Annotated in this window: 56 protein-coding genes; 28 read left to right on the forward strand and 28 right to left on the reverse strand. The window is 33.7% G+C overall.

The window, feature by feature from the left end:
- The 8 genes from ACNQGH_RS13850 to ACNQGH_RS13885 form a co-directional block, all read left to right on the forward strand.
- On the forward strand, nt 1–874 hold an 874-nt coding region (locus tag ACNQGH_RS13850; protein ID WP_417956608.1), incomplete at its 5' end, for an AMP-binding enzyme.
- A 166-nt stretch (nt 875–1,040) separates the two neighbouring features.
- Complete coding sequence (locus ACNQGH_RS13855) at nt 1,041–2,162, forward strand: NAD(P)/FAD-dependent oxidoreductase (RefSeq protein WP_417956609.1); 1,122 nt, start codon at nt 1,041–1,043, stop codon at nt 2,160–2,162.
- 9 nt (nt 2,163–2,171) lie between these two features.
- On the forward strand, nt 2,172–2,885 hold the full coding sequence (locus ACNQGH_RS13860; protein ID WP_417956610.1) for a methyltransferase domain-containing protein: 714 nt from the start codon (nt 2,172–2,174) through the stop codon (nt 2,883–2,885).
- Nucleotides 2,882–3,934: a type III polyketide synthase gene (locus ACNQGH_RS13865; protein ID WP_417956738.1), complete on the forward strand. Its 1,053-nt coding sequence runs from the start codon at nt 2,882–2,884 to the stop codon at nt 3,932–3,934. Before ACNQGH_RS13860 ends, ACNQGH_RS13865 begins: the two co-directional genes overlap by 4 nt.
- A 50-nt stretch (nt 3,935–3,984) precedes the next feature.
- Nucleotides 3,985–4,413: a 3-hydroxyacyl-ACP dehydratase FabZ family protein gene (locus tag ACNQGH_RS13870; protein ID WP_417956611.1), complete on the forward strand. Its 429-nt coding sequence runs from the start codon at nt 3,985–3,987 to the stop codon at nt 4,411–4,413.
- Between the two features lie 66 nt (nt 4,414–4,479).
- Nucleotides 4,480–5,763: a beta-ketoacyl-[acyl-carrier-protein] synthase family protein gene (locus ACNQGH_RS13875; RefSeq protein ID WP_417956612.1), complete on the forward strand. Its 1,284-nt coding sequence runs from the start codon at nt 4,480–4,482 to the stop codon at nt 5,761–5,763.
- Nucleotides 5,764–5,864: 101 nt separating this feature from the next.
- Entirely contained in the window at nt 5,865–6,137 is a 273-nt protein-coding gene (locus ACNQGH_RS13880; protein ID WP_417956613.1) for an acyl carrier protein, read from the forward strand.
- A gap of 25 nt (nt 6,138–6,162) precedes the next feature.
- Entirely contained in the window at nt 6,163–6,651 is a 489-nt protein-coding gene (locus ACNQGH_RS13885) for a 4'-phosphopantetheinyl transferase family protein (protein ID WP_417956614.1), read from the forward strand.
- A 57-nt stretch (nt 6,652–6,708) separates the two neighbouring features.
- Here ACNQGH_RS13885 and ACNQGH_RS13890 read toward each other — a convergent pair whose 3' ends face one another.
- Together ACNQGH_RS13890 and ACNQGH_RS13895 are read right to left on the reverse strand one after the other, a co-directional pair.
- Nucleotides 6,709–7,305, reverse strand: coding sequence for a 3'-5' exonuclease (locus ACNQGH_RS13890; protein WP_417956615.1), 597 nt, complete (start codon nt 7,303–7,305; stop codon nt 6,709–6,711).
- Between the two features lie 2 nt (nt 7,306–7,307).
- On the reverse strand, nt 7,308–9,224 hold the full coding sequence (locus ACNQGH_RS13895; protein WP_417956616.1) for a DUF294 nucleotidyltransferase-like domain-containing protein: 1,917 nt from the start codon (nt 9,222–9,224) through the stop codon (nt 7,308–7,310).
- A 187-nt stretch (nt 9,225–9,411) separates the two neighbouring features.
- Here ACNQGH_RS13895 and ACNQGH_RS13900 point away from each other — a divergent pair, with 187 nt between their 5' ends.
- Nucleotides 9,412–9,915: a DUF2911 domain-containing protein gene (locus ACNQGH_RS13900; RefSeq protein WP_417956617.1), complete on the forward strand. Its 504-nt coding sequence runs from the start codon at nt 9,412–9,414 to the stop codon at nt 9,913–9,915.
- Between the two features lie 283 nt (nt 9,916–10,198).
- Here ACNQGH_RS13900 and fucP read toward each other — a convergent pair whose 3' ends face one another.
- From fucP to ACNQGH_RS13925, 5 genes are read right to left on the reverse strand one after another with little or no spacing between them, the layout of a single operon-like run.
- The gene (fucP, locus tag ACNQGH_RS13905) at nt 10,199–11,557 is read right to left on the reverse strand and encodes an L-fucose:H+ symporter permease (protein WP_417956618.1); all 1,359 of its coding nucleotides are present in this window, start codon (nt 11,555–11,557) and stop codon (nt 10,199–10,201) included.
- A 10-nt stretch (nt 11,558–11,567) separates the two neighbouring features.
- A complete protein-coding gene (locus ACNQGH_RS13910) occupies nt 11,568–12,506 on the reverse strand; it encodes a carbohydrate kinase family protein (RefSeq protein ID WP_417956619.1) in 939 nt (312 codons plus the stop codon).
- 60 nt (nt 12,507–12,566) lie between these two features.
- On the reverse strand, nt 12,567–13,412 hold the full coding sequence (locus ACNQGH_RS13915) for a sugar phosphate isomerase/epimerase family protein (protein WP_417956620.1): 846 nt from the start codon (nt 13,410–13,412) through the stop codon (nt 12,567–12,569).
- A gap of 53 nt (nt 13,413–13,465) precedes the next feature.
- Nucleotides 13,466–14,569: a carbohydrate porin gene (locus tag ACNQGH_RS13920; protein WP_417956621.1), complete on the reverse strand. Its 1,104-nt coding sequence runs from the start codon at nt 14,567–14,569 to the stop codon at nt 13,466–13,468.
- Nucleotides 14,570–14,848, reverse strand: a complete 279-nt coding sequence (locus ACNQGH_RS13925; protein WP_417956622.1) for a hypothetical protein — start codon at nt 14,846–14,848, stop codon at nt 14,570–14,572.
- A 470-nt stretch (nt 14,849–15,318) separates the two neighbouring features.
- Between ACNQGH_RS13925 and ACNQGH_RS13930 the strand changes: the two genes are divergently transcribed.
- Both ACNQGH_RS13930 and ACNQGH_RS13935 read left to right on the forward strand, forming a co-directional pair.
- Nucleotides 15,319–16,056 (forward strand): NUDIX hydrolase, encoded by a 738-nt coding sequence (locus tag ACNQGH_RS13930; protein ID WP_417956623.1) that lies wholly within the window; start codon nt 15,319–15,321, stop codon nt 16,054–16,056.
- Nucleotides 16,057–16,218: 162 nt separating this feature from the next.
- On the forward strand, nt 16,219–17,448 hold the full coding sequence (locus ACNQGH_RS13935) for a multidrug effflux MFS transporter (protein WP_417956739.1): 1,230 nt from the start codon (nt 16,219–16,221) through the stop codon (nt 17,446–17,448).
- A 14-nt stretch (nt 17,449–17,462) separates the two neighbouring features.
- Here ACNQGH_RS13935 and ACNQGH_RS13940 read toward each other — a convergent pair whose 3' ends face one another.
- The 4 genes from ACNQGH_RS13940 to ACNQGH_RS13955 all read right to left on the reverse strand — a co-directional run bounded on the left by ACNQGH_RS13940 (nt 17,463) and on the right by ACNQGH_RS13955 (nt 22,435).
- Entirely contained in the window at nt 17,463–18,740 is a 1,278-nt protein-coding gene (locus tag ACNQGH_RS13940; protein WP_417956625.1) for an NAD(P)/FAD-dependent oxidoreductase, read from the reverse strand.
- Between the two features lie 95 nt (nt 18,741–18,835).
- Complete coding sequence (locus ACNQGH_RS13945) at nt 18,836–20,173, reverse strand: DEAD/DEAH box helicase (protein WP_417956626.1); 1,338 nt, start codon at nt 20,171–20,173, stop codon at nt 18,836–18,838.
- A gap of 89 nt (nt 20,174–20,262) precedes the next feature.
- The gene (locus ACNQGH_RS13950) at nt 20,263–21,801 is read right to left on the reverse strand and encodes a DEAD/DEAH box helicase (protein WP_417956627.1); all 1,539 of its coding nucleotides are present in this window, start codon (nt 21,799–21,801) and stop codon (nt 20,263–20,265) included.
- A gap of 109 nt (nt 21,802–21,910) precedes the next feature.
- The gene (locus ACNQGH_RS13955; protein ID WP_417956628.1) at nt 21,911–22,435 is read right to left on the reverse strand and encodes a DUF6155 family protein; all 525 of its coding nucleotides are present in this window, start codon (nt 22,433–22,435) and stop codon (nt 21,911–21,913) included.
- A gap of 146 nt (nt 22,436–22,581) precedes the next feature.
- Between ACNQGH_RS13955 and ACNQGH_RS13960 the strand changes: the two genes are divergently transcribed.
- Both ACNQGH_RS13960 and ACNQGH_RS13965 read left to right on the forward strand, forming a co-directional pair.
- Nucleotides 22,582–22,866 carry a DUF3817 domain-containing protein gene (locus ACNQGH_RS13960; protein ID WP_417956629.1) on the forward strand — a complete coding sequence of 95 codons (285 nt, stop codon included), beginning with the start codon at nt 22,582–22,584 and terminating at the stop codon, nt 22,864–22,866.
- Nucleotides 22,859–24,118, forward strand: a complete 1,260-nt coding sequence (locus ACNQGH_RS13965) for a mechanosensitive ion channel family protein (RefSeq protein WP_417956630.1) — start codon at nt 22,859–22,861, stop codon at nt 24,116–24,118. Before ACNQGH_RS13960 ends, ACNQGH_RS13965 begins: the two co-directional genes overlap by 8 nt.
- A 179-nt stretch (nt 24,119–24,297) precedes the next feature.
- Here the strand turns inward: ACNQGH_RS13965 and ACNQGH_RS13970 are convergent, their stop codons facing one another.
- Nucleotides 24,298–24,681, reverse strand: coding sequence for an acyl-CoA thioesterase (locus ACNQGH_RS13970; RefSeq protein WP_417956631.1), 384 nt, complete (start codon nt 24,679–24,681; stop codon nt 24,298–24,300).
- A 69-nt stretch (nt 24,682–24,750) separates the two neighbouring features.
- Here ACNQGH_RS13970 and ACNQGH_RS13975 point away from each other — a divergent pair, with 69 nt between their 5' ends.
- From ACNQGH_RS13975 to ACNQGH_RS14045, 15 genes are all read left to right on the forward strand, one after another.
- Nucleotides 24,751–25,155 carry a glyoxalase gene (locus ACNQGH_RS13975; RefSeq protein WP_417956632.1) on the forward strand — a complete coding sequence of 135 codons (405 nt, stop codon included), beginning with the start codon at nt 24,751–24,753 and terminating at the stop codon, nt 25,153–25,155.
- A 225-nt stretch (nt 25,156–25,380) separates the two neighbouring features.
- The gene (locus ACNQGH_RS13980) at nt 25,381–26,094 is read left to right on the forward strand and encodes an esterase family protein (protein WP_417956633.1); all 714 of its coding nucleotides are present in this window, start codon (nt 25,381–25,383) and stop codon (nt 26,092–26,094) included.
- Nucleotides 26,095–26,112: 18 nt separating this feature from the next.
- Nucleotides 26,113–27,060, forward strand: a complete 948-nt coding sequence (locus ACNQGH_RS13985; protein ID WP_417956634.1) for an ATP-grasp domain-containing protein — start codon at nt 26,113–26,115, stop codon at nt 27,058–27,060.
- A 48-nt stretch (nt 27,061–27,108) separates the two neighbouring features.
- Nucleotides 27,109–28,215 carry a carboxylate-amine ligase gene (locus ACNQGH_RS13990; RefSeq protein ID WP_417956635.1) on the forward strand — a complete coding sequence of 369 codons (1,107 nt, stop codon included), beginning with the start codon at nt 27,109–27,111 and terminating at the stop codon, nt 28,213–28,215.
- 41 nt (nt 28,216–28,256) lie between these two features.
- Nucleotides 28,257–29,087, forward strand: coding sequence for a type 1 glutamine amidotransferase (locus tag ACNQGH_RS13995; RefSeq protein ID WP_417956636.1), 831 nt, complete (start codon nt 28,257–28,259; stop codon nt 29,085–29,087).
- A gap of 14 nt (nt 29,088–29,101) precedes the next feature.
- Nucleotides 29,102–30,292, forward strand: a complete 1,191-nt coding sequence (locus tag ACNQGH_RS14000; protein WP_417956637.1) for a hypothetical protein — start codon at nt 29,102–29,104, stop codon at nt 30,290–30,292.
- Nucleotides 30,293–30,803: 511 nt separating this feature from the next.
- Entirely contained in the window at nt 30,804–31,367 is a 564-nt protein-coding gene (locus tag ACNQGH_RS14005) for a gluconate 2-dehydrogenase subunit 3 family protein (protein WP_417956638.1), read from the forward strand.
- Nucleotides 31,368–31,471: 104 nt separating this feature from the next.
- Nucleotides 31,472–33,175, forward strand: a complete 1,704-nt coding sequence (locus tag ACNQGH_RS14010) for a GMC oxidoreductase (RefSeq protein WP_417956639.1) — start codon at nt 31,472–31,474, stop codon at nt 33,173–33,175.
- A gap of 10 nt (nt 33,176–33,185) precedes the next feature.
- Nucleotides 33,186–34,349 carry a Gfo/Idh/MocA family protein gene (locus ACNQGH_RS14015; RefSeq protein WP_417956640.1) on the forward strand — a complete coding sequence of 388 codons (1,164 nt, stop codon included), beginning with the start codon at nt 33,186–33,188 and terminating at the stop codon, nt 34,347–34,349.
- Nucleotides 34,350–34,384: 35 nt separating this feature from the next.
- Nucleotides 34,385–35,437: a sugar phosphate isomerase/epimerase family protein gene (locus ACNQGH_RS14020; RefSeq protein WP_417956641.1), complete on the forward strand. Its 1,053-nt coding sequence runs from the start codon at nt 34,385–34,387 to the stop codon at nt 35,435–35,437.
- A 93-nt stretch (nt 35,438–35,530) separates the two neighbouring features.
- Nucleotides 35,531–36,997, forward strand: a complete 1,467-nt coding sequence (locus tag ACNQGH_RS14025) for a Gfo/Idh/MocA family protein (RefSeq protein ID WP_417956642.1) — start codon at nt 35,531–35,533, stop codon at nt 36,995–36,997.
- 25 nt (nt 36,998–37,022) lie between these two features.
- Nucleotides 37,023–37,706, forward strand: a complete 684-nt coding sequence (locus tag ACNQGH_RS14030; protein WP_417956643.1) for a 3-keto-disaccharide hydrolase — start codon at nt 37,023–37,025, stop codon at nt 37,704–37,706.
- A gap of 75 nt (nt 37,707–37,781) precedes the next feature.
- A complete protein-coding gene (locus tag ACNQGH_RS14035; protein WP_417956644.1) occupies nt 37,782–39,023 on the forward strand; it encodes a nucleoside permease in 1,242 nt (413 codons plus the stop codon).
- A 12-nt stretch (nt 39,024–39,035) separates the two neighbouring features.
- On the forward strand, nt 39,036–39,929 hold the full coding sequence (locus ACNQGH_RS14040) for a hydroxypyruvate isomerase family protein (protein WP_417956645.1): 894 nt from the start codon (nt 39,036–39,038) through the stop codon (nt 39,927–39,929).
- A gap of 22 nt (nt 39,930–39,951) precedes the next feature.
- Entirely contained in the window at nt 39,952–40,827 is an 876-nt protein-coding gene (locus ACNQGH_RS14045) for a sugar phosphate isomerase/epimerase family protein (protein WP_417956646.1), read from the forward strand.
- A gap of 232 nt (nt 40,828–41,059) precedes the next feature.
- Here ACNQGH_RS14045 and ACNQGH_RS14050 read toward each other — a convergent pair whose 3' ends face one another.
- The 16 genes from ACNQGH_RS14050 to ACNQGH_RS14125 form a co-directional block, all read right to left on the reverse strand.
- Entirely contained in the window at nt 41,060–42,715 is a 1,656-nt protein-coding gene (locus ACNQGH_RS14050) for a M1 family metallopeptidase (RefSeq protein ID WP_417956647.1), read from the reverse strand.
- 53 nt (nt 42,716–42,768) lie between these two features.
- Nucleotides 42,769–43,983, reverse strand: a complete 1,215-nt coding sequence (locus ACNQGH_RS14055) for an ATP-grasp domain-containing protein (protein ID WP_417956648.1) — start codon at nt 43,981–43,983, stop codon at nt 42,769–42,771.
- 3 nt (nt 43,984–43,986) lie between these two features.
- The gene (locus ACNQGH_RS14060; RefSeq protein WP_417956649.1) at nt 43,987–45,420 is read right to left on the reverse strand and encodes a leucyl aminopeptidase family protein; all 1,434 of its coding nucleotides are present in this window, start codon (nt 45,418–45,420) and stop codon (nt 43,987–43,989) included.
- 54 nt (nt 45,421–45,474) lie between these two features.
- Nucleotides 45,475–46,608 carry an alpha/beta hydrolase gene (locus ACNQGH_RS14065; protein WP_417956650.1) on the reverse strand — a complete coding sequence of 378 codons (1,134 nt, stop codon included), beginning with the start codon at nt 46,606–46,608 and terminating at the stop codon, nt 45,475–45,477.
- Between the two features lie 139 nt (nt 46,609–46,747).
- Nucleotides 46,748–47,347, reverse strand: a complete 600-nt coding sequence (hisIE, locus tag ACNQGH_RS14070) for a bifunctional phosphoribosyl-AMP cyclohydrolase/phosphoribosyl-ATP diphosphatase HisIE (protein ID WP_417956651.1) — start codon at nt 47,345–47,347, stop codon at nt 46,748–46,750.
- 45 nt (nt 47,348–47,392) lie between these two features.
- Nucleotides 47,393–48,148, reverse strand: a complete 756-nt coding sequence (gene hisF / locus ACNQGH_RS14075; RefSeq protein ID WP_417956652.1) for an imidazole glycerol phosphate synthase subunit HisF — start codon at nt 48,146–48,148, stop codon at nt 47,393–47,395.
- Nucleotides 48,149–48,171: 23 nt separating this feature from the next.
- Entirely contained in the window at nt 48,172–48,477 is a 306-nt protein-coding gene (locus ACNQGH_RS14080; RefSeq protein WP_417956653.1) for an NIPSNAP family protein, read from the reverse strand.
- Nucleotides 48,478–48,497: 20 nt separating this feature from the next.
- Nucleotides 48,498–49,223 (reverse strand): 1-(5-phosphoribosyl)-5-[(5-phosphoribosylamino)methylideneamino]imidazole-4-carboxamide isomerase, encoded by a 726-nt coding sequence (gene hisA / locus ACNQGH_RS14085; RefSeq protein WP_417956654.1) that lies wholly within the window; start codon nt 49,221–49,223, stop codon nt 48,498–48,500.
- 36 nt (nt 49,224–49,259) lie between these two features.
- On the reverse strand, nt 49,260–49,841 hold the full coding sequence (gene hisH, locus ACNQGH_RS14090; RefSeq protein WP_417956655.1) for an imidazole glycerol phosphate synthase subunit HisH: 582 nt from the start codon (nt 49,839–49,841) through the stop codon (nt 49,260–49,262).
- A 58-nt stretch (nt 49,842–49,899) separates the two neighbouring features.
- The gene (locus ACNQGH_RS14095; RefSeq protein ID WP_417956656.1) at nt 49,900–50,487 is read right to left on the reverse strand and encodes a GNAT family N-acetyltransferase; all 588 of its coding nucleotides are present in this window, start codon (nt 50,485–50,487) and stop codon (nt 49,900–49,902) included.
- Nucleotides 50,488–50,527: 40 nt separating this feature from the next.
- Nucleotides 50,528–51,664, reverse strand: coding sequence for a bifunctional histidinol-phosphatase/imidazoleglycerol-phosphate dehydratase HisB (gene hisB / locus ACNQGH_RS14100; RefSeq protein ID WP_417956657.1), 1,137 nt, complete (start codon nt 51,662–51,664; stop codon nt 50,528–50,530).
- A 553-nt stretch (nt 51,665–52,217) separates the two neighbouring features.
- Nucleotides 52,218–53,273, reverse strand: a complete 1,056-nt coding sequence (gene hisC / locus ACNQGH_RS14105; protein ID WP_417956658.1) for a histidinol-phosphate transaminase — start codon at nt 53,271–53,273, stop codon at nt 52,218–52,220.
- Nucleotides 53,263–54,555 carry a histidinol dehydrogenase gene (gene hisD, locus ACNQGH_RS14110; protein ID WP_417956659.1) on the reverse strand — a complete coding sequence of 431 codons (1,293 nt, stop codon included), beginning with the start codon at nt 54,553–54,555 and terminating at the stop codon, nt 53,263–53,265. Before hisD ends, hisC begins: the two co-directional genes overlap by 11 nt.
- Before the next feature lie 103 nt (nt 54,556–54,658).
- A complete protein-coding gene (gene hisG, locus ACNQGH_RS14115) occupies nt 54,659–55,516 on the reverse strand; it encodes an ATP phosphoribosyltransferase (RefSeq protein ID WP_417956660.1) in 858 nt (285 codons plus the stop codon).
- A 288-nt stretch (nt 55,517–55,804) separates the two neighbouring features.
- Nucleotides 55,805–56,311, reverse strand: coding sequence for a DUF2231 domain-containing protein (locus ACNQGH_RS14120; protein ID WP_417956661.1), 507 nt, complete (start codon nt 56,309–56,311; stop codon nt 55,805–55,807).
- A 71-nt stretch (nt 56,312–56,382) separates the two neighbouring features.
- Nucleotides 56,383–57,501 carry a VIT1/CCC1 transporter family protein gene (locus ACNQGH_RS14125; protein ID WP_417956662.1) on the reverse strand — a complete coding sequence of 373 codons (1,119 nt, stop codon included), beginning with the start codon at nt 57,499–57,501 and terminating at the stop codon, nt 56,383–56,385.
- Nucleotides 57,502–57,671: the final 170 nt, after the last annotated feature.

Here is a 57,671-nt window from a genome sequence, read left to right on the forward strand (position 1 = left end):
TGCGATTCGTTCTTTGGCTAAAGAAAGCTTAGAATATGTACAAAAATTTCCTTTAAAGTCATTAAAAGTAATCGGTTCAGTAGGAGAACCCATTAATGAAGAAGCTTGGCACTGGTATAACGACCATGTCGGAGATAAAAGATGCCCGGTGGTAGATACGTGGTGGCAAACCGAAACGGGAGGCATTATGATTTCACCTATTGCTTTTGTGACGCCAACTAAACCAACTTACGCTACTTTGCCATTACCAGGGATTCAACCTGTATTAATGGACGAAAAACGAAATGAAATTGAAGGCAATCAAGTGGTAGGTAGCTTGTGTATTAAATTCCCATGGCCTGGAATCGCCAGAACCATTTGGGGCGACCATCAAAGATACAAAGACACTTACTTTTCTACCTTCCCGGGGAAATATTTCACTGGTGACGGAGCTTTGCGTGACGAAGTAGGTTATTACAGAATTACGGGTCGTGTAGATGATGTGGTTATCGTTTCAGGGCACAATCTGGGAACTGCTCCAATTGAAGACGCCATTAATGAGCATCCGGCAGTTGCTGAATCAGCTATTGTAGGTTTTCCTCATGACATCAAAGGAAATGCTTTATATGGTTTTGTTATTCTAAAAGAAACGGGAGAAACGAGAAATAAAGAAAACCTTATCAAAGAGATCAATCAACACATAACGGATCACATTGGTCCAATTGCTAAACTCGATAAAATTCAATTTGTTTCCGGTTTACCAAAAACGCGCTCCGGAAAAATCATGCGTAGGATCCTTCGCAAAATAGCCGAAGGAGATTATTCTAATTTTGGAGATACCACAACCTTATTAAACCCTGAAATTGTAGAAGAAATAAAAGAAGGAAAGTTGTAAATTTAATTAAAAGCTGTTTGTGATAAAACAGCTTTTTTTTGGGATTATACTGTTTGATAGACTCTTAAAAGAATAGAGTTCCAGTTTATTATTGTATAAAATTATTTACGTTTTATATTAAATATTATAGCTGCATTCTCAAACAAATTCATAAATTTACTGCTCTATGAAAAACAATGAAGTTTTAATTATTGGTGGTGGCCTAGCAGGATTAACTGCAGCAATTCATCTATCCAAAATTGGATTTCAAATTACCGTTGTAGAAAAAAATGAATTTCCAAAACACAAAGTTTGTGGCGAATACATTTCTAATGAAGTTTTGCCTTATCTCAATTGGCTGGATTTAAAAATAGTTGATTTGTATCCCACAGCTATCACAAAACTTGAATTTTCAACGGTCAGCGGCAAAAAAATTAAAAGTATTTTACCGCTTGGGGGTTTTGGAATTAGTCGGTACACCTTAGATGAATATTTATATAAAAAAGCAATTGCAAATGGCTGTAAGATCATTCTAAACACTGTAGAAACAATTGTTTTTGAAAATGAAATGTTTACTGTTACTACTTCCGACAAACTGGTTTTGGAATCTGAAATGGTAATTGGAGCTTTTGGAAAACGTTCTCCCATTGATCAAAAACTTTCTCGTAATTTCATTCAGAAAAAATCCCCCTGGTTGGCTGTAAAAGGTCATTATTCAGGAGATTTTCCCAGTGATTTGGTTGGATTGCATAATTTTAAAGGCGGTTATTGCGGTGTTTCAAAAGTTGAAAATGATGCCATTAATATTTGTTATTTAGCAGATTACGAAACCTTTAAAAAGTTTAAAAACGTAGCGGACTATCAAAATAATGTTATTTCTCAAAACCCACATTTAAAAGCAATTTTTAAAAAAAGCAGTTTGCTTTTCGAAAAGCCATTAACAATAAGCCAAATTTCTTTTGAAAAAAAACAAGCAGTTGAAAATCATATTTTAATGATTGGAGATACCGCCGGATTAATTCATCCTTTATGTGGTAATGGCATGGCAATGGCAATTCACAGCGCTAAAATTGTTTCGGAATTAATAGAGAAATATTTCAATAATGAAATCAAATCCAGAAATAAATTAGAAGAAAAATACCTTCAGGAATGGAATTCTAATTTTAGAAAAAGACTAAAAATAGGGCATTTTTTATCGAATCTTTTGCAAAGGCAAAAACTATCAGGAGTACTAATGCTTATAGTAATTACATTTCCGTTTATATTGACACAAATTATAAAAAAAACGCATGGAAAACCCATACTTTAAAACATATTAATGCCCTTAAATACCAAATACAGAACGGATGAACCTGAAACTATGGACGATTTTGCCATGGAAGGAGAAATCTTACGTGATGCATTAGATAAAATAGCCAAAATCAATAGGCTTTTGGGAGGAAACCAGTTAACTTTACGAGGCATTCAGAATTTGATTCGGACTGTTTCTAAATCAAATGAAATTAGAATTGTGGATGTAGGTTGCGGGAACGGCGATATGTTACGAACATTAGCCGACTTTGGCTTAAAAAATAAGCTGAAATTTCAATTAATTGGCATAGATGCTAATGCTTTTACAATCCGTCATGCGCGAAAATTATCTGAAAAATATGGGAATATAGCGTACCAATGTGAAGATATATTTGATAAACCTTTTGAAGAATTAAAATACGATATTGTTTTGTGTACGTTGACATTACATCATTTTAAAGAAGATGAAATTATTCATCTGTTACACGTTTTTAATCGTAATTCTAAAATTGGAATTGTTATCAATGACCTGCAGCGAAGTCCTGTTGCCTACCGGCTATTTCAGGTATTATGTTTTGTTTTTCGATTAAATGATATGCCACGTGAAGATGGCTTAATTTCAATTTTAAGGGGGTTTAGAAAAAAAGAACTGATTAATTTTTCAGAAAAATTAAATTTTAGCAACTATAAAATTCATTGGAAATGGGCCTTTCGCTACCAGTGGATAATTTCGAAAATATGAGTGTAAAAATAAAAGCTGTTACAAAACAACTACCCAAATACTGCAGAACAACAGAAGAAATCATTCCATTTTTGGACACTTGGCTGTCAGGACAAGACGAACGTTTCATTAGAAAAGTAAAAAAAATTTTTGAAGGTGCTGCGGTCGATAAGCGGTATTCCATTATGGATCCGATTGAGGTTTTTACTAAAACTTCTTTTGAAGAAAGAAATGATATTTATGTTCGAGAAGTAATCGATTTAGGCGAAAAAGTATTAGAAAAAGCTTTAAAAAAGGCCAATTGGAATCCCCAAGATCTAGACTACATTATTACAGTGAGCTGTACCGGAATTATGATTCCTTCATTGGACGCTTATTTGATTAATAAATTAAAGTTACGTCAGGATATAGTCCGGCTTCCGGTAACTGAAATGGGCTGTGCCGCCGGGATTTCTGGAATTATTTATGCTAAAAATTTCTTGCAGGCCAATCCTGGAAAACGCGCGGCGGTAATTGCTGTTGAAAGCCCGACAGCGACATTTCAAATTGGTGATTTTTCAATGTCTAATATTGTAAGCGCTGCTATTTTTGGCGACGGAGCGGCCTGTGTGTTGCTTTCTTCCCATCAGGATGAGGATGGTCCAGAAATTCTGGCTGAAGAAATGTATCATTTTTATGATAATATTCATATGATGGGTTTTAAACTCACGAATTCGGGCTTACAAATGGTATTAGATATAGAAGTTCCGGAAACTATTGCATCGCATTTTCCTGATATTATTAATCCTTTTTTAGAGAAGAATAATCAAACAATTGACACAATCGATCATTTAATTTTTCACCCAGGCGGGAAAAAAATTATTCAAACAGTGGACGCATTATTTTCTGATTTAGGAAAGAATATAAATGATACCAAAGAAGTATTGCGTTTGTACGGAAACATGTCTAGCGCTACAGTTTTGTATGTTTTGGAACGAATTATGGATGGCAAACCTAAAAAAGGCGAGAAAGGATTAATGTTGAGTTTTGGTCCAGGATTTTCGGCACAACGGGTTTTGTTACAATTCTAAATAGTCAATCTTGTCATTTCGATTAACGAGAAATGATAAAAAAGTAAAATATGACAAAAGAAGAAATTATAGCTAAATTACCGTATTCAAAACCTTTTCTGTTTGTTGAAGAAATAATCAATATCAATGAAAATGGAGTGGAAGGTACGTATACATTTGATGAAAATTTATATTTTTACAAAGGGCACTTTAAAGATCGTCCCGTTACTCCCGGAGTAATTTTAACTGAAGTTATGGCACAGACAGGATTGGTTTGTTTGGGAATTTTTTTATTAAAGGATACCTTTAGTAAAAAAACATCAATTGCTTTAACATCAATGGAAATAGAATTTTTAAAACCTGTTTTTCCAAATGAAAAAATAACAGTAATTTCAGAAAAATTATATTTTAGGTTTGGAAAATTAAAATGTAAAGTGAAGATGATAAATGAAAACAAAGAAATGGTCTGTATGGGAACAATAGCAGGAATGATCGTTTGATATTTTAGTTTTTTATTAAAAAAATAGTATTTTAATTGTTTTATTGACTTCAAATTTAAACTGTAAATGAAAAAAAGAGTAGTTATAACAGGTCTCGGTGTTGTTGCTCCAAATGGGGTAGGACTTGACGCTTTTACTCATGCCATAAAAAATGGAATTTCGGGAATCAAACATGATCCAGAATTAGAAAGATTGCAGTTTTCTTGTTGTATTGCCGGAAAACCTGAAATTTCAACGGAATTAGCATTGCACTATTTTTCGGAATTAGAGTTGAGAAATTTCACTGCCACTGGAATTTTATATGGTGTTATTGCCGGAATTGATGCTTGGAAAGATGCGGGATTACCTGTGGAAGCCAATGAAGAACCGGATTGGGATAGCGGAACTATTTTTGGAACAGGAACTTCTGGAATTGATAAATTTCGCGAAAGCATTTATAAAATAGATGATTTCCAAACCCGAAGATTGGGGAGTACAGCTGTGGCGCAAACTATGAATAGTGGCGTGAGTGCTTATTTAGGAGGGAAATTAGGATTAGGAAATCAAGTCACTACCAATTCTTCGGCCTGTACCACCGGAACTGAAAGTATTTTAATGGCATATGAACGAATAAGATCAGGACAAGCAAAACGCATTTTGGCAGGAAGCACCAGCGATTCCGGCCCTTATATTTGGGGTGGATTTGATGCGATGAAAGTCTGTACTTTTAAACATAACTTATCCCCTGAACAAGGGTCAAGACCAATGAGTGCCAGTGCTTCCGGGTTTGTTCCGGGAAGTGGAGCAGGGGCTTTAGTTTTGGAAGATTTAGAAAGTGCAGTAGCACGAGGTGCTAAAATCTACGCAGAGGTTTTAGGTGGAAATGCAAATTCTGGTGGCCAGCGCGGTGCAGGTACTATGACCGCTCCAAATCCGACAGCTGTACAAAAATGCATTAAAAATGCTATTAAAAATGCTGGGGTTTCTCCAAGAGATATTGACGCCATTAACGGTCATTTGACAGCCACATCAAAAGATACTTTAGAGATTGAGAATTGGAGTGAAGCCCTAGGAAGAAGAGGAAAAGATTTTCCTTACATAAACTCATTGAAATCAATGGTTGGACATTGCTTGTCAGGAGCCGGGAGTATAGAAAGTGTAGCCTCGGTGTTGCAATTGCAGCAAGGGTTTATTTTTCCGAATATTAATTGTGAGGATTTAAACCCTGAAATTACCGCTCTTATTGATGTTTCAAGAATCCCAAGAGAATTGGTTGAAAAAGAATTGAATATAGTTGCGAAAGCCAGTTTTGGTTTTGGAGACGTGAATGCATGTGTAATTTTAAAGAAATACAAGCAGTCCCATATTTGATATTTAAAATAAAATTAGTGAATTTATGCTACTTTAGCAGTTAATCGTTATCTTGAAATAAATTTTAAAATAATCTACGAATCGACAGTAAGAAATAAACTATGGATAAACAGCAAACAATCGAACAATTAAAAAATATCGTAAAACCCTATATTCAAAATCAAGAAGCTTTTGATGCGCTTACGGAAGATACTGATTTCATCAACGATTTAAAAATTAATTCGGCCAATTTGGTGGATGTGATTTTAGACATTGAAGAAAAATTTGATATAATAATAGATAATGGATCTATGGAAAAAATGCTTGATTTAAAGTCTGCAATGCATATAATTGCGGTAAAATTATCCGAAAAGAACAGTCCTGAATTCAATTAATCAAAGGTAATAATTTGGGTGAAAAATGATAGGAAATGATATTGTAGATTTGGCTCTAGCCCGAAAAGAAAACAATTGGAAACGTAAAGGTTTTTTGGAAAAAGTCTTTACTCCAAAAGAGCAGTTGTTAATTTCTAATGCTATAAATCCAGAAGTAATGGTTTGGAATTTATGGAGTAGAAAAGAAGCAGCCTATAAAATCTACAATAGAGCAACTCAAATGAGGGCCTTTATTCCTTTAAGATTAGTATGTCATTATGAGAATGAAACTTTAGGGAGCGTTACTTGTAATGGAAATACCTATTTCACACAAACAAACATTACCGATGATTTTATTCATTCTATTGCGGTTGTAAAAAAGGAATATTTTAATGCAATTAAGAGTTTAAATTCTAAAGTCAAAGTAAATAAAATAAATGGAATTCCTTTTATAATTGACGAGCGAACGAAAATTAGAAAACCTGTTTCCATCAGTCATCATGGGCTTTTTTGGGAAGGAATAGCCTTAGATTGAATTAAAGAAAGCATCAATTTGAAAGCTTTTAATTACTAAATCAAGATTGGAAATAAATTACTTTATTCCCAATCTTGATTTTAATTTTAAAAAGAGTAATGCAATTTTGTAAGCATCTTCAGACGCAGAATTCCTATCACTTTTAGGGATTTTATAGATGTCGCATAATTCATCCAGTGAAAATTGCTGATCATTAATGTCATTAAGTTTTCGATACATGACGTCCACGTCCAGCGCTTCGTTTTTCAATCGCCCACAACCTAATCTTTCCAGCGCCATATTAATCATTTCTACATCAAAGTGGATGTGATGACCAACTAAGACGGCATTTCCAATATATTCTATCAGCGTTTGTATCGCTTCGGGTTCCCCAAGTTTTTTCATTTTACTTTCGACTATGAACTCATTCGAAAGTCCGTTATCGTGTAAAAATTTATATTGCAATAAAACGGTTTCAAAACTGTCGCCAATAAGTATACCATTATCCACTACAGCAAAAGAACCAATTGCTAAAATAACATCTTTAACAGGGTTCAGGCCTGAAGTTTCTGTCGACAAAACGACAAATCGAGTTGATTTTTTATCAAATTTAGCCAAATAAGTTTTCCAAAACTCAGGATATTCTTTATTTAAATTTTTCAGCCAGTCTAGCATAGTTAAGAAAATTGAGTGAGTTGAAATTTACTTTTAATTAACTCTTCCAATTCTTTCATTGGAACTAAAGCATTTTTCAATTTTTCTTTGTCAATTTTTGATAATTCATGCAAATTTATATATTGACCGGAAGCATCATTTTTTAAACCTTCTAACGTTCTAAATTTTGACAATGTCAAAAAGGCATCTGCACAATTAAGATAGATTTCAGAATGTTTAGGGTCTATAATTGCTAGCTGTTTGAATCGTTGATATGTATTATTAATTCCTCTAATATCATAATTCAAAGTAAATAAACGAGCGCCGTCAATCAGTGGCATTAAAGCTCGCGTTTTTATATCAAATTTATCTTTATTTAGCCCCTCTTCTTCAACATTGAACTTTTTGAAAAAACTCAGTGGAGCGTTTTTTCTTAACGCATCATTTCCAAGGAAATCAAAGAACAGTGTGTTGTTTTTTGCATTTTTTAATACTACGTTTCCAATAGCATCTTCAATTTTTTGTTCTCCAAAAGTAATTTCGTAATCAAAGAAAATACTACTTAAATCATTACTATTTTCACCTGGAGTATTCATCCAGCTGTCGTATTGTTTAGTCCAGTCAGTCAGTGATTTGCACCACATCATATTGCTTCCCATATGGCCGTTCGGGCACAGTTCATAGCCTATTTTTTCGAGTGTGGCAGTGGTTCTTTTTCCAAGTTTGAGGAAATAGTCCTTCACGTCACGGTATTTATCTGCAGGGACATCTTCAAAAATTAAAATACTGTCTTGATCAGTTAATAATAACTGCTCTTTTCTTCCCTGACTACCAATGCTCAGCCAAGCAAAACGGGCAGGAGGTGAGCCCAAATCTAAAATTGATAATTCTACGGAGCGTTTAATTATCGCCAGATTGATTTCACTGGCTATATTGAAAACATGGGAAAGCGGTATGTTTTTAGAAAGGGAAGTCTGAATTAGATCCGTCAAACGTTCCCGTATTTGTTTTAGTTCTTTTGGATTTTGAGAACGTTTTATTTCTTTAATCAAAACTCCAGGGTTGCTGGCTTGAGCGACTACTAAATCATGTTCGGAAATAATTCCTTTTAAAGCTGATTTATCTGTACCGTCCTGCGTCACACATAAATGAGTTACATTGTGTTTAAGCATAAGCAATTGAGCTTCTGCCAGAGAAACATTCTCAACAACTGTAATAACAGGTGATGACATTATTTTATCAACGGATATTGTGATAGGAAATCTTCCGGTGGCAATTTTTGAACGCATGTCCGTATCCGTAATTATACCCAAAGGAATATTATTATCACAGATTACAATATTGTTCTTTAAGGATTCGGTCATCAATTGCGCAACGTCTTTTACAATAGCCGTAACTGTCGTTTTTAAAGGGGTAATATTATAGGATAACGATTGAAAATATTGCATTTCCGATTGCTGATCAGAATAGAAAACATTGTCAGAAATAAGTTTTCCTATTAAATTTTCTTTATCTTTTGGATTACGCGTATTTATGGCGAAACTTTCTAATAAAAAGTTTAAAACTTCAGAATTATTGGCAACAAAAGGCCGGAAAGTAGCTATGGGAATAGCATAAACAATACTTTCTTCTCTGGCTTTAGCCGTCATCATATAATTGTTTTTGGCAAAAAATGGACGCAGACCAAAGATGTCCCCAGAATTACATTTATTCAATAGGGTTTCTTCTGCATCTGCTATGACGGATAAATTGATAACTCCTGAAGCCACAACATAAAAACTATCATGTAAAACATCATTTACCTGAAATAGGATTTTATGTTTTTCTAAATTTACAACGCGAATGTTTGTAGCTATTTCAGATAGTTCTTCAAACGTTAAGTGATTAAATGGTGGATATTCCTTTAAAAAATCAGCAATGTGCTCAGCAATTGTATTCATAGTTAGGCAAATAAAATAAAGTATTGTTTGTAAAAATAGCAAATTAAATAATTACAAGACTGTCAATTTTATAGTAAAACAAATAATTTATACAATCCATATTTTTTTTCTTAAAATTAGTAAGAATTTATTATAAATTAAATAAAGTTATTTTAAGTTTGTAATCATAACTAAAACATTTTAAATCATGAGATTACTTAAAAAAATACCCTTTTTGGCCTTTGTATTACTGTTTGTTAATTTTTTAAATGCGCAAGAGAAGGCTAGTCCGGCAGCTGTTGCAATGGGGAAAATTAATGGAGCTACAATTAGTATCAATTACAGCAGTCCTTCAGTTAAAGGAAGACAAATCTGGGGCGGATTAGTTCCATTCAATGAAGTTTGGCGTGCTGGCGCAAATGAAGCAACCACGTTTGAAACAGACAAGGATCTTACAATCGAGGGATCAAAACTACCAGCAGGAAAATATTCTTTTTTTGTTATACCAACAGAAAAAGAATGTGTTATCATTTTTAATAAAGAGGCTAAACAATGGGGAGCTTATAAATATAAAGAGAAAGAAGATCAGCTAAGGGTTACTGTAAAACAACAAATCGCTAGTTCCAGTACAGAAAAATTAGTCTATACAATAAATAAAAACAGTATTGTTTTAAGTTGGGAAAATTGGAATATACCGTTTTCTGTTAAATAATTTGTTTTTAAACTAATTATAAATGTAAAAGGCATTACTAAAAGGTAGTGCTTTTGCATTTTAATTAAAAAGTATTAAAATAGATAGTTACTTAAAAATTCTATTTTACATAATATAAATTATAGTTCATTTTGTAACATGTTTAATTTATATCTCATTATGTCTGTATTTCTAAATACTATAATTTTGACTTACAAATGATGGAGTAATATATTTAAAAATAGAAAAGAAACGAACAATATTACTACCGTTCGTTTCTTTTTAATACTTGCAACTAATTTAATTAAACCGCTACATCTGCAATATCCATTTTTACTTCACTTTTTTTAGACGATTTATAAGTACTATAGCCATAAAACGTTACCACTGATAAACAAATTAAAGGCAATATAAATGAGAAATTTACTTCTGGAATATATCCAAAAAATTTAATATCAGAAAATCCTGAGCCTCCCAAGTCCAAAATACTTCCTTGCATAACAGGCATCAATGCTCCGCCAACGATAGCCATAACTAAGCCTGCAGAGCCAATTTTAGCTTCGTCTCCCATGTCTTTTAGTGCTATTCCATAGATAGTTGGAAACATAATAGACATAAAAATAGAAATACATATTAGAGAAATTAATCCAGGCATTCCTTGTAATAAAATCGCTCCAGCTGCGCATGTCACCCCTCCAATACCAAATACCATTAATATTTTTGAAGGATTTATGTTTTTCATCAGACCGGTTCCAATCCATCTGCCTAACAAAAATAAAATCATAGCGGTTATGTTGTAATATGTGGCAGTTAATTCTAATCCAAATGTTTTATTGATATTGTCTACGTATTGAAAAATAAATGTCCAACACATAATTTGTGCACCAACATAAAAAGCTTGAGCTATAACACCATGTTTATAATTTTTATTAGCAAATAACTTTTTGAATGATTCAGATATGGACATTTTATCTTCGTGTGCCGTTTTAGGCATTTTTGTTAAAATAATAATAATTAAAATTATTAAGACAAAAATTCCCAATCCAATGTAAGGAATGCTGATGACACTCAAATCATTTTCTCTAACACTAGCTAACTCATTTGAACTTAAAGCTTTATAGGCTTCTTGTGTGTAGTCATCTGATTTTATTTCTTTAATAATTAAAAATTGAGCCATAACCAATCCAGTTATTGCTCCAATTGGGTTAAATGCCTGCGCTAAATTTAAACGTTGGGTTCCTGTTTCTTTATTGCCCAAAAATAAAATTAAAGGATTTGAAGTTGTTTCAAGAAAGGCTAAACCACAGGTAATTACCCATAGTGAAACAAGAAAGAAAGTGTAACTTTGGTAATGTGCTGCCGGATAGAATAAAAAAGCACCTGTCGCATACAATAGTAGTCCTAATATTATTCCAGATTTATAGCTGTATTTTCTAATGAATAATGCAGCCGGTAAAGCCATGAAAAAATATCCAAAATAAAAAGCAAATTGTACTAATGAAGCTTGTGTATTTGAAAGTTCTGGCATAACTTTTTTAAAAGTAGAAACCATTGGAGTTGTTAAATCATTAGCTATCCCCCAAAGAGCAAATAATATAGTTATTATTATAAATTGGAAAACAAATTCTTTACTAACTACGGGAATTTTTTTGAATTGATTCATTGTTTTTTTTTTAAATTAATAACGTACTAGATTCCATGGTTATATAGTTTGCCTGTTCAAAGCCACATAAAAATTCATCTATTTCTGATTGTGAAATTACAGGGTTAGCTCCTTCGTTTTGAGCGACAATAGCGCCAACTGCGCTGGCAAAATTAATTGCGTATTGAGGGTCTTCTCCATTGAGGAGCATTATGATTAGTGACGCTAAAAAAGAATCTCCTGATCCCACAGTATCAACTACATTTACTTTGAATCCGCAATTGTGATAAAAGGTATCATTACAATACAATACCGCTCCATGAGATCCTAAAGTAACGCAAACCGTATCGGTATTGGTTTCCTTAGCAATGAATTTAATATTTTGTTCCAATGACTTTTTATTTGAATTTAAATCTTCGCAAATTTCATTTAGCTCATCATCATTAAACTTTATAAAATCAGCCGCATGTAATAAATCCAAAACATTTTTCTTGGTATAATGGGGCACTCTTAAATTCACATCAAATATTTTATATTTGGCCACATCTAAAAGTTGTTCCAATGTATTTCTGGAAACAGAATCTCTAGAAGATAAACTTCCATAGACAAAAAAGTCTGCTTTTTCAACAATTGAAATATTCTCCGTTGAAGTTTCAATTTTATCCCAAGCTGAAGGATAATTGATGTCATAAGACGCATTTCCTTTTTCATTCAAAATAACGTTGACCAAACCCGTTGGATAATTTTCCTTTACCTGAACGGCATCGGTATTAATACCAGAAAGACTTAAATAATCTATTAATTCTTTTCCATTTGTATCTTTCCCTACTCCACTGATAACGGAAACCTCCCCTCCTAGCGAATTTAATCTTGAAGCTACATTTAGTGGTGCTCCACCAATTTTTTTATGTTCAAGAAATACATCAAAAAGGATTTCTCCAAAACAAACACCATTTAATTTCTTTTTCATTTTTTTTATTTTTTGTTTAAAACAATATATTTAGGTAATTAATTTTAGTTTCGCTTATGATTACTGATACCATTTATCGACCATTTTCTTCATGAATAACAGGCTTCCTTTTGCAAGATCTTCAGAGTTGTATTTAGAAGGTCTCCATAAAGAGGTTGGACTAATCAATGCTGTAATTTGGGAAGAAAAATTTTCAAGAACTAATGGACCTTGATAATTAATTTCCGCTAAAGCTTTGAAAAAATCATCCCAATGAACGTTGCCCTCACCTGTCATACCGCGATCACTCTCCGTTATATGGATATGTTTCAATTTATTTCCTGCGCGAATAATTGGGTCATAAAAATTATTTTCCTCAATATTCATATGAAATGTGTCGAGATGCAATCCAATATTATTCGTACCTATAACATCAATCAAATCTAAAACTTCATCTGCTGAAGTAAACACATAACTTTCGTAGCGATTAATTGGCTCAGGAGCAATCGTAATGTTGCGTTCGTTGGCGTAATCTGCTACTTCCGTAAATACTTGTTGAAGGATTGTCTTTTCCTCATTTGTACAAGGATGCCTAGTGAATGTGCCAATGGCAGAATGCAATACTCCTCCTAAAAAATCACCATCCATTTCAGCCACTTTGTCAAGGGCCGTTTTGATAAGCAATACAGCTTGTTCAGGGTAGGAAGGAATGTGACAGTTCGCCGGTAAATTCAACGTACAGCGCCCCAAAATACCTTTGTCGTCAAGTTGATTTTTCGTTGTTTTAGCATCGAAATCCAATGAAGCTGGCAAAATAATTTCGAGCATATCAAAACCATATTCAGCTGTCTTTTCAATTGCAAAACGCCCCCCTTCTGCACTCCATCCGGGGATAAATGATAAAATTGTTGTTCCAAAAATTGGCATATTTATATAATTTAAATTTATTTATATTTTATAGATTTTATAGATTTTCATTTTTAAAAAAGCCACCATTCTGTTTTTACTCCAACAAAAGAGCCCCAACTTTTCTGATTCACTTGTAAATACGGAGAGTAATTATGATCTCTTGCGTAATCGTTGTAGTGAGCCACCGTGTAAACAAGACGGATGTGAGGACGACTCCAGGGATCTTTTTTTCCTAATGGTACAATTGTCGGGGCAAAAGAAAATTTCCATATGTTTGCCTCAGGGTTATCGCCGTCTTTTCGCACGGCATAATGTACTTCTTCAATTAAGTGCAACCACTTAGTTACATAAAAAAGACTTCTGAAGCCTACTACAAAATCTGTTTTTTGATTGTACAACTGATTTCCGTTGAAATACTCATCAGTATTAGTACTGGCAGAACCACCTTTGCTTTTTGTATAAACACCATAGCCGTTGATGCTCAATTTTTGGGAGAGATTTAGCAGAAAATGTTCGACCATTGTGAAGGAATAGGCATTTGAATATTTTCCTTCTGAATCAGGGGCACCATAAGTAGCCCAAGTAAAAGTGTTTCCGTTATCACCTCCATTTGCAATTCCCGAACCATAACGAACAGAAAACTGATTGAACGAACCCGGCAAAGCCGTTTTGAGCGAATTATTATATTTTACTCCGGCTACCCAACCGTTATCGGATGGATATTTTTTAGAAGCATTTTTTGAACTGGCAGAAACATAATGAAATTCACCCAGAAATTTAATTACATCATTGTTTTTCAAGTGAATACTATGTTCTGCTGTCCAAACCATACGTTGGCGAATGGCCGGATTTGCTGCGCCGGCAACTGTAACCTGATAGTTATAAGGATAAACTCCTGTTGAATCAGATGAAGCGGGCATTAACATTGTCAGTTCGGTATTTTTATGGCTTACACCAAAACCCTGGGCTGAATGGTCATCGAAATAAAAATAATCACTGATGTGAATATCATCATAGCGACGAAAACGGGATCCCACCCAAGCCGACCATTTGCTTCCCATAATATTTCTTGCTTCAATATAAGCTTCGGGTAGGATAAAGGTCAATCCGCCATTTGAACGAGAACTTACATTTCCAACAAACTGCCCGTTGGCAGCGTACATTCCTAAACGCATCTAAAAAGTTACGTTTGTGCTGTCTTTTCCAATAATTTTTGGAGTAAAATGTAGGGCAGGTAATATATCGACATAGTCGTTTTGCTCCATCCGTCCTCCTAATGAACCTTGGCCTGAAAGATTCAAAGGTTTCCACATATTCCCTTCACCATTTGGAGAAAGTCCAACTCCGATGCGACCAGTTGTTCCTAACGAAAAATTGGAATTAGTTATAACCACCGGTGAATGGGTGTGCATGAATGCAATTGAGAAAAAGAATATAAAAAAGGCTTTTTGCATGTAGATGTATATTAAAATTTAGGCTGAAAAAAAAATTATAGGTATTTCAAAAGTTGATAAAAACTGCTGTTAGATTTTTTAAATAGTTCATTTTTTAGTACTTGCAAAGTGTTTTATCCTTTCACTTATTTATTGCATAAAATTTGAGTTTATAATTATGGTTATTGTTATTAATATTAAGAGTCATTTTGATTATTATTTTTCAAATGTATTATTTTTTTTTAATTTTAAATAAAAAATAGCAAATAAATATTTAATATTAGTAAATTATAAGGAAATAAGATAGTTTTTTAATAAATATTATTCAATTTGTTATATATTAAATAAAACGTATGAGTGACGTTTAATGTAAAAACAGAGATGTCTTACAGAAAATATATTATTACAAATAATATCATTAGTTTTGCACTATTAAAGGTTGTGTAAAACATTATAATCTTTAAAAAATTAATTATACTCTTCCTTATCTTATGATGCCTAAAATAATTCCAAATATATCTGTAGACTGCGTCGTTTTTGGGCTTGATGTCAATACAAAGTCACTTAACGTATTATTGATAAAACGTTATTTAGAATCTAAGGAAAATCGTGAACCTTTAGTTAACGATTATGTCCTGACAGGATACCATACATTTGAAAATGAAACTATAGATGAAACCGCTACCAGGGTCTTGAAGGAGTTAACGGGACTTGATAATGTATATAAAAAACAATTTAAAGTTTTTGGAGACCCAAATCGTTTGATTAATGAAAAAGATATTATTTGGGCAAAAAACGAAAATTTTAATCAGAGGACGATAACCATAGCCTATTACTTTTTACTAAAAACGCAAGAGGTTAATTTAGAGAATAACCAACATAAACCGCAATGGTTTCCGGTAAATTATTTGCCAGAATTAGGATTTGATCATAGGGATATTATCAATGAAGCCTATGCTGATTTAAAAGAAAAAGCATTGCATAAACCTATCATTTTTGAACTTCTGCCCGATAAATTCACTTTCAAGGAATTGCAGGACACTTATGAATCCATACTGGGAAATGAAATAGATAATCGAAATCTTAGGAGAAAACTGTTAACAAAGAAATACATTATTGAGTTAGATGAAAAACAAGTGGGGGTTTCAAAAAGACCTTCTCAACTTTTTATGTTTAGCAAAGATGTTTATCAAAAAATCTACAAGGAAACGTACCTAATCAATATTTAGATTGCTATTTTTTAGAATATTAAAAGTGACAAAAAACAGTCCTTTTTGATATTTTCCATGCCGTTTCAATGCGTAATATTACGGAAGAAAGTGGTTCGATTCACATCTTAAATATTTACCTTTGCAAAAAAATTAAAAAGTAATTTGATGACCGATAAATCAATCACAAAAGCGAAATATATAAAATTAATTCTAATTTTAGGTTCATTAACCGCACTCGGTCCATTTTCAATTGACATGTATTTACCAGGTTTTGCGGGAATTGCAAAGGATTTAAATACTTCCGTTGCTAATGTCTCCATGACTTTATCCAGTTATTTTATTGGGATTTCGGCGGGACAATTACTTTATGGTCCATTATTAGACCGTTTTGGCAGAAAGAAACCTTTATTTTTAGGATTGTTAGTTTACATTTTAGCGTCATTAGGATGTGTTTTTGTGAAGGACATTGATACGTTCATTGGTTTACGTTTTATTCAGGCTATCGGAAGTTGTGCAGCGACTGTAGCTTCAGTTTCTATGGTTCGGGATTTATTTCCTGTGAAAGACATTCCTAAAGTTTTTTCTTTATTGATGTTAGTTGTTGGGCTTTCGCCAATGCTAGCACCTACAATTGGAGGTTATATAACTGCTGATTATGGCTGGCATACCGTTTTTTTTATATTAATGTGCATGGGAGTTTTAATTCTTTTATCAGCTCAAATTGGTTTACCAAATACGTTTAAACCAGATACCTCAATTTCATTAAAACCAAAACCTATTATTGCAAATTTCATCAGTATAGTAAAAGAGCCTCAGTTTTATACCTATGCTTTTACCGGAGCTGTATCTTTCTCAGGGTTATTTACTTACGTAGCCGCTTCACCTATTTTATTTATGGACATTTTCAAAGTGGATGCTAAAACGTACGGATGGATATTTGCTTTTATGTCGTTAAGCTTTATAGGGTCCAGTCAACTTAATTCATTACTATTAAAAAAATTCACAAGTGAGAAAATGATTTATGGTGCATTGATTACGCAATCAATCGTTAGCATTTTATTCCTTATTTTGGCAATGAATGGTCTTTTGGGTTTATATGAAACGATTGCTATGCTATTCCTATTCTTAGCTTGTTTAGGGATCTCAAGTCCCAATACAGCAGGTCTTACTCTTGCTCCTTTCTCAAGAAATGCGGGAAGCGCTTCTGCTTTAATGGGTGCTATTCAATTAGGATTGGGAGCTTTGGCATCTTTTGCAGTAGGTATTTTTGTAAAAGACTCTATGTTGCCAATGGTTGTGATTATGACAGTCACAACTATTACTGCTTTTGCAATTTTAACTATCGGAAAACGAACCATAAAAAAAACTATTGCAACTTCTCACGATGAAGGAATTGCGATAGTTCATTAATTAAAAATTTAATTTTATTGTTTTGGTTCTGATTTTATTTTTTTATCAGGTCTGATAATCATACGTAAAGATTGATCTTTTGCAAAATAAGCGATCATCCAATTGAAGAATGTCTTTATCCTGTTGCGATACGTTATCAATGAAATAAGGTGAATAAATAGCCATATTATCCAAGCAAAAAATCCTTTAAAATGCATTTTTGGTTTGGGTAGATCAACTACAGCTTTATTTTTTCCAATAATAGCCATAGATCCTTTGTCTTTATATTTAAAAGGTTTTAAGGACTTGCCTTGTTTCATTAGTTTAAAATTATTTGCCAAATTTATTCCTTGTTGAATAGCAACTTGTGCCACTTGTGGATGACCATTCGGGAAATCTGCATCTGTAAGCTGAATACAAGTGTCTCCTATAGCAAAGATATTTTCAGTACCGTTAACTTTATTAAAAGCATCAGTGGCCATTCTTTTCCCACGACCATAACTTTCGGCTGGAATTCCTTCAAAAACTTTAGCCGAAACTCCTGCTGCCCATATTAAATTTTTAGTTTGAATCGTTTCACCATTGGAGAAATATACCGTATCGTCAATATAATCCACAACCGTATTATTTAATTTTACTACAACGCCTAATTTTGTTAGCGCTTCCAAGGTATCTTCCTGTGAAGCTTTACTCATTGGAGATAATACAGCATTGGCTCCATCAACTAGATAAATATTACTTGCTGTAGTACTTAATTCCGGATATTCTTTTAGCAAAATATTTTTTCTCATCTCAGCAAACATTCCTGAAACTTCAACACCTGTAGGTCCACCGCCGGCAACTACGATAGTTAAGAGTTTTCTGCGTTCGCGGATGTCTTTACAAATGGCTGCTTTTTCTAAATTCTTCAACAATGTATTACGCATTACAATAGCATCATTGAGCGTTTTCATCGGAATAGCATTTTTCTTTACGTTTTCCATTCCAAAATAACTGGTTTCAGCACCTGTGGCAAAAACTAAGTAATCGTATTTTAATTCTCCATTGTTAAGAATAATTTTATTTTCGGAAGGCACTACCTTTAGTAAATTTCCCAGACGGAATTGCAGATTTTTTTTTCCCGAAAAAAATTTTCGAAAAGGGTAACTGATACTTGAGGGTTCTAAAAAAGCGGTAGCAACCTGATAAATAAGTGGGGGAAAGAAATTATAGTTGTTTTTGTCAACGAGCGTTACATTAATTCCTGTTTCATTTACTAGTTCTTTAGCAAGATTTAATCCTGCAAATCCTCCTCCTATTATTATAATTTCCATATAGTATTTTTATAGTACAAAATTAAAAAAACATCCATAAATATGCACTATTTAGGGATGTTATTAAAATATCAATTATTAAAAAATTTTAAATATTAGTTCTTTTTTAGTTTTTTAACTGGCTTTTCTAGAGGTTCGTTTTTGTTTTGAAGTATATAGTTAGCCAATAATTTTTCAATTAATTCATCCTTAGTCAAATGATGAAAGACCGTTTTTATCTTTTCTTTTAATTCCGGTGCAACATCATGATTGGGCTTGGTTTTAAAGATTTGTTTTGCCCACAATAGTGTGTTATTTTCTTCTATGCTGGCAACAGATGGTTTTTTAAATTCCACAAATTTTATTCCCAACTCTTTTTCAAAATCAGCTATTTCTACAGCTTCTTCTGGCTGTAGCACCGTTAATGAAAGTCCCTTTGCTCCTGCTCTTGCTGTTCTTCCACTACGGTGAACGTAAGTTTCATAAACATCCGGTAAATGATAATTAACAACATAAGAAATTTCCTTTACGTCAATTCCTCTTGCCGCTAAATCCGTAGCGACTAATATATTGATATGCCCTTCGCGGAACTGCTCCATGATTCTATCCCGAATTCCTTGTGATAAACTACCATGTAATGCTCCTGATGAAAATCTATTGATTGCAAGATTTTTGGCTAATTTATTGACCGCAGCTTTAGTTTTACAAAAGATAATCCCGCGTTCGCCCTCTTTAGTATTTAAAAAATGCATCAAAACATCGAGTTTCTCAATTGGATTCACTACAATATATTCGTGATCAATACCTTGATTTCCTACCGTTTCCATATTAGCACTAACTTGAACCACGTTTTTATTCAAGTAGTTCTGAATTAGCTGTTTTATAGAACCGGGCATGGTCGCCGAGAATAAAAAAGTATTATGATTTTTAGGTAATTCGGCAATGATTTCGTCTAAGCCTTCTTTCAAAATCGTAACCATTTCATCGGCTTCATCCAGCACTAGGAACTTAGTTTCTTTTAAGTTTACAGCTTTCCGCTGAATCAAATCGATCAAACGTCCTGGCGTCGCAACAACAATATGTGTCGGTAACGACAGTCTTTCTATTTGCGGTTTGATTGGAATTCCTCCGCAAGTTTCAGCAATGGAAACTTCGGGTAGGAATTTAGCAAAAGATTCTAAATTCTTAAATATTTGCTGTCCAAGTTCTCTCGTTGGAGCAAGAATTACTGCTTGAACTACAGGAGAATTAACATCTATTAATTGTAAAATTGGCAATCCAAATGCCGCAGTTTTTCCTGTACCTGTTTTAGCAAGTCCAACCAAATCCGTAGTATTTGATAATAGTAACGGAATTGTTTTTAGCTGAATTTCTGTTGGCACAACAATTTTCAATTCGGTAATCGCTTTTAATATGGGTGCTGAAATTCCTAAATCAGAGAATTCTTTTGGCATTTTTTTTGACTTTATAATTTTATAAAAAAGTTGTTTTGTAAACGTCATTTTAATTGAAAAAGAGATGCACTGCAGTGCATCTCTATTAGTCAATCTGGTTCGTTCATAATTTTTTCACGATATTTTTTACCAGTTAACAATACCAATTTTAATTTGTAATCGTCAACAAGCCACTCGCGGTAATTTTTGCTGCACTGACTCAAACATTTTGAATAGCGTTTGATACGACAATCAATATCGTCATCTAACAGTTTTCCTAGTGCTTTGGCTTCTTGCAAGGTTTCAGAATTATCAACACACATGGCAGCATGTTGTTCTAACGATTTTTCAAGAACCACTTTAGATCGTAAATTTTGTGCAATGATGAGTTTGTGCTCTTCATCAACATCAAAAGTCACCACTTCAGTTTTGCTGAATTTTGTACGTATTTCCGGTGGCATATTGTATTTGAAATACAATTCAATTTCAGTATCATCACGTAAATTTTCAAGGTAAAACTCCGGTGATTTAAAGATATGTTGCCAGTTTACCGGCTCGCTCCATAATCCAAATCGTGCTGCATTATTTCCCAAATCGATAACGTTAAAAGTATCTTTATTAGGAAGTTTTCTGGAACCGCGACCAATCATTTGATAATACAATGTCAATGATTTTGTTGCTCTGTTTAATATTATGGTTTCTACAGTAGGCTCATCAAAACCGGTGGTAAGAATTCCAACTGATGTTAAAATTGCATCAGGTGTATGTTTGAACCAATGTAAAATATCTTTTCTTTCCTCGTTATTACTGGTATTGTCCAAGTGGCGAATCGCATAACCGGCTTCTCTAAAAGTTTCATATACATATAAAGATGTATTGATACCATTGTTGAAAATCAAGGTTTTCTTGCCCAAAGATTTTTCGGTATAAGCATGCAATAATTTTTCCTGCATCGCCATATTGGTATATAAATCATCCGATGATTTAACAGTGTAATCACCATTGATACCTACTTTCAATGAAGTCAAACCAACATCATAACTATAGGTTATTGCTTTTGCCAAAAAGCCATTTGAAATCAAAGAACTAATAGTGTCTCCAACGATTAATTCATCGTAGCTTTCATGCATTGGTAATTTAATATTCGAACTTAAAGGTGTTGCCGTAACTCCTAATATAAATGCATTTTTGAAAGAGCTTAATAATTTTCTAAAGGAGTTATAATGCGCCTCATCGATGATTACCAATCCTACATTATCTAAATGTAATTTTTCGTCATTGATTCTGTTTTTCAAAGTTTCTACCATAGCAACAAAACAAGAATAATCGTTTTGGTCCGGAAGTTCTTTTACTTTACTGTTGATGATTTTGTTTTTTACATCAAAACCTTTCAACATTTTTGAAGTTTGCTTACACAACTCAATTCGATGTGTTAAAACCACTACTTTTTTATCATGTTGCGATAAATAACGACGCACGATTTCCGAAAACACTACTGTTTTTCCACCGCCAGTAGGCAATTGATATAACAGATGATGTTGTGGCGGAGCATTATCTATGCGTTCAAATATGGCGTCGATGTCGCCTTTTTGATATGCATAAAGTTCTTTTTTGTCTTCTATTTCTATTTCTAAAGTGTTTTGGGACATTGCTTATTGTTGGATTTTTGCAAAAATACGCCTAAAAAACAGTTTAATTGTCAATTTTAATTAAAAAAAATAGGATTGATTAAATAAAATTGAATTATGAAGCAACTTACTATCCCAATCGATCTATACTTGCATTGAATTCGGGTTCGTTATACCATTTTTGCAGCTTGGTTTTGTTATGAATCGCCACTATTCTTGTTTTAAAATCGTTAAGAATCCCATTTGCAATCAAGAAAATGACTGCTTGTTCAAAAGAATTGAACATACTTTTGAAAAATAAGTCTTGTTTTATAATATGGTCCGATGAGAATGTTTGGGCAATTTCAATATTATAAAGCATCACATCGGCAATTATAAACGGGTCTACTCCCAGAAGAATGAAATGCTTGATGTATTTTTGGGCAACGGAACGCCTCATTTTAGGTTTGCTGCGTCTGCCAGCTTTTTTCAAAGGGTAATATTCATTTGAAATTTTGAGTTTGCATTCCTGCAAAAGTGTTTCTTCCTTTGGATTAAAAACAAAATTATAATAGACTTTTACGGAGCTGAATTTCTCGTACAATTCGATAATCTGTTCTTCGAGTTGCTCTTTATTAAGTTCAGCTAAATATTTTTTTAAATCGCGTTTGCTCATTATCAAAGTTTAAGAATACAAAAGTAAATTACTTTAGGAATGAATACATCCTTAATCAATGATAATCCTTAATTTTGCCACAAATAAATGGGCAAATCAGTTTTTCAAAACCTATTTTTTTACTTTTATAGACTAATTTAATTTTTATGCTTAGATTTTTTAAGATTGTTGCTATTCTCGAAGGGGTTTCCTATTTGGTTTTATTTTCAAATATGCTTATTGTAAAACCTACAAATTTAGTTCTTTACAAAGCACTTTTATTTCCGATAGGAATGGCTCACGGACTGTTATTTGTAACCTACATTATAGTAGCGATACTATTGAAATTTAGAGAGAATTGGGACTTTAAAAAAATTGGAATTATCTCTCTTGCCTCAATAATTCCTTTTGGCACTTTTTACATGGAGAAGAAATACTTGAAAAATGTATAAATTCATAGAAAAAATATTCACTTTTCTATATCCTATCTTCCGAAAATGGGGTTTGGGAAGCAGCTTTGCTTCTTATCTGAGTTTGATTATAAACAGTGCCCTGCTGTGTGTAATGGCGTATGTTATCTATGTAATATTTCGTCTTGTATTAGTAACGGTTATGGCCATTGTTGCAAAAAAAACAAAAACTAAATTTGATGATTTACTGGTTACCAATAAAACAGCGAAATACATCGCCTATCTAATTCCGTTTTTATTTATTTACAAATCAGTTCCCATAATTCTGGACCGTTATGAATATTGGGAAGACATTTTCAGACCAGCCGTAGGCGTCTATATTGTATTGCTGATTTTGTGGATTATTCGCACGATATTCAATGCGTTACGTGATTATTTTAAGCAAATCCCAAGATACAGCGACAAACCCATTGATAGTTTCATTCAGATTATCATGATCGTGTTTTGGATGGTGGGAGTTGTTGTTATCATTTCTGAAATATTTGGCATTAAAACAAAAGATCTTCTAACCATTTTGGGAGCGGTTTCTGCTGTGGTTATTTTAATTTTCAGGGATACTATTTTAGGTTTTGTTGCCAGTGTTCAAGTCGCTATAAACGATATGGTTCGTATCGGTGATTGGATTACAATGGATCGATACGGCGCGGATGGGGATGTGATCGAAATAAATCTTGCTACGGTAAAAGTTCGAAATTTTGACAATACTACAACCACTATTCCTACATACAGTTTAAGTTCTGATTCTTTTCAAAACTGGCGCGGAATGCTTAATTCTGATGGGCGCCGTATAAAAAGACACATTCTTATTAAAACAAGCAGTATTCGTTTTTTAGAAGAAGCGGAATTAAATGAGTTAAAGAAAATACAACTGATTTCAGATTATATTGATACTAGAAAATTAGAAATTAATAATTTTAATTCTAGTAATAAAATAGATAAATCATTGGCAATCAATGGACGTAATTTAACTAATTTAGGTTTGTTTAGAAAATACATTACCCAGTATCTTCATCATTATCCAGGATTAAATAAGGATATGATTATGCTCTGTAGGCAATTACAATCCACTTCCAATGGCGTCCCTCTGGAAGTTTATGCTTTTTCACATGACAAAAGATTTGAAAATTATGAATACATCATGTCTGACATATTTGATCATATTATTGCTTCAGTAAAATATTTCGATTTGGAAATTTTTGAAGGGATCAATGAAAGTGCCATGAATCAAAAATAAAAGAATTAAAATAAACGAGTTCTAAGGAGTCCAATTCCGCACAAGGTTTCGCAGGAAGCGTTAGTTGTGATGTGATAGCTGCTTGTTATCATGATCCGATTTTCGCAAATAAAAAAGGCACTGATATCTCATTGAAATCCTTAACCGGTTTTCAAATTAAAGGAAAAAATCTACTCTAATTATAAACGATCCTTAACAAATTCTATTTCTGTTTTTCCGTGTGCTTTTGGTTTTCCATCTGACCCCAAACTTACCATTGTGGTATGATCAATTGTGATAATTGTTTCGCGTGTCATCATGTTTCTAGCTTCACATTTTAGCGTAAGCGAAGAATTTCCAAATTTTACAACATCGATACCAATTTCTATAATATCACCTTGTTTTGCTGAACTTCTAAAGTTTATTTCAGACATATGCTTGGTGACGATTCTTGTGTTTTCTAATTGGATAATGGTGTACAAAGCTAATTCCTCATCAATCCAAGCCAATAATTTGCCTCCAAATAAGGTTCCGTTCGGGTTCAAGTCTTCTGGTTTTACCCATTTTCTAGTGTGAAATCTCATAATTTTTCTTTATATCTGCAAAAATAAACTTTTCTTATGGCTATTTTCTTTATTTTTAAAGAAAAAACTATGAACGAACGCGATACTTTTTTAAAAGAATTCCGAGGTCAGGTAATTGGTTCCGTAACGACACAATCTACAATAGAGGAATCATTTCAAAATGAAGTACTTAGGCCAATTTTGAAATTGCAAAACGATTTATTTATAGCTTCATTCATTAATTATGTAGCAAAAAATAAAGTTGATTTTTATGGCTATACTGCTGAAAAAAAATTATCAGTTATAGAAAATGCCATTCAAAAAGATATAAAATTTAGAAATTCTTTAAAGGGAATGATAATTGCGCTATTTACAGCCGATGAATACGCTGAGTACATAAAAAACTCTTCCAATATCAACAAAAGGATGATGAGCATGCTTATCGAAAGATTAAAAAGCCAAGTCCAATTGTTTGAAATTAATCAAACCATTTAATCCGATTTAAACTGTTTTTGGTTGTTACTGTTTAGAAAATAACGATATGTTAAATCAACTTGATTTATTGTCTATAATTTAAAAAACAGCCCCCTATTGTTCTAAATATTACAATTTAATTACGATTTGATAATCGCAATGATTTTTATAATAAATATTAGTTAAGTAAAACTATTTATACCATTTGCTTGAATTTTTTCATTATAATTGTTAAAAATAAACAATATGAAGGAAGAATATTTCAAATGGCATTCACCAAATCTTAGTAGAGATATTGAAATGCTGGTTTTTGGACATGCAGGATATCCTGTCATCTTATTTCCTACTTCTATGGGGAGTTTTCATGAAAATAAAGATATGGGTTTGATTGATTCCGCAAAATGGTATGTTGAGCAGGGTTTAATCCAAATATTTTGCCCAGACAGTATTGACAAAGACAGTTTTTACAACAAACAAATTCATCCTGTACATCGCATCGAAAATCATGTTCGATATGACAAAATGATTTGTCATGAAATCGTTGAAAAAGTAAAAAACAATACCTCTTCAAGTAAAGTTGCAGTGGCGGGTTGCAGTTTTGGCGGGTATCATGCCGCGAATTTCGCTTTTCGACATCCTGGCTATGTAAGCCATGTGTTCTCTATGAGTGGTGCTTTTAATATTAAAAATTTTATGGACGGTTTTCATAACGATGATGTCTTTTACAACAGTCCTGAAGATTATTTATACGGACTTAATGATCAGGAATTGTGGAATATGGACATCGTTCTTGGAACTTCAAATTGGGATATTTGTTTCGATGCGAATCTAAAATTAAGCAAGGTTTTAAGTGACAAAAATATACATCATTGGTTGGATATTCGTCAGGAACGAAAGCACGATTGGCCTGTTTGGCAAGAAATGTTTCCGCATTATTTATCAAGAATTAAATTTTTTTAAAATTATAAACATCTCAAGATGAAAAAAATAGGAATTTTATTTGGAATGGAAGACACCTTTCCGCAAGCATTTATAGATCGCGTAAATTCAAAGAACGAAAAAGGAATCATAGCTGAAGCAGTTGCTATTGATAAAGTAGTTCAAAACAAAGATGGAGAATATGCTGTAATAATTGACCGAATTTCACAGGACGTTCCTTTTTATCGTGCTTATTTAAAAAATGCTGCTTTAACGGGAACTAACGTGATCAACAATCCCTTTTGGTGGAGTGCGGACGATAAATTTTTTAATAATGCATTGGCCGATACTCTTGGAGTTCCTTTGCCCAATACAGTGATTCTTCCTTCTGCGGAGCATCCCGCCGATACAACCGGAAAATCGTTTAGAAATTTAAAATATCCTATGGATTGGGAAGGGATTTTTAATTATATAGGATTTCCTGCTTATATGAAACCCTACGCCGGTGGTGGTTGGAAAAACGTATATCGATTAGAAAATAAAGAAGAGTTTTGGAATAAGCATCAGGAAACTGGGCAATTAGTGATGATGTTACAAGAAGAAATTGTTTTCACGGAATATTTCAGAGTGTATTGTTTGGGTTGTAAAGCAGTTCGAATCATGCAATATGAACCTAGAAATCCACATCATTTACGTTATGTGATTGATGGACCACCGGTAGATAAAAAATTATTGGCCACTATAAAAGACTACACATTACGGCTTTGTAAAGGATTGGGATATGATTTCAATACAGTAGAATTTGCCGTTCGTGATGGAATTCCATATGCGATAGATTTTGGAAACCCAGCGCCAGACGCTGAGTTGACTTCGGTAGGTGCTGAAAATTTTGAATGGGTAGTTGAAGAAGCTGCCAAAATGGCTATTGCAGCAGCGAAAAAACAAAGACCAGGTAAAATCAATCTTACTTGGGGAACTTTTATAAAAGACGCTGTAGCTGTAAAATAAAAATTATCGAGTAACGAAAAGCGGGAAATAGCTCCTAAAATAATAATAATGAAAAAACTACCTGTTTTTACACTTGGTGTTGAAGAAGAATATCAAATTATAGATCCCATAACTAGAGATTTACGTTCGCATTTGTCTAAAATTGTGGATGGGGCCAAAATAATTTTGAATGAGCAAGTGAAGGCCGAAATGCACCAATCAGTAGTTGAAGTTGGGACAAATATTTGCAATAGTGTCACTGATGCCAAAAATGAAATTAAATTTTTGCGTTCCAAAATCGTTGAGTTAGCCGAAAAACAAGATTTAATTGTGGGTGGCGCCGGAACGCATCCTTTTTCCAAATGGCAGGATCAGCCTATTACTGATGACCCTCGTTATCACGATATTGTAAACGAACTGCAAGATGCGGCACGCTCCAATTTAATTTTTGGGATGCATTGTCATGTGGGTATCGAAAATCGCGAAATTGGATTGCAATTAATGAATCAGGCGACGTATTTCTTGCCTCATATTTTTGCCCTTTCTACGAATTCCCCATTTTGGGAAGGCCGAAAAACGGGCTATAAATCCTTTAGAACTAAAGTTTTTGATAAATTTCCAAGAACAGGATTACCGGAATATTTTGATTCTGTTGGGTCGTATGAGAATTATTTAGAGACGTTGGTAAAGACTAATTGCATTGATAATCCAAAGAAAATTTGGTGGGATTTACGTCTGCATCCATTTTATAATACTATAGAATTCAGGATCTGTGATATGTGTTTAACCGTTGAAGAAACGATTTGTATTGTTGCAATTATTCAGGCAATTGTAGCTAAACTCTACAAATTGAATATGAACAATACCAGTTTTAACATTTATCGATTGGCTTTAATAAAAGAAAATAAATTTAGAGCCGCACGTTATGGAATTGACAATAATATGATTGATTTTGGATTGCAAAAAGAAGTTGAAACTAAGATGCTTATTCTGGAATTGCTTGATTTCATTGATGATGTAGTTGATGAATTGGGAAGTCGTGAGGATATCAATTATGTACATGAAATTTTAAAAAACGGAACTGGAGCAGATAAACAATTGGCTGTTTTTGAAGAAACCGGAGATCTTTGCAGCGTAGTAGACTTTATAACTGGTGAATTTACCAAGGGATTATAAAATATAAATTACCTTTGCTCATTGTTTTTTAAAAATAGTTTATGTCTAATAAAATTATAAAGGTAGCCCTTTTAGATATGTATAATGGTGAACCTAATCAAGGTATGCGTTGTATCATTGATGTGGTTAATAGATTTAGTCCAGTTGTGGGTTTCGAAATATTTGATGTCAGGGTAAAATGTGAACTGCCCGATATTAATAAGTTTGATATTTATATTTCAACCGGAGGACCTGGAAATCCATTAATCGGTGATGGTAATTGGGATACAAAATACTATGAGTTTATTGATTCGTTGAACAAATGGAATAATGAAAATGCAATTAAAAAGCATGTGTTGTTTATATGTCATTCTTTTCAAATGGCATGTTTGCATTTTGGATTAGCCACAGTGACCAAAAGAAGTGACACTTCTTTTGGCGTTATGACGATTCACAAAACCAAAGAAGGACTTGTTGATCCGCTTTTTGAAGGCTTAGCAGATCCGTTTTATGCTATTGATTCCAGGGATTATCAGGTGGTACAACCTAAGTTGAGTATTTTTGCTAAAAAAGGGGCGAAAATCATTTCTTTAGAGAAAATCAGGGACCATGTGCAATACGAACGTGCTATCATGGCAGTCCGCTTCACAGAGTATTTTGTAGGTACTCAATTTCACCCGGAAGCTGATCCTATTAGCTTTGTATCTCATTTGAGAAATAAAGAAGCAAAAGAGAAAATCAGAGCTATGAAAGGTAAAAGAAAGTTCAGAAATATGCTGGAAGATTTACTGGATGATGATAAAATTTACCGAACTAATGAAACTTTGATTCCAAATTTCCTTCGAATAGCGATTAATGACCTGATGAAAACAAAGAAAATGCTTTCTAATTAAACCATCCATTCCAAATGATTTCAAGATATCGGGAGTTGTTTAATGCTCAATTTACAGAAAAAAAATATCAAGAACTTAAAGATGATATTGCTTCCGATTTTAATTACATGCCTACTTTTCGAATAGGTGAAACTCCTTTTTTTATTTCAAATGAACTAAAGGCACAATTGATTGAGGGCAGCAATGAAGTTATCGCTTTAATTCAAAAGGAGAACTTTAAATCACTTACAAATAAATCATTAGAACTAAATCATAAAGTTCCAAATGAAGACGAACACACTACTTTTTTAGCTATTGATTTTGGAATTTGCGAAGAAAATGGTGCCATTATTCCTAAACTGATTGAAGTCCAAGGATTTCCGTCTTTATATAATTATCAAATTAATTTGTATGAAAAGTTTATCAATCAGTATTCCTTTCTTAGCGAATTAACACCATTCATCAATAACATTGAACCGCAAGAATACCGGAATATTCTTGAAGAAGCAATTTGCAATAAGCATCCCCAAGAAAATGTTATTCTTCTTGAAATAGAACCTGAAAAACAAAATACAAAGATCGATTTTTACTATTGCCGAAGAGATATTGGTATTCCAATCGTTTGCGTAACTGAGCTGATAAAAAAAGGCAAACAACTATTTTATAAAAATGAAGAAGGTGGCTTGATTCTAGTAAAACGAATCTATAATCGGGTCATTTTTGATGAATTGGATTTACGAAGCGATTTGAAATTAAATTTTCATTTCTCTGATGATCTGGATGTTGAATGGGCAGGTCATCCCAATTGGTTTTTCAGAATCAGTAAATTTATTTTGCCTTTTCTAAAAGGAAAATATTTTATAGAAACTACATTGCTCAGTGAATTAACCGAAATTCCGGAGGATTTAGAAAATTATGTTTTAAAACCTTTGTTTTCTTTTTCAGGAACCGGTGTTATTTTTCATGTAAAAAAAGAAGACATCGAAGCAGTAGTTGAAAAAGAACTTTATATTCTTCAGAAAAAGGTTAATTACATTCCTATAGTGCAATCTCCGGAAGGGAAAGTAAAAGCAGAAGTGCGTATGCTTTGTGTTTGGAAAAAAGAGGACACTGCTCCTACTCTGCTTTGTAACTTAGTCCGATTGAGTCGGGGTGAAATGATAGGGGTTAAATTTAATAAAGATAAGGATTGGGTTGGTGGTACGCTGGGATTATTTGAAAGATAGATCAGTTTGTTTTAATAGAATCACATGATTCCCTTTATGTCGTTTTTAAATATTTTTTTTCAACTGTATCGATTTTTACTTCTACATACTTATTAATGGAAGATTTTTTTTTACAGCAATTCACTTTACTATTATTTCTACTATTTTAGGACCTTTTTTAAATTAGTTTTTTTTGAAGTAAATGTCATTTTAACGCATTGACATAAACCGCGCTCAAAATTAAATTATTATTTGTAAGTTAAAACCCGTTAAATTAACTTGTAAATATCTTTTAATATAATTTTTACTGAATAGGATATTTCTAAAACCTAACTTTTTTCTTATTTTAATTGATTAGAGTTACTCTTTAATGAATTTTTAAAAGTGATTTCCTTAATAATTTACAAATTGTTGAATTCTATCAACAATTTAACAGTAAAAAAATGAATCTATCTTATTTTTATTTATTATTGTATTGTTATAATAAATTCATAATATTCAATAATCATTAATACTTTTAATAATTTAGTAAATGGATAGACGTAGAGCAATCAAAAACTTGGCGTTGGTGCTAGGAGGTGTTATCTCAGCAACAACAGTTGGAATTTTAATCAAAGATATTGTAATTCCAGATGACGAAAATAAGAATGTATCATTTTCTGCCACCGACGAAGAACTTTTAGCTGAATTTGCTGACATTATTATTCCAACTACAAAAGCTGCACCTGGTGCTAAAGCTGCCGGTTTAGGCGCTTTTATTCCTATGATGATTAAAGATTGTTATCCTGCTGATATGCAACAGACATTCGCAACCGGAATGAAAGAGATGGAAGAAAAATGTCAAAAAGGATATAATAAAAATTTCATAGCACTGTCTCCTGAAGAACGTGTTAAAATAATGGAACAATTAAGAACTGAATCGCTTGTAGATATTAAAAAACCTTCCTTTTTTATTCTCGCTAGAGACTTAACAATTCTAGGATACTTTTCATCAGAAATTGGTTGTACTCAAGCACGTGAATATGTTGCTGTTCCTGGTCGATATGATGGAAATGCAGATTACAAACCAGGGCAAAAAGCTTGGGCTACCTCGTAAGCAGCTAGCGACATAAAATCCTTTTTTATAAATTATTAAGGATTATATCATATTAATTTTTTCGAAATATTATCTTCAAATTAACCAAATAGAACTCTCCCCGAATGAATATAAATTCAAATTTAAAAGAAGAAAATACTTATGACGCAATAGTTATAGGTTCAGGAATAAGTGGTGGTTGGGCCGCAAAAGAACTAACTGAAAAAGGATTGAAAGTTTTGATGTTGGAACGTGGAATGAACATCGAACACATTAAAGATTATGAGTCGGCCATGAAAAACCCTTGGGAATTTAAGCATGCCGGAAAACTTACTGAAGAACAAAAAAGAACACACCCCGTTCAATCCAGAGATTATCCCTATCAGGAAGCAAATGAAAAATGGTGGGTAAATGATTTAGAATGTCCTTATACGGAAGACAAACGTTTTGACTGGTATAGAGGATTCCATGTTGGTGGAAAATCATTAATGTGGGGACGTCAAAGTTACCGTTTAAGTGATCATAACTTTGAAGATAATGCCAAAGATGGTCATGGTAACGATTGGCCTATTCGCTATAAAGACATCGCTCCCTGGTATGATTATGCAGAGAAATTTGCAGGGATAAGCGGGCAAGCAGAAAATTGGCCTCTTTTACCTGATGGTATATTTTTACCTCCAATGGATTTAAACTGTGTCGAGAAATCCGTTAAGGAAAGAATGGAGAAACATTACAAAGGAACACGTATTCTTACTATTGGGCGTACAGCAAATTTAACTGTTCCTCATAATGGCCGTGGGAATTGTCAATATAGAAATTTATGCAGTCGCGGTTGTCCGTTTGGAGCTTATTTCAGTACACAGTCTGCAACCCTTCCTGCTGCTATGGCAACAAAACGATTAACAGTAAGACCCTACTCTATCGTAAATCATATCATATATGATAAAGACACCAAAAAAGCAAAAGGAGTTATGGTTATTGATGCAGAAACAAATGAAACTATGGAGTTTTATGCTAAAATTGTTTTTGTAAACGGTTCTACTTTAGGATCAACATTTATTTTACTAAATTCAACTTCAGAAGCACATCCGGAGGGATTAGGTAATGCCAGTGGTCAGTTAGGACATAATTTGATGGATCATCATTTCCGTTGTGGCGCTTCAGGAAAAGCGGAAGGTTTTGAAGATAAATATACGTATGGGCGAAGAGCAAATGGCATCTATGTTCCAAGATATCAAAATATAGGCAATGACAAAAGAGATTATTTAAGGGGCTTTGGTTATCAAGGAGGTGCCAGTAGAAATCCTTGGCATGAAGAAGTTGCAGAATTAGCTTTTGGTGGTGATTTCAAAGATAAAATGAGTCTTCCGGCTGATACATGGAATATGGGATTAGGTGGTTTTGGTGAAATGTTACCTTATTATGAAAACAAGGTTTATATCAACCATGATAAAAAAGACAAATGGGGCCAACCGGTATTAGCCATTGATTGCGAATACAAAGAAAATGAGAAAAAAATGCGAATTGACATGATGAATGATGCAGCGGAAATGCTTGAAGCATCAGGAATTAAAAATGTAGAAACGTATGATAATGAATGTTTTCCTGGAATGGCCATCCACGAGATGGGAACTGCCAGAATGGGTAATGACCCCAAAACTTCAGTTTTAAACAAATGGAATCAAATGCACGAAGTCAATAATGTATTTGTTACAGATGGCTCCTGTATGCCTTCAATTGCATGTCAAAATCCATCATTAACCTTTATGGCACTAACTGCAAGGGCTTGTGATTATGCTGTAAAAGAATTAAAAAAAGGAAATATTTAGTAAGCAAAAGATGAATAGAAAATTAAAAATGGGAATGGTCGGTGGTGGCCAAGATGCATTTATAGGTGCCATTCACCGATTAGCTGCCAATATGGATGGACTGATAGAATTAAGTTGTGGCGCCTTAAGCATAAAACCAGAAACAGCAATAGCATCGGGAAAAGCCCTGTTTCTTCCAGAATCAAGAACATACTTGAACTATGAAGAAATGTTTAAAGCAGAAGCTGCTTTACCTGTTAACGAACGAATGGATTTTGTGACTATTGTTACTCCAAATTTTGCGCATTTTGCACCAGCAATGATGGCTTTAGATTATGGCTTTAATGTTGTAATAGAAAAACCAATTACTTTTTCATTGGAAGAAGCAAAATTATTAAAACAAAAATTAGACGAAACAGGATTAATCCTTTGTCTGACACATACCTATTCCGGTTACCCGATGGTGAAACAGGCGAAGGCTATGGTAAGAGAGGGAAAACTAGGAAAGATTAGAAAAGTTTGGGCAGAATATCCTCAGGGATGGTTAAGTAAATTGTCAGAACGAGAAGGAAACGCACAAGCAGCTTGGAGAACGGACCCGACAAAGGCAGGTAAAAGTTCTGTAATGGGAGATATTGGAACCCATGCAGCTCATTTAGCAGAATATATTACAGGTGCCAAAATCACGGCTGTCTGTGCAGAATTAAATACATTGGTGGAAGGACGAGTAATGGATGATGATGGAGCCGTAATGCTAAAATTTGATAATGGTGCAAAAGGAGTTTTAATGGCTTCTCAAGTTGCTGCTGGAGAAGAAAATGCGTTAAGAATCAGAGTATATGGTGAAAAAGGCGGTCTAGAATGGTTGCAACATGATCCCAATACTTTAATGGTTAGATGGTTAGATGAACCAGCACAAATTTTAAGAGCCGGCAGTAATTATGGGTATTTATCATCATTTGCCACCCATAATTGCCGTACTCCAGGAGGACATCCAGAGGGTTATTTGGAAGCGTTTGCTAATATCTATCGTAATTTTGCATTAACACTTGGTTGCAAATTAGATGGTAAAGAACCTACTGCCGAAATGTTGGATTTCCCTTCTGTTGAAGATGGCTTAAGAGGAATGGCGTTTATTGATAACGTAGTAACTTCAGCACATTCAGATAAAAAATGGACTCCTTACGTTTTATAGTAAAAGGTAATTCATAAAAAAATTAAAATAAATAAATGACAACAATACAAGGTCCTGCAGTATTTTTAGCTCAATTTATTGGCGATGAAGTTCCTTTTAATTCCTTGGATGGAATATGTAAATGGGCTGCCGATTTAGGTTTTAAAGGTATTCAAATGCCAACATTAGATACTCGTTTCATCGATTTACAAAAAGCGGCAGAAAGTAAAACATATGCCGACGAATTAAAAGGTACAATTGCATCATACGGATTAGAAATCACTGAATTATCAACCCATTTACAAGGCCAATTGGTAGCGGTTCATCCTGCCTACGATGACTTTTTTGATGCTTTTGCACCAAAAAATGTGCATGGGAATTCAAAAGCAAGACAGGAATGGGCTGTCCAACAGTTAAAATATGCTGCAAAAGCATCTCATAATTTAGGGCTAAATGCACATGCCACATTCAGCGGCTCGTTACTTTGGCAGTATTTTCATCCATGGCCTCAACGCCCACCAGGTTTAGTTGAAGATGGGTTTGCAGAGCTGGCGAAACGCTGGCTGCCTATTTTAAATGAATTCGATCAAAACGGTGTTGATCTTTGTTACGAAATTCATCCCGGGGAAGATTTATTTGACGGTGAGACCTATGAAATGTTCTTAAAAGCTGTAAACAATCACTCCAGAGCTTGTATTTTGTACGACCCATCCCATTTTGTTTTACAGCAATTAGATTATATACAATATATCGATTTTTATCACGAACGAATAAAAGCATTTCATGTTAAGGACGCCGAATTTAACCCAACGGGAAAACAAGGGACTTTTGGAGGCTACCAAAGTTGGGCAAATCGTGCAGGACGCTACCGTTCACCAGGCGATGGTCAAATTGATTTTAAAACTATTTTCAGCAAATTAGCACAGTACGACTATAAAGGTTGGGCAGTTATGGAATGGGAGTGTTGTATTAAAAATCAAGAAGACGGAGCCCGTGAAGGTGCTGAATTTATAAAAAAACATATTATAAAAGTAACAGACAAAGCATTTGATGATTTTGCAGCGGTAGAAACAAACAAAGCATTTAATATGAAAAATTTAGGGTTATAAAAACAATTCATGATTATTCTACTTAGACACTATTAAAATCAAAAGTGCCACTGGCAAATTTCTATATTTCATAATAAACAAAAAGATCTTAGAATGAGTATAAAAAAAGACGACGACAAAGGAAATAAAATCATAACGAATCGTCGTGATTTTATAAAAACAACTGCTTTGGCTGCTGCTGCATTTATGATTGTTCCCCGACATGTTTTGGGAAGAGGCTTTGTTGCGCCAAGTGATCGTTTATTAATTGCCAGTATAGGTGTTGGCGGTAAAGGCCAATCTGATATTGCTATGTTTGATAAAAGTGGAAAAGCGAACATTGCTTTTCTTTGTGATGTGGACGACAGAAGAGCATCTAAAAGTGTAAATGCATTTCCTAAAGCCAAATATTACAAAGATTGGCGCGAAATGTTTGACAAGGAGCATAAAAATTTTGATGCCGTTTCAGTAGCGACACCAGACCATAATCATGCAATACAAACCTTGGCTGCTATGCAATTAGGCAAGCATGTTTATGTTCAAAAACCATTAACGCATGATATTTATGAAGCTCGTATTTTAACTCAAGCTGCAAAAAAATATAAGGTAGTAACCCAAATGGGGAATCAAGGTGCATCAAACGATGGAACTCGAATAATGAAAGAATGGTATGAAGCCGATTTACTTGGAGATGTTCATACAGTATATGCTTGGACTGATCGTCCAGTTTGGCCACAGGGTATCCCCTGGCCTACTACAAAAGCAGAAATTCCAAAAGAATTAGATTGGGATTTGTGGTTAGGAACAGCGCCTCAAAGAGATTATGTCGATAAATTAGTCCCTTTCAACTGGCGAGGATGGTGGGATTATGGAACAGGTGCCTTAGGAGATATGGGTTGTCACCTTATTGAAGCCCCTTTTAGTGTATTAAACTTAAAATATGCTAAAGATGTCCAATGTAGCGTTGGATCCGTATATGTTGATGAGTTTAAAAGAGGTTATTTTCCACAAAGTTGTCCGCCTTCAAGTCATGTAACTTTAACTTTTCCTAAAACTAATAAAACGAACGGCGATGTAACTTTACACTGGATGGATGGAGGGATTCAACCTGAAAGACCTTTGGAATTAGAACCCAACGAAATTTTCGGAGACGGAGGAAATGGAACGTTATTTGTTGGCACAAAAGGTAAAATGATGTGTGACACTTACGGGATGAATCCTCGTTTGCTTCCTTTAACAAAAAATAAAAATCTAAAGATAGCCCAAAAATATACCAGAGTAAGTAACGGTGCAGATGGACATTATAAACAATGGGTGGAAGCTGCTATTGCCGGACACGGAAAACAAGAATTAAGTTCTCCTTTTGAAATTGCAGGCCCTTTGACTGAGGCTTTATTAATGGCAAATTTGGCAATCAGAGGATATGATATTCAAAAAGAAACAATTGGAAAAACTAAATATCCAGGTCGATCAGTAAAATTGCTTTGGGATAATGACAACATGAGAATCACCAATTTTGACGATGTAAATCAATTTGTGAAACGAGAATACCGTAAAGGTTGGAACGCTTTAAGTTTATAAAAAATAAAGAGTAATAAATTAAATCATGATAAAAAATATTCTGACCTCATTAATTCTGATTGCAATGGTACAAATAACAAACGCCCAAATCGGATTTAAACCGTTATTTAACGGTAAGAATACAGAAGGCTGGCATACATATGGAAAAACTACTGTAGATGCTATTTGGAAAATTGATAATGGGATATTGCATTTGGATCCAACGGCAAAAGAAAAAGGTCTGGGTGGTGATATTGTAACAGACAAAGAATACGCTAATTTTCATTTAAAGTTGGAGTGGAAAGTGGCACCGAAATCCAATAGCGGAATCATATTCTACATTCATGAAAATCCTAAAAAATACAAAAACACCTATCAAACAGGTCTGGAAATGCAGGTTTTGGATAATGACGGACATCCTGACGGAAAAATAACCAAACACAGAGCTGGAAATTTATATGATTTAATAAAAAGCGATGTGGAGCCGGTAAAAGCTGTTGGCGAGTGGAACACTGCTGAAATAATAAGTAATAACGGTGCATTGACTCTAATTTTAAACGATGTAACCGTTGTAAAAACGAATCTATGGGACGAAAACTGGAAATCACTTGTAGGTGCTAGTAAATTTGCTGCCTGGAAAGATTTCGGAACATTCAAAAAAGGAAAAATAGCCTTACAGGATCATGGCGATGCTGTTTGGTACAGAAATATTGTAATTAAAGAATTGTAATCTACCCGATTATTTCTTCCGAATTAGTTAAAAATTAAAACTATTAAACCATTTATGTTAACTAACCTAAAACCAATGAATACCACAATCCGAATTAAATTATCTATAATGATGTTCCTAGAATTTTTTATCTGGGGGGCATGGTTCGTAACATTAGGAACTTTTCTGGCAAGCAATTTACATGCTTCAGGTTCAGAAACTGCTTCTGTTTTTTCAACCCAATCCTGGGGTGCCATCATTGCTCCTTTCATCATTGGTTTGATTGCAGACCGCTATTTTAACGCCGAGAAAATTTTAGGTATTCTTCATATAATAGGAGCATTTTTAATGTATCAAATGTATGTTTCAGATGATGTAAGCATTTTTTATTCTTATGTTTTAGGGTATATGATTCTATATATGCCAACATTGGCACTTGTTAATTCAGTTTCCTTCAATCAAATGAGCGATCCAGAAAAAGAATTTGCAAATATTAGGGTTTGGGGAACTATCGGTTGGATTTTAGCAGGATTATCCATAAGCTTCTTATTTCATTGGGATTCTGCAGAAGGTGTTACTCAGGGACTATTAAAAAACACTTTTCTTTTGGCAGGAATCGCTGCTTTAATTTTAGGGTTGTTTAGTTTTTCATTACCTAAAACTCCACCTAAAGTTGCTGCAACTGAAAAAATTAAAATTGGTGATATTATTGGTCTTGATGCTTTAAAACTTTTGAAAGATAAAAACTTCGCAGTCTTTTTTGTCTCATCGATTCTCATTTGTATTCCATTAGCTTTTTATTATCAAAATGCACACCCATTCTTAACAGAAGCAGGAGTCGAGAATCCAACAGGAAAAATGGCTATCGGCCAAATATCGGAAGCATTATTCTTATTACTAATTCCTGTATTTTTCACTCGTTTTGGTTTTAAGAAAACTATTTTGGTAGGTATGTTGGCTTGGGCTATCCGTTATGTTTTGTTTGCTTACGGTAATGGAAGCGATTTGAGCTTTATGCTTATTATCGGTATTGCTTTGCACGGTATTTGCTACGATTTCTTTTTTGTTTCAGGTCAAATATACACCAACTCAAAAGCAGGAGAAAAATATAAAAGTGCTGCCCAGGGCTTAATAACATTAGCTACTTACGGTGTAGGAATGTTAGTAGGTTTTGGAGTTGCAGGTTGGATAACAGATAATTACAAGACGTTGGATGGTTTTATAGATTGGAAAATGGTCTGGATCATTCCTGCAGGTATTGCCTTAGCTGTCTTTTTACTTTTTGCACTTTTATTTAATGACAAAACTAAAACAGAAGAGGAAATTCAAGCAGTATAAAAAACAAAAAATATGAGCACAAATTTAAATAGAAGATCAGCTATAAAAGGAATTCTCGCTGGAACAGCAGCGTTGAGTATTCCCTCTGGATTTTCTGCTTTGGCTATGCCAAAAAACGAAACAAAAATAGAATCAGGTATGTTAAAAGGAAAAATAAATCACTCTGTCGCCCGATGGTGTTTTAACGATTTTGATCTTGAAACTCTTTGCAGTGAAGTAAAAAAAATAGGAATCACCGGAATTGATTTAGTTGGCCCTAAAGACTGGCCAACATTGAAGAAACATGGTCTTGTTTCTACAATGTGCAACGGAGCCGAAATTAATTTGGTTGATGGTTTCAATGATGTTAAATTCCATGAAACGCTAATAAAGAATTATACCGAAATGATTCCGCTAGTGGCAAAAGCAGGATATAAAAATCTAATTTGCTTTAGTGGAAACAAAAGAGACAAAACAGATGAAGAAGGTTGGAATAATTGTGTAATTGGTTTGCAAAAATTAATTCCATTGGCAGAAAAACATAATGTGACGCTGGTAATGGAGCTGTTGAACAGCAAAATTAACCATAAAGATTATCAGTGTGATAAAACACCTTGGGGAGTAGAATTGGCAAAACGTTTAAATTCCGAAAATTTCAAGCTGCTGTACGATATTTATCATATGCAAATTGATGAGGGAGATGTAATTAGAACCATTAGAGACAATCATCAATATATTGCACATTTTCATACAGGCGGCGTTCCTGGACGAAATGAAATTGACGAAACACAGGAACTCAATTATATGGCAATAATGAAAGCAATTGCAGAGACTGGTTTTAAAGGATTTGTTGGACAAGAATTTATACCCAAAAATCCGGACAAAATCGGTTCCCTGAAAAAAGCTATTTCTATTTGCGATATTTAATTAATCTTAAAAAAAAAAAAAAATGATCAAAAGAAGAGATTTTTTAATAAACAGTGGTTTGGCTTTGGGAGCATTAGCGATAGCCCCTTCATTTGCCTTTGCAACCAAGAAAAAAAATGTAGGTTTACAACTTTACTCTTTAAGAGAAGAATTACCTAAGGATGTTAAAGGTACTTTGGAAAAAGTAGCTAAAGCAGGTTTTACTGAAGTTGAAACCTTTGGTTTTTCCGCAGAAAAGGGATATTTTGGAACATCGGTAAAAGATTTCAAAAAGATTCTATGTGATAATGATTTGAAGGCTCCTAGTGGGCATTACGATTTCAGTAGCTACATAAAAGATAATTCAACTGATTTTTTAAAAGCTACAATTGAAGCGGCTAATGAACTTGATAGTGAATATGTAGTGGTACCATGGCTATCTCCAGATTTACGTGGAAATGGCGGCGATGATTATAAAAAATTAGCGCATAAGGTAAATAAAGCGGCCGAACTTTGTAAGGCTTCCGGTTTAAAATTAGCCTATCATAATCATGATTTTGAATTCACGAAATTTGGTTCTACTACAGGTTATGAAATTTTATTGAATGAAACGGATAAAAAATTAGTGGATTTTGAATTGGATTTATATTGGGTAGTCCGTTCCGGAAATGATCCATTAAAACTATTTAAAGAAAATCCGGGACGTTTTAAAATGTGGCATGTAAAAGACATGGACAAAGCAAAACCAGAATGGAATACCGAGATAGGAAAAGGTGCTATTGATTTTAAAGCCATTTTTGCTCAGGCTAAACTTTCGGGTATGAAACATTTTTTCGTTGAACATGAAACAAATTATTATCCAAATCCTATGGAATCCGTAAAAACAAGTTGTGCTTATGTTAAGGAGCATTTACTCTAAAAACTAGCATTGACATGCACTTGATTGCATAAAAAAAGAAGTTTTCAAATTCATAAAACTGCAAAGTTTATGGCTGTTTGAAAACTTCTTTTTTATTTTAGTTTACTAGTAACGATAGGAGTTTAAAAACTACCTTAAATTAATTATTAAAAAATATTTAAATTAGTGGTATCGGATTCCGTTTTAATAAAAAGAAAAAATAGGTTGTATTAACTTTTTTATCACACTGTTTTTACTCCGTTATATTAAACCCTGCTACATAAAAATTTTTATCTATTTCTAGTTTAGGATTTTCAGTTTTAGATCGGGTACTCTTCCATTCTATTTCCGGTTTCAGTAATTCTTCATCTCCATTCAATGTTACTTTTAAAGGCATATTGAATCCCGAAACACAATTTGTCCAACGATAACCCAACTGATTATCTTTGAAAAAATATTCTAATGTTGGAATTCTCGTATCACGCAAATATTGATTGAAGAATGTATTTAAATCAATTCCAACGTTTTGGCTTAAGTACTCTTCAATTTGTTTCGTAGTAACCGTTTGATGATAAAAAGTACTGTTCAAACCTCTTAAAATAGTTCTCCATTTAGCATCATTATTTACAATTTGGCGCAAAGTGTGCAGCATATTTGCCCCCTTATAGTACATATCACTCGAGCCCTCATTATTGACATCATATTTTCCGATAATAGGTTTATCGTTTGCAATATTTTTTCTAATGCCCCTTACATAGGTATATCCTGCTTCCTTACCGTAATAGTATTCTAGAAATAGACTTTCAGAATAATCTGTAAAGCTTTCATGTATCCACATGTCAGCAATATCCTTATAGGTAACATTATTGGCAAACCATTCATGTCCTGATTCATGAATAATAATGTAATCAAACTTTAAGCCCCAACCCGTCCCACTCAAATCTCTTCCTAAATATCCGTTTTGGAAACCATTGCCATACGTTACGCTACTTTGATGTTCCATTCCTAAATAAGGAGCTTCAACCAGCTTGTAACTATCTTCATAAAATGGATACGGTCCAAACCAATGCTCGAAAGCTTTCAACATTCGTGGCACATCTTGAAATTGCTTTTTTGCTTTAGCCATATTGGGTCTCAAAACATAGTAGGTACAATCTAAATCTCCTTTTTCGCCTTTATATTTCTCGGAAAAAGTTACATAATCCCCTATGTTGATATTTACACCGTAATTATTGATAGGATTTGACACAAACCAATTGTAAGTTTTGGTTCCATCTTTCATTTCTTTTACGCTTTGCAAGCGACCATTAGAAACATCCATCAAACCTTTTGGAACATTTACGCTGATCAGCATGCTCTCCACCTCGTCATACATATGATCTTTGTTAGGCCACCATACGCTAGCTCCTAATCCTTGACAAGAGGAGGCAATAAAAGGATTGCCACTGCTGTCTTTTTTCCAAGTTATACCACCATCCCAAGGTGGATTCACGGCAACTTTAGGTTTTCCACCAAAAAATACCGTAAGTTCTTTTGTTGAACCTATTTTTTGAGGTGCAGTCAATTCAATAAAAAAAACATTTCCTTCCCTTTTGTATTTTAAAGCTACACCATCTTGAACGACTTTGTAAATCTCCATAGGATGCTGCAGATCAATTTGCATGATGTTGTATTCTTTCAGCACTAGATATTTCATGGCATTAGTACCTATAACAGTACTATCCGAAGGATTTACTTTAACGTCCAAATGATAATATTTGACATCCCACCACATTCTTTCTTTTGTAATACTTCCTCTCAATGAATCCTGTCTGGTAAAAACTTGTTCTTTCTTTCCAAGAAGACCTTGTGCATTTATACAATTAAAAATAAAAAATGTGATAATAACAGTACTGAAATATCTTTTCATGAATTTGAAACTTTGATATAAAATATAAATTATTTTTTAGAAACAAGTGAACATTAATGCAACTTAGAAACCGAATTTTGTTGCGCGACAGCTGTAAAATCAGCAGCTAAACGATTTCCATAATCTTCTAATAACTCCAGGATTCTTTCCTGTTTGTCCGATTTTACAATCAGCCCTGCATGATATTCCAGTGGGACTCTGAAGCAAACTTCCTGATTTGAAAATGAAGATAAATCGGGGTGTTGGAATTTGGACAAAGTCAAAACGATTCCGGCATATCCTTTTTTTATTTTTGGTAAAGTGTATTTCGTTTCTTTTACCAGGGCATCTTCAATTGCTGCCCACTCTTTCCATAAATTAATATTGGAAGCTTCGGCAACCATTTCTGCCAAATGCGCTCCTCCTACTCGGGACGAAGTTTCGAGAAAATAGATTTGTCCATCTTCTTTGCATTTAATGAATTCTGTATGAGCAGCACCATGTTTTAGTCCAAAGTCTTTTAGTACCTGTTCATTTATCTTTTTAATGGCTTTATCATCTTCCGAATTGTATGGGATATTTGCACTGCGAAAAACACCTCCACCTTGTGAAATTTCCATTGGTGTCGCTAAATATTTTGAAGTTAAACTAAAGATTACTTTACGATCCGAAATCAAACTATCACAATGATATACATCACCAGGTTTGAATTGCTCTAATAAATATTTGAATCGATTATTCCCCATTTCATTAATATGGATCCATAAACGCTCTTTGTCATATACCTTTATAATCCCCATTGCGGAAGCTTCAGAGCGCGGTTTCAAAACCCATGGAGCTTGAATCGTATCGGCAAAAGTATTGATGTCATAATCATTAAATAAGGAACAAAAAGCAGGAATTGAAATGCCGCAACTCTTGGCTCTCATGCGCATGGCAAGTTTATCTCTAAAATAACGTCCTGTACTTTGTCCCATTCCATCAATACGAAGATTTTCCCTTAGATAAGTTGCTTTTTCCACATCATAATCATCTAAAGCTACAATGGCATCAATTTTCGTGGACTTCATGAAATTTCCAACTCCTAATAATAAATGCTCTAAATTCCAGTCGACATCTTGCCCTTCCATATAAAAAATTTCATCAATATATTGATGTGGCCATGGTTTGTCTCTCAGTTTTTCACTTGTCACTAAATAAACTTTGTTGCCTGATTTTTTTAAATTAATTAAAAAATCGGCACCCTTAAAATAATTTGAAATACAAAGGAAGGTTTTAGAGTTTTCCATACGTTATAAATTTTCTATGAACTTAGTTAATAAATGAACTCCATATCCTGTTGCATGCTTACTTTTAGCAAATTCATCATCGCCAAATGCTACGCCTGCAACGTCAAGATGCGCCCAAGCTTTGTGCTCTTGGGTAAAATATTCCAAAAATTTAGCAGCACTTATTGCTCCAGCAACTGGTTTTCCGCTATAATTTTTTACATCGGCAATATCACTTTCAATATCTGATTTATAAACATCCCAAAGTGGTAAAGGCCACAAACGCTCTCCAATTGCATCTCCGGCTTCTTGCAATTTCTTTGCCATTTCTTCGTTATTCGTAAACAAAGCACCGCATTCATAGCCAAGAGTGCTAACGCTGCTTCCGGTAAGTGTGGCAATATCAACAATATATTCCGGTTTGAAATTCTTAATCAAATAGGATAATCCGTCAGCTAAAACGAGTCGGCCTTCTGCGTCTGTATCAATGATTTCTATCGAATGTCCGCCATAGCTGTGAATCACATCACTAGGTAAAAAGGATTTACTGTCAACAGAGTTTTCTGCACAAGGAACAATTGCAGTAACTTTTACAGACAATTGCAAATCGGCTATAAGTTGCATCGCTCCCAAAACTGCTCCGCCGCCAGCCATATCGCATTTCATATGAACCATTCCTGCCGTTTTTATATTTAATCCGCCAGTATCAAAGGTTATTCCTTTTCCCACCAATCCAACATGTTTTATATGTTTTTCTTCCACATTGGGAGCGTAATTCATAATGATAAATTGAGGTTCGTTTTCACTTCCTTTTCCTACAGCCAAAAATGCTCCAAGACCTGTAATTTTTGAAGCTTCATATCCAAGAACTTCTACTTCAAATCCATATTTCTCCCCAGTCTCTTTAGCCCAATTTGCTAAATATTTTGGATTAATTGTATTAGGTGGTAAATCAACCAGATTATAGGTTGCTAATTGCGCCTTGGCAATTTTGATCCCTTTTTTCGCGGTAGCTAAATAATCCTTTTCGGAAACTAAATTTAATGTGAAATCAGGATCCAAGAAAGGATGCTCAATTTTTTCCGATTTAAAATGACCTAAATCATAGGTCCCTAAAAGCAAACCTGAAATCATGGCTTCAACCTGATCCTGAGTAAATTGTTCAGGTATAACTAAAGCTACATTTGCACTAAAATTTTCCTTTTGTTTAGATGAAATACGACGAAAAATAGTTTTCATAGATTTATAGTCTGCCGTTTTTCCTAAACCAATAAACATATAAACGTTATTATTCTTTTCTGCTAAATAAAGGGTGTCTTTTTTAGCAAAAAAAACTTTAGATGCAATTTCCAATCCATTGAATGCGATGGGAATGATACTTTTTGAATAGGTTTCAAAAGCCGGAATTAAAATTGTCCCTGAAAAATTATCTAAGTTTACTACTGTATTTGTTTTCATTTGTTCTTTTAATTTTTTTTCGCTTATTGATTGAAGACGCTATACACTGCGTATCTATATTTTTTTTGTATTAAAAAATAACCATTCTACTGCCTTAGGAAATTCATCACTCCAATAGGTTTCGCTATGTTTTCCTTGTCTATTGATACTTAAATTAATCTTCGATTTGTTTTTTACAAATTCACTTGAAATCAAATCATGCTGAAACTTTTTTACTTGCTCAATCATTGTTGCACTTTCATCTCCACCTGCATACAAATACATTTTTGTATCTGCTGAATTGGCTTTTTCTGCATTAATTTTTAACTCTGGAACGACCCAAAGGGATGGTGAAAAAATCATTAATTTCCCATAAACTTCGGGATTTCTCAATCCACTAAAAATACTAATTAATCCACCCATGGAGCTCCCTCCGATTCCGGTGAATTCCCGTTCTTTTTTGGTTCGAAAATTACGATCTACATATGGTTTTAACGTGTCTGTTACAAATCGAATGTATTTTTTACCCTGACCTTTCCCTAATACTGTTTTGCCAACATTGTATTCTTTTATGCGATCTTCTTTGGCGTGTTCTATCGCGATTATTATAATTTTTCCGATTTTATATTCTGACATAACTGCCAGTTTTTTATCAATTTCCCAATTACCAAATTCGGCTGATTCATTAAATAAATTTTGTGCATCCTGCAAATACATAACCGGATAACTTTCACTTGAATTGTCATAATCATGAGGCAGTAAAGCCCAAATCTTTCTTGTTTTGCTGAGCTGAGGAATTATGAATTCATCTGAAATCAACTGAACCTGTGGCAAAAAAGATTGTTTAAACGGTAACCAGTTTTTTCTCCATCTGGAAACGTGCTCTTTCTGGACACCAGTATGATTGCGTGTTGAACGGTTTTCAGTACGATTTCCATCGCTGTCAATTTCGACTTCACTCCAGTCTCCTTTCGTAAATTTATACAAAAGCTCAACAGGATAATCAAAATCATGTCGGAATTTGTAATGATATAAACCAATACTGATCTTCTCCATCATAAATCCCTTCTCCTGAGTGCGCCAAGTATTGAAATTTCCTGAAATATAAACCGGTCTAGCGTCATCTTCGTCAGTTGTAAGGATTATATGTAGCCCTGTATTTAGTACTGGATTATTTAATTCTTCGGTAAATGTGGTATTATGATTCATCACTTGTATTGTACTACTTGTATTTTAAAAATAAATAGTAAATATAGTGGATTGCAATTTGAAATAAAAGAAAAAAGAAAACCCAATAGCAAATGAATTTGCAATTGGGTTTGTATTTTGTAAAATTATTTAATCTGTTTTACTTTTGACGACTTTTTAAAACTTCAACAACGTCATTTAACTTAAATCCCTTGGCTTGCAATAAAATAAGGTAATGGAAAAGCAAATCAGCACTTTCACTCAAAAACAAATCATCGTTTTCATCTTTGGCTTCAATAACCACTTCAATTGCTTCCTCACCTACTTTTTGGGCAATTTTGTTCATCCCTAATTCAAACAATGAAGCAACGTAGCTTTTTTCTGAATCAGCATTTTCTCTTCGCAGTTGGATGGTGTCCTCTAAATTTGAAATAAATCCATAATCCGGTTCATTTTGGTCAGCCCAACACGTATCAGTTCCCTTATGGCAGGTTGGTCCTTCCGGTTTTACCTGTATCAATAAAGTGTCGTTATCACAGTCGTTTTTAATGCCAATCAGATGCAAAAAATTGCCGCTTTCCTCCCCTTTTGTCCAAAGTCTCTGTTTCGTACGACTATAAAAAGTTACTTTTTTAGTATCAACTGTTTTTTGATATGCTTCGGCATTCATGAAGCCAAGCATCAAAACCGTTTTGGTTTCACTATCTTGAATTATGGCAGGAATTAACCCATCGGTATTTTTTGAGAAATCTATATTCATAATTTTTGTCTAAAGTTTTAAAGGCGAATATTCTAAGAAAATGAATTAAATTCGGACTTCAATATTATTATTTTTAAGCTCTTTTTTTAATGTTTTGATTTCAATTTCTTTAAAATGAAATACACTTGCGGCCAGTGCTGCGTCTGCTTTACCTTCTAAAAAAGCATCAACAAAATGTTGTATGTTACCTGCACCGCCAGAAGCGATTATAGGAATATTAACTAAGTCCGAAAGTTTAGTCAAAGCTTCATTTGCAAAGCCGTTTTTAGTTCCGTCATTGTCCATGGAGGTAAATAGGATTTCGCCAGCACCTCTTTGCTCTACTTCTTTGGCCCAATCAAACAAGTTCAATTCAGTTGGCACTTTTCCTCCCACTAAATGAACGATCCATTGTCCATCGATCTGTTTCGCATCAATCGCAACAACAACACATTGACTTCCAAATTTTTGTGCCAAATCATTAATCAACTGTGGGTTTTTAACAGCAGATGAATTAATAGAAACTTTATCCGCTCCGTTTTGCAATAATACTTCTACATCACTAACCGATGAAATTCCACCGCCAACAGTAAATGGAATATTAATAGTCGAAGCGACTTTACGTACCAAATCAATTAATGTTTTTCTTCTTTCTTCCGTTGCCGAAATATCTAAGAAAACCAATTCATCAGCACCTTCATCCGAATATATTTTCGCCAATTCGACAGGATCTCCCGCATCACGCAAGTCAACAAAATTAACACCTTTTACGGTTCTTCCATTTTTTATATCAAGACAGGGAATAATTCTTTTTGTAAGCATTTTATTTATTGTTAAAAGTCTTTTTATTCAAATACCGGACGTAAAAAGGTTCTCTCATAACTCAATATACATTTCGTATCTTCTGCAAGCTTAAAGGCCTCTTTACATTCTTGATCTTTCAAAATCAGTGTTCTATAATTTTCATATTCTGATAAACTGGAAAACGAAAACATTGCAAATGCTATGTTATTAGCTCCTTCAGAAGGCATAAAATAACCATGATGCTGTCCTCCAAAACGATTAACTAATTTAATCCATCTTTTACCATAATCTTCAAAAACATCCAATTGAAAAGGATCTATCGTGTATTTTAAATAACAAGTTACCATTTTTAATATTTCGAATTTAATTATTTGCCAATAATATAATTTTCCAATTGTTTCAACGAAATTCTCCCTTCGTATATTGCCTTGCCTATGATTGTTCCTTCACAACCCAATTCAGCTAGTCTTGGTAATTCGTCAAAAGCAGAAATTCCTCCTGAAGCAATCAATTTTATTTCTTTGGCTTCCTCTAAAATTTTAGCGTATAAATCAAAAGAGGGTCCTTCAAGCATACCGTCTTTGGCGATATCAGTACAAATTACATACTGAATCCCTTTGCTTTGGTAGTCTTGTATAAATGGAATCAGATCTTCGTTTGAATCTTCTAACCATCCTGAAACAGCTACTTTTTCATTGTTGGCATCTGCTCCCAAAATAATTTTATTGAAACCATATTCTGCAATCCATTTTTCGAATATCGCTCTATTTTTTACAGCTATACTTCCACCGGTAATTTGATTGGCACCACTCTCAAAAGCAATTTTCAAATCGGAATCCGATTTTAATCCACCACCAAAATCAATTTTCAATTTGGTTTGTGTAGCAATTTGCTCCAGTATCTTATAATTGACAATTTGGCTTGACTTTGCTCCGTCCAAATCAACCAGGTGCAGGTATTCTATTCCGTGTGCTTCAAATGATTTTGCTACTTCAAGCGGATTTTCATTGTATATAATTTTGGTATTGTAATCCCCTTTTGATAGGCGAACGCATTTTCCTTCTATGATATCTATTGCGGGTATTATTCTCATTATAATTAGTTTGAAAGTAAGTCTTAAAGACGCAACTTAAAGTTTTAAAAAATTAGCCAAAATTTGTTCTCCAATATCACCGCTTTTCTCAGGGTGAAATTGTGTTCCATAGAAATTATCCTTCTGCAAAGCGGAGGCATATTCCACTTCATAATCTGTTGTAGCAATAGCTTCGAGACAATTTGGAGCATAAAAACTGTGTACCAAATACATATATTCGTTTTCATTAATACCGCTAAACAATGGAGATTTCAAATTGTATATTTGATTCCACCCCATTTGTGGCACTTTTACCTTTGGCGTGAATTTTATCACATCAACATCAAAAATCCCCAAACCTTTTGTATTCCCTTCTTCCGATTTATTACACATCAATTGCATGCCCAAACAGATTCCCAAAACGGGTTGTTTCAAGGTTGGAATCAACGAATCCAAACCACTTTCTTTTAGCATTCGCATTGCATAACTTGCTTCTCCGACACCTGGAAAAATAACTTTATCAGCTGCTTTAATTTCTTCAGAGTTATTACTCAAAACCGCTTTGAATCCCAATCTTTCGATAGCAAACATAATGCTTTGAATATTTCCTGCGCCGTAATTTATGATTACTATTTTCATGTTTTTTTACTCCTAACGTGCTTTCAAAATTTTGTTAGCGTTGTCAATTTTATTATTACTATAGATATTCTGAAAAATATCTCTCTTTAATATTCTTCCAATCTTCTTTTATAATGCTGTAATAGACATCATTCTTGCTATTTCCCAAAGAATCAATATAATTATTTCTAAAAATTCCTTCTTGAGTAGCTCCAAGTTTTTCTATTGCCTTTTGAGATTTAATATTTTCTAAATCAGCACTAAATTGAATTCTTCTTAAACCAATTTGCTCAAATCCGTATTTAAGCAACTCCAATTTACATGCTTTATTTAAGCCTGTTCCTTGAAATTTTTTGCCATACCATGTCCAACCGATTTCAAGTTTTTCACTTTTAAAATTTATATTACCAAAACTAGTGCTTCCTGCAATTTCATTGGTTAATTTGTCAATAATCAAAAAAGAATAAGCTGTTTTTGAATGTTTTTCAAGCGTATCTTTGATATAATTGTTAAAATCATTCTCTGTACTAATGTACATCCCCATATACTCCCAAATATCATTATCGAAAATTATAGTTCTTAATTCTTCCGATTTTTTATCCAAAAACGGAATTAAAAGCACTCTGTTATTTTCCAGTTGAATTTGTTTATTCAAAAAATCTTTCATTATCTAATTAATTTTTAATATTTTATCCAAAACAGATTTTTTAAAGCATTCCTTTTGTTGATGGTAAAATCATTTTTTCAGTATCACGCTTTACGGCTACTTTTATTGCTTTTGCAAAAGCTTTAAAAATGGCTTCAATCTTGTGATGTTCGTTCGTTCCCTCCGCTTTGATGTTGATGTTGGCTTTAGCACCATCGGAGAAAGATTTAAAGAAATGATAAAACATCTCCGTTGGCATTTTTCCTACCATCTCACGTTTGAATTCAGTTTCCCAAATCAACCAGTTTCTACCTCCAAAATCAATAGCCACCTGCGCTAAACAATCATCCATTGGCAAACAAAAACCGTAACGTTCGATACCTAATTTGTTTCCTAACGCTTTTGCAAAAACTTCACCCAGAGCAATTGCCGTATCTTCAATCGTATGATGTTCGTCCACTTCTAAATCTCCTTTTACAAGCACTTCTAAATCCATTTGTCCGTGACGCGCAATTTGGTCCAACATGTGGTCAAAAAAAGCAATTCCCGTTTCGATTTTGCTTTTTCCTGTTCCGTCAAGGTTCAACTTGATATAAATATCCGTTTCATTCGTTTTTCTTTCTATCGAAGCCGAACGTTCCTCTAATTTTAAAAACTCATATATTACTTTCCAATCTGTAGTTTGTAAAGCGATAACGGAGTCGAGCTCTTCTCTTTTTGAAGCAATTTCATTGCCTCCCAAAGCTTCATCTGTATTGATAAAAATAGCTTTTGAACCCAAATTTTTCGCCAATTCAACGTCAGTTATTCGATCTCCAATTACGAATGAATTTCCTAAATCATACTCCGGATTATCAATATATTTTGTCAACATTCCGATTGCAGGTTTGCGAGTCGGTGCATTTTCGTGCGGAAATGTTTTGTCAATTAATACTTCTTTGAAAACAACCCCTTCGCTTTCAAAAGCTTTCATAATTAAATTATGAATTGGCCAAAAGTTAATTTCCGGATGAGAATCAGTTCCCAAACCATCTTGATTCGTAACCATTACGAGTTCAAAATCAAGTTCCAAAGCAATTTTACCAAGGTATTGAAAAGCTTTTGGATAAAATTCTAATTTTTCAAAACTGTCTAATTGATAATCATGTGGTTCCAAAACCATTGTTCCATCACGATCTATAAAAAGTATTTTTTTCATATGTGTTTTATGTTGTTTTTTTTAATTTGACACCAATGTTTGCCTACCAAAGTTTCCTTTAGATGCTTAACTTCGGAATGTGTTTTTTGTCAAATTGTATTTTTTTTAAGATTAACGTATTGTAATCCTTGTGTTCATTTGTTTTTATAAAAGGATAAGAAATTGTAAATTTTCATATTCGTGCTTTAAAAAAGTATTCCTACTTTTTCTTGCGACAGGTGTTTGTGCTTATCCAGTTTTACTCAATTTCATACACAGATTTATTGTTCTAGTAAAAAAAACGAGCTTATATTTATCTTTACAACTTTTGTTAGACAAGAGTTGTTTTCTACCATCATTCAGAAAATCAATCTCTTTTCGTCTTTTTGCCTTTCTCGTCAGTAACCACAAGCATCCGTCGCATCTTACTGAAACATACTTAATCGAATTCAATTGCAAATTTTCCAAATGTCAATTTACTATACTAATTTACGCAATATATTCACGCCGCGGGAAAAACTCATGGGTGTTTGCGTGCCCTAAATCATGGTTATTTCATATATAATTATTTAAACTATGTATTCAGGTTTTGTAATGCTGCTATTAATTTTTTATTTTCCAATTCGGTTCCAACGGTCAAACGCAAACAATTATTGCATAGTGGTTGGGTTGTTCTGTTTCGAATTACAATTCCTTTTGCAATCAATTCGTCATACCTCTTATTGGCATCATCCGCTTTTATCAAAATAAAATTGGCTTCTGTTGGATAGATTTTTTTTACGAAACTCACATTAAGTAATACTTTAAGTAAGGCTTCTCTTTGTTCTACTATAGATTCAATCTCAGCTTTTATATTTTCTGAATTGTCTAATCTGTCCAAAGCTCTTTTTTGGGTCAGTTCATTTACGTTATAAGGTGGTTTTATTTTATTCAAAACTGAAATTACTGCTGCGGATGCATAACAAATTCCTAATCTAATTCCTGCCAAACCATACGCTTTAGATAGTGTTTGTGTAATGACCAAATTGGGATATTCTTCTAATTTATTGATCCAACTTTCCTTTTTTGAAAAATCAATATATGCTTCATCAATTACAACCAAACCATTGAAGTTTTTCAACAAGTAGGTCACGCTTTTATCTGAAAAAGAATTTCCAGTTGGATTATTCGGAGAACACAAAAAGATGATTTTAGTGTTTTCATCAACAGCTTCCATGATTTTCTCAATTTGTGGTTGAAAATCTTCTGAAAGTAAAATTTCTTTATTTTCAACTGCATTGATATTAGCCAAAACGCCATACATACCATATGTTGGAGGTAAGGTGATTACATTGTCCGTTTTTGGTTCACAAAAAGCTCTGAATAATAAATCCAATACTTCGTCACTTCCGTTTCCTAATAAAATTTGATTCGCTTTGACATTTTTTTGTTTGGCCAAAATCCCCTTTACACTCATTTGTTGTGGATCCGGGTAACGATTTACACCACTTTCAAACGGATTTTCATTGGCATCCAAAAAAATCATATCCGCGGTATCAAAATCCTCAAATTCATCACGAGCCGAAGAATAAGGTTTTAATTGCTTTACATTTTCTCTAACTAAATTATTTATGTCGAAATTATTTTCCATCTTCTATCGCTTTTAATCGTAATGTAATTGCATTTTTGTGTGCTTGTAATCCTTCCGCTTCTGCCATGATTTCAATGGCTTTACCTATGTTCTGTATTCCTTTTTTAGTTATCTTTTGAAAAGTCATTGCTTTGGTAAAACTATCGAGATTTACACCGCTGTAGTTCTTTGCATAACCATTTGTAGGCAAGGTATGATTAGTTCCTGAAGCATAATCTCCAGCACTTTCAGGCGTATAATTACCTATAAATACCGAACCTGCGTTGTGAACACCATTACTGTAAAAATCATCATACTGCGAACAAATGATAAAATGTTCCGGGCCGTATTCATTGATTAATTCTAAGGCAATTGTATCGTCTTCCACAAAAATCAATTTAGAATTGGCAATGGCTTTTTCTGCAATGCTTTTTCTAGGAAGTAAATCCATTTGAATTTGGATTTCGTTTTCAACGGCATCAATTATTTTTTTTGATGTTGAAACTAAAATAACCTGACTATCAGCTCCGTGTTCTGCTTGTGATAATAAATCAGATGCCACAAAAGCTGGAACCGCACTATCATCTGCAACAATCAATAATTCGGATGGTCCGGCAGGCATATCGATTGCCACGCCAAATTGAGTAGCCAATTGTTTGGCAACAGTTACAAATTGATTTCCTGGGCCGAAAATTTTATACACTTTAGGAATCGTTTCCGTTCCAAAAGTCATTCCGGCAATTGCTTGAATTCCTCCTACTTTCAAAATTTTGGTTACACCACATAAATTTGCTGCATATAAAATAGCCGGATTTATATTTCCGTTTTTGTCCGGAGGTGAACACAAAACAATTTCGTTACAACCTGCAATTTTGGCAGGAACAGCAAGCATTAAAACAGTAGAAAATAATGGAGCTGTTCCTCCTGGAATGTATAATCCAATTTTTTGGATTGGTCTTTTTTCCTGCCAGCAATTTACTCCTTCAATAGTTTCTACTTCTACTCTTTCTGTTTTTTGAGCAGAATGAAATCTTTTTATATTTGTCTTTGCCAGTTGAATAGCCTCTTTTAATTCAGAAGAAATAGATGCAATAGCCTGGTCAATTTCAGCTTTAGAAACCTCTAATTTTTCTATTGACGCACCGTCAAAGAGAGAAGTGTATTTTGCGACGGCACGATCACCTTTCTTTTGTACCTCCTTGAAAATTTCTTTTACTGTTGCTTCAATATCATCAACCGTCTTAGTAGGTCTTTCTAAAATGGAAGACCAAGTTTCTGGTTTTGGATTGTATATTTTATTCATCTTATGTATACTTTAAGCCTTAAGTTAAATCCTTTAGGCTATTTCACAATTACTATTTTACTTTCAGTCCTGGCTTACAGCTTTTAGCCTGTGGCCTAAAGCCTTACAAAACCATTTTCTCAATTGGACAAACTAAAATTCCTTCGGCTCCAGCTTCTTTCAACTGATCAATAACATCCCAAAAACTGTCTTTATCAATTACTGAGTGCACGCTACTCCAACCTGGTTCCGCTAATGGCAAAACGGTAAGACTTTTTAATACAGGTAATATTTTACCGATAGCTTCTATCTTATCGTTAGGAACATTCATCAAAATATATTTTGATTTTCTGGCTCTCAAAACAGATTCAATTCTAAATTGAAGCACGTCAATTATTTTTTGAATCTCTGGAGTAACTTTTGGCGAAACAGCTAAAACTGCCTCACTTTTCAAAATCACCTCTACTTCTTTAAGATTATTTTTAAATAAAGTACTTCCACTTGAAACAATATCTACTATAGCATCCGCTAAACCTATATTTGGTGCAATTTCTACAGATCCGGAAATTTGGTGTATATCCACAGTCAAACCAAATGAATTAAAGTATTCGTTAACCGTATTTGGATAAGAAGTGGCAATACGCATACCATCTAAATCTTTGATTGATGTGTATTCAAATGTTTTTGGAACAGCAACAGAAACTTTGCATTTTGAAAAACCCAGTTTTTGAGCAATTTTAATGTTTTTTCCTTTCTCTACCAAAAGATTATCTCCTACAATGGCTACATCTACAACTCCATCAATTAAATATTGAGGGATATCTGAGTTTCTAAGATATAAAACTTCCAATGGAAAGTTGGTTGCTTCAGCTTTAAGTTGGTCATTCCCATTGTTTATGGAAATCCCGCAATCTTTTAGAATTTGAATGCTGTCTTCGTTTAGACGTCCTGATTTTTGAATTGCAATTTTTAGTGTACTCATTTTTTGTTTAGTTTTTGCTTTTTGTTTAGAATATTAGATTGAGTACAAATTTTAGGCAATAAAAAACCCGCTTGATGTACTCAAACGGGTCTTTAGTTTATGATGATTTACAACATAACATTAACACATCGCTTGAGAGCAATAATGAAAATGATGATGATGTAATTTTTTTGTTAACATGTTTTATATAATTGTATTGATCTTAAATTCTTCTGCAAATATAAGAGATAAAACTTTTATAATCCAATTTTAAATTTAACTTAAAGCTGTTTTATTGTTAAATTAATACTACCTATCGTATTCTTTTGGCTCTGATTCTTTTGAACCGGCAGTTCCTTTTTCTGAATCCGTGCTGTCTTCTCTTATTTCAGTGTGGCGGATTTTACCCCCGGAAATACCAACTAAAGTTGTTAAATAGACACCTATAGCTGCTACAATAACCGCTGCAAAAGAAATAAATTTTGCTTTAGCATGATTTTTTATATTTAAAATTATACCTAACAGTGAAATGGCTCCTAGTAAATACAATACAATTGCCAGCTTTTCTGCGATTTCTTCGTGTTTATGAATTATTCTTTTCCCAATATTAGGCAGGTCTTCAACCATTTCCTCCGCTCCTTCACCAGTTCCAATACTAAATGCTGCAAAAATAGCTGCAACAATGAATACAGCATAAGCGGTGTTTTTTACTGAATTGTTCTTTAAAATTATTCCCGTTATTAAAATACCAAGTCCTAAAATCGTTCCGACAATTGGAAAATGGTTAACTACCAGGTGTAAATGTGCGTCATTCATAGTATAATTTGTTTTAAGGTTAAAAAGTCTACTGTATGCTGTCAATTGTTTTTCGAAACCGATTATTTGTTTTATCCCGCCAGTGAAACGCCAATTAATGACCCAATTCCATACGTTACTGCAGCGGCGGCCAGCCCAAAGGATACTTGTCTGAGCCCAGAGAATACAATGCTTTTTCCAGTTAATAAAGTTATGGCAGCCCCTATTCCAAAAAGACCGATAACTGAGCTTCCAAGACTCAATAAAATTGCGTTTTTTCCATCTAAAAATATAAAAGGATATAATGGAATAATTGCTCCGATAGAAAAAAGAACAAAAGATGCAATGGCCGCCTCCCACGCTGAACCTCCTAATTCTTTTTTGTCAATTCCCAGTTCCTCCGTAATGATTGCATCTATTGCCGTTTGCGGATTTTCAAATGCCTTTTCAGCTAATTTTTTAGCCTCTTCAATATTCATGCCTTTGGCCTGATACAACAATACAAGTTCTTTTTTCTCTTCTTCGGGTGACGCTTGCAGTTCTTCTGTTTCTAAGTCAATTTGACGTTGGTTTAATTCTCTCGAGCTTTGCACCGAAAGCCATTCGCCTAAAGCCATTGAAATCGCTCCCGCCAAAAGTCCTGCAATCCCTGTTAACAATATTGTATTGTTAGAAACTGCTGCACCGGCAACTCCCATGACCAAACTCATATTAGAAACCAATCCATCATTAGAACCTAAAACTGCAGCCCGCAAAGCATTACCACCAACAGACCTATGTCGACTTTCAAATTTTGACAAAAAGCCGCCGGAAATGTTCAGCGCTTCATTATTGTTTACGGCCTCAATAATATTAAGGTGATTGTGTTCAAAACCTGTTGGCTTCTCCCCGCTTTTAATTTTGTTTTTTACTGAATTGACAGCAAATTGTTTTTCTATACTTGAAAGGTTGCTAATAATAGAAGTGTAACCAAAAAATTTACCCAGTTTCAATTGAAATTTTGCCCTTGAAGATGGCAAAGGCATCTTATAATCCGGATCGATGGTCAATACTTTATCCAGGATATGCGTAGCATGTCCTTTTTCTATATCTGATAAACCTCGTAAAACTCTTGTAAGATTGTCATCTGATTGAATTGCGGCAATACTATCATACAAAAAGGAAGTATCTACTTCCGTTTGTAATTGATCTTTTAGTACATTTAAATCCATATTTATTCGGTCTCTATTAAATCCACAATTTTCACAATATATTAAAAGTAATAAAAATAGGAAAAAATACACCTTAATACAAGCGTTAAGATTGGTTTAATGCAAAAGTAAAATCAGATCAATCTTACTATGTGCCTAAGCTGAAATATCTGTATCCTTTAAATGCTTTT

The organism is Flavobacterium kochi, assembly GCF_048286715.1.
In the GTDB taxonomy this organism is placed as follows: Bacteria; Bacteroidota; Bacteroidia; order Flavobacteriales; family Flavobacteriaceae; genus Flavobacterium.

What these genes read in the sequence shown, in the direction of transcription:
- ACNQGH_RS13855 (WP_417956609.1), top strand. Translation starts at nt 1,041, where the DNA reads ATGAAAAACAATGAAGTTTTAATTATTGGTGGTGGCCTAGCAGGATTA.
- ACNQGH_RS13860 (WP_417956610.1), top strand. Translation starts at nt 2,172, where the DNA reads ATGCCCTTAAATACCAAATACAGAACGGATGAACCTGAAACTATGGAC.
- ACNQGH_RS13865 (WP_417956738.1), top strand. Translation starts at nt 2,882, where the DNA reads ATGAGTGTAAAAATAAAAGCTGTTACAAAACAACTACCCAAATACTGC.
- ACNQGH_RS13870 (WP_417956611.1), top strand. Translation starts at nt 3,985, where the DNA reads ATGACAAAAGAAGAAATTATAGCTAAATTACCGTATTCAAAACCTTTT.
- ACNQGH_RS13875 (WP_417956612.1), top strand. Translation starts at nt 4,480, where the DNA reads ATGAAAAAAAGAGTAGTTATAACAGGTCTCGGTGTTGTTGCTCCAAAT.
- ACNQGH_RS13880 (WP_417956613.1), top strand. Translation starts at nt 5,865, where the DNA reads ATGGATAAACAGCAAACAATCGAACAATTAAAAAATATCGTAAAACCC.
- ACNQGH_RS13885 (WP_417956614.1), top strand. Translation starts at nt 6,163, where the DNA reads ATGATAGGAAATGATATTGTAGATTTGGCTCTAGCCCGAAAAGAAAAC.
- ACNQGH_RS13890 (WP_417956615.1), bottom strand. Translation starts at nt 7,305, where the DNA reads ATGCTAGACTGGCTGAAAAATTTAAATAAAGAATATCCTGAGTTTTGG.
- ACNQGH_RS13895 (WP_417956616.1), bottom strand. Translation starts at nt 9,224, where the DNA reads ATGAATACAATTGCTGAGCACATTGCTGATTTTTTAAAGGAATATCCA.
- ACNQGH_RS13900 (WP_417956617.1), top strand. Translation starts at nt 9,412, where the DNA reads ATGAGATTACTTAAAAAAATACCCTTTTTGGCCTTTGTATTACTGTTT.
- fucP (WP_417956618.1), bottom strand. Translation starts at nt 11,557, where the DNA reads ATGAATCAATTCAAAAAAATTCCCGTAGTTAGTAAAGAATTTGTTTTC.
- ACNQGH_RS13910 (WP_417956619.1), bottom strand. Translation starts at nt 12,506, where the DNA reads ATGAAAAAGAAATTAAATGGTGTTTGTTTTGGAGAAATCCTTTTTGAT.
- ACNQGH_RS13915 (WP_417956620.1), bottom strand. Translation starts at nt 13,412, where the DNA reads ATGCCAATTTTTGGAACAACAATTTTATCATTTATCCCCGGATGGAGT.
- ACNQGH_RS13920 (WP_417956621.1), bottom strand. Translation starts at nt 14,569, where the DNA reads ATGCGTTTAGGAATGTACGCTGCCAACGGGCAGTTTGTTGGAAATGTA.
- ACNQGH_RS13925 (WP_417956622.1), bottom strand. Translation starts at nt 14,848, where the DNA reads ATGCAAAAAGCCTTTTTTATATTCTTTTTCTCAATTGCATTCATGCAC.
- ACNQGH_RS13930 (WP_417956623.1), top strand. Translation starts at nt 15,319, where the DNA reads ATGATGCCTAAAATAATTCCAAATATATCTGTAGACTGCGTCGTTTTT.
- ACNQGH_RS13940 (WP_417956625.1), bottom strand. Translation starts at nt 18,740, where the DNA reads ATGGAAATTATAATAATAGGAGGAGGATTTGCAGGATTAAATCTTGCT.
- ACNQGH_RS13945 (WP_417956626.1), bottom strand. Translation starts at nt 20,173, where the DNA reads ATGCCAAAAGAATTCTCTGATTTAGGAATTTCAGCACCCATATTAAAA.
- ACNQGH_RS13950 (WP_417956627.1), bottom strand. Translation starts at nt 21,801, where the DNA reads ATGTCCCAAAACACTTTAGAAATAGAAATAGAAGACAAAAAAGAACTT.
- ACNQGH_RS13955 (WP_417956628.1), bottom strand. Translation starts at nt 22,435, where the DNA reads ATGAGCAAACGCGATTTAAAAAAATATTTAGCTGAACTTAATAAAGAG.
- ACNQGH_RS13960 (WP_417956629.1), top strand. Translation starts at nt 22,582, where the DNA reads ATGCTTAGATTTTTTAAGATTGTTGCTATTCTCGAAGGGGTTTCCTAT.
- ACNQGH_RS13965 (WP_417956630.1), top strand. Translation starts at nt 22,859, where the DNA reads ATGTATAAATTCATAGAAAAAATATTCACTTTTCTATATCCTATCTTC.
- ACNQGH_RS13970 (WP_417956631.1), bottom strand. Translation starts at nt 24,681, where the DNA reads ATGAGATTTCACACTAGAAAATGGGTAAAACCAGAAGACTTGAACCCG.
- ACNQGH_RS13975 (WP_417956632.1), top strand. Translation starts at nt 24,751, where the DNA reads ATGAACGAACGCGATACTTTTTTAAAAGAATTCCGAGGTCAGGTAATT.
- ACNQGH_RS13980 (WP_417956633.1), top strand. Translation starts at nt 25,381, where the DNA reads ATGAAGGAAGAATATTTCAAATGGCATTCACCAAATCTTAGTAGAGAT.
- ACNQGH_RS13985 (WP_417956634.1), top strand. Translation starts at nt 26,113, where the DNA reads ATGAAAAAAATAGGAATTTTATTTGGAATGGAAGACACCTTTCCGCAA.
- ACNQGH_RS13990 (WP_417956635.1), top strand. Translation starts at nt 27,109, where the DNA reads ATGAAAAAACTACCTGTTTTTACACTTGGTGTTGAAGAAGAATATCAA.
- ACNQGH_RS13995 (WP_417956636.1), top strand. Translation starts at nt 28,257, where the DNA reads ATGTCTAATAAAATTATAAAGGTAGCCCTTTTAGATATGTATAATGGT.
- ACNQGH_RS14000 (WP_417956637.1), top strand. Translation starts at nt 29,102, where the DNA reads ATGATTTCAAGATATCGGGAGTTGTTTAATGCTCAATTTACAGAAAAA.
- ACNQGH_RS14005 (WP_417956638.1), top strand. Translation starts at nt 30,804, where the DNA reads ATGGATAGACGTAGAGCAATCAAAAACTTGGCGTTGGTGCTAGGAGGT.
- ACNQGH_RS14010 (WP_417956639.1), top strand. Translation starts at nt 31,472, where the DNA reads ATGAATATAAATTCAAATTTAAAAGAAGAAAATACTTATGACGCAATA.
- ACNQGH_RS14015 (WP_417956640.1), top strand. Translation starts at nt 33,186, where the DNA reads ATGAATAGAAAATTAAAAATGGGAATGGTCGGTGGTGGCCAAGATGCA.
- ACNQGH_RS14020 (WP_417956641.1), top strand. Translation starts at nt 34,385, where the DNA reads ATGACAACAATACAAGGTCCTGCAGTATTTTTAGCTCAATTTATTGGC.
- ACNQGH_RS14025 (WP_417956642.1), top strand. Translation starts at nt 35,531, where the DNA reads ATGAGTATAAAAAAAGACGACGACAAAGGAAATAAAATCATAACGAAT.
- ACNQGH_RS14030 (WP_417956643.1), top strand. Translation starts at nt 37,023, where the DNA reads ATGATAAAAAATATTCTGACCTCATTAATTCTGATTGCAATGGTACAA.
- ACNQGH_RS14035 (WP_417956644.1), top strand. Translation starts at nt 37,782, where the DNA reads ATGAATACCACAATCCGAATTAAATTATCTATAATGATGTTCCTAGAA.
- ACNQGH_RS14040 (WP_417956645.1), top strand. Translation starts at nt 39,036, where the DNA reads ATGAGCACAAATTTAAATAGAAGATCAGCTATAAAAGGAATTCTCGCT.
- ACNQGH_RS14045 (WP_417956646.1), top strand. Translation starts at nt 39,952, where the DNA reads ATGATCAAAAGAAGAGATTTTTTAATAAACAGTGGTTTGGCTTTGGGA.
- ACNQGH_RS14050 (WP_417956647.1), bottom strand. Translation starts at nt 42,715, where the DNA reads ATGAAAAGATATTTCAGTACTGTTATTATCACATTTTTTATTTTTAAT.
- ACNQGH_RS14055 (WP_417956648.1), bottom strand. Translation starts at nt 43,983, where the DNA reads ATGGAAAACTCTAAAACCTTCCTTTGTATTTCAAATTATTTTAAGGGT.
- ACNQGH_RS14060 (WP_417956649.1), bottom strand. Translation starts at nt 45,420, where the DNA reads ATGAAAACAAATACAGTAGTAAACTTAGATAATTTTTCAGGGACAATT.
- ACNQGH_RS14065 (WP_417956650.1), bottom strand. Translation starts at nt 46,608, where the DNA reads ATGAATCATAATACCACATTTACCGAAGAATTAAATAATCCAGTACTA.
- hisIE (WP_417956651.1), bottom strand. Translation starts at nt 47,347, where the DNA reads ATGAATATAGATTTCTCAAAAAATACCGATGGGTTAATTCCTGCCATA.
- hisF (WP_417956652.1), bottom strand. Translation starts at nt 48,148, where the DNA reads ATGCTTACAAAAAGAATTATTCCCTGTCTTGATATAAAAAATGGAAGA.
- ACNQGH_RS14080 (WP_417956653.1), bottom strand. Translation starts at nt 48,477, where the DNA reads ATGGTAACTTGTTATTTAAAATACACGATAGATCCTTTTCAATTGGAT.
- hisA (WP_417956654.1), bottom strand. Translation starts at nt 49,223, where the DNA reads ATGAGAATAATACCCGCAATAGATATCATAGAAGGAAAATGCGTTCGC.
- hisH (WP_417956655.1), bottom strand. Translation starts at nt 49,841, where the DNA reads ATGAAAATAGTAATCATAAATTACGGCGCAGGAAATATTCAAAGCATT.
- ACNQGH_RS14095 (WP_417956656.1), bottom strand. Translation starts at nt 50,487, where the DNA reads ATGAAAGATTTTTTGAATAAACAAATTCAACTGGAAAATAACAGAGTG.
- hisB (WP_417956657.1), bottom strand. Translation starts at nt 51,664, where the DNA reads ATGAAAAAAATACTTTTTATAGATCGTGATGGAACAATGGTTTTGGAA.
- hisC (WP_417956658.1), bottom strand. Translation starts at nt 53,273, where the DNA reads ATGGAAAATAATTTCGACATAAATAATTTAGTTAGAGAAAATGTAAAG.
- hisD (WP_417956659.1), bottom strand. Translation starts at nt 54,555, where the DNA reads ATGAATAAAATATACAATCCAAAACCAGAAACTTGGTCTTCCATTTTA.
- hisG (WP_417956660.1), bottom strand. Translation starts at nt 55,516, where the DNA reads ATGAGTACACTAAAAATTGCAATTCAAAAATCAGGACGTCTAAACGAA.
- ACNQGH_RS14120 (WP_417956661.1), bottom strand. Translation starts at nt 56,311, where the DNA reads ATGAATGACGCACATTTACACCTGGTAGTTAACCATTTTCCAATTGTC.
- ACNQGH_RS14125 (WP_417956662.1), bottom strand. Translation starts at nt 57,501, where the DNA reads ATGGATTTAAATGTACTAAAAGATCAATTACAAACGGAAGTAGATACT.